The sequence below is a fragment of the Flavobacterium sp. F52 genome (assembly GCF_000278705.1).
GTDB classification, from domain to species: Bacteria; Bacteroidota; Bacteroidia; order Flavobacteriales; family Flavobacteriaceae; genus Flavobacterium; species Flavobacterium anhuiense.
In genome coordinates, this window is the sequence record NZ_AKZQ01000037.1 from 173,015 (window position 1) to 230,685 (window position 57,671).

Sequence of the window (57,671 nt, forward strand, 5' to 3'; positions counted from 1 at the left end):
ATCGTTTCGACATTAAAGATATAAATGCCACGATAATTTCGGTCATTTTTCATAAAAGGTCCAGCTACAACCAATTTTCCTTCTTTGGCCAATTTGCCAATATTTTCCATGTGGCCAGCAAAGAGTTTTTTGGTTTCTTCTTTAGAAGCCGTTGTATTGCTTCCAGATTTTAAAAGACAGAAAACATATTTCTTCATTCCGTATTCGTCGGCGTGAAGTGATTTGGCCAAAGATTCATCGTATTTCACTTCGGTTTCTTGTGAAAAACCGATGGCATTAAAAAATAGAAATGCTAGAATAAAAATTGAGGTCTTCATTTGATCAATTAATTTTAGAATTAGTCTCAATTTTGTCATTTCGACGAAGGAGAAATCTTCACAAGAAACTCCGTAAAGAAAGTCGTCAATCTTTGTCGAGCTACCAACGAAGATTTCTCCTTCGTCGAAATGACAATACTGTGCGAAAATTTTTTTTATAATTAGAGCAGTTTCTTCAAAATAACAATCTGTCCTAAATGATACACATCATGTTGGATAATTCCGTGAATGTGCTCGTAATAAGTATGACCATTGTTCACGTAAATTTTCGCTAAATCTTCATCATCAAAACTTTCAAAAAAAGCGTTCCAGGAATCTTGGGATTTTGCAAGTGTTTGAAGCGATTGTTCCCAAGCAGCCTCAGAAGGATCTATAACGGGAACAAAATAATTATGGTCTGGAGTTATGATTGTTTCTCCTTGCATACGCTGTAAAATATTCCTTCTCCATTGAATCAAATGATTTACAATTTCCCAAATTGTATTAAGGTTTGGATTTATTTTTCTGTATGCCTGCTCGGCTGTAACATTTTTTAAAGTATTGTCTAAATTGACTTCAAGCCAAGGATTTCCGTTATAAATGGATTGATATAGATTTGAAATTCGTTTACTTTCTGACATAAAAAGATAATTTTGGTTTTCATAGCTAAGATACAAATTAGTATTTTACAACTCATCCTCGAAAATCTACAATTGGGTTATTATATATTTTTTAACATGAATTGTTAAAATACATTTGCTTCATCAAAAACCAAAGATGACATGAAAACCAGATTATTTTTTACCCTTAGTTTTTTATTTTTTACAGTTTTAATTTTTGCTCAAAATACTATTTCAGGAAAAGTAGTAGATCAAAAAGGAAAACCAGTTGCAGGCGCAAATATTTATATTGATGGAACTTATGACGGTGCAACAAGTTCTGAAACTGGAGATTTTTCTTTTGAAACTGCAGAAACAGGAAACAAGTTTCTAGTGGTTAGTTTTTTACTTTTTGAAACTTACAAACAAGAAATTGATGTTGCCAATTATAAAGATCAAACGGTAAAATTAAGAGAAAATGTTAATGCTCTAGATGCTGTTGTCATTACAGCGGGAACTTTAGAATCTGGAGATAAGGCGAGAGTTTCTGTTTTAAAACCTTTAGATATTGTGACCACAGCAGGTTCTGCTGGAAATATTGTGGCGGCATTGCAGACTTTGCCAGGAACGCAGACGGTTGGCGAAGACGGACGTTTGTTTGTACGTGGAGGTGAAGCGAGCGAAACTCAAACTTTTGTAGATGGAATTCGTGTAGCGCAGCCTTACGGTGCAACAACCAATAATTTACCGACAAGAAGCCGTTTTTCTCCATTCTTGTTCAGCGGAATTGCATTTTCTACTGGAGGGTATTCTGCAGAATATGGCGAAGCTTTATCAAGTGTTTTACTTTTAAATACGCAAGATGAAGAAGATCATGAAAAAACAGATATTGGATTAATGACCGTTGGTTTGAGCTTAGGAAATACACAGAAATTCAAAAAAAGTTCATTGAGCGTAAATATGATGTATGTGAATTTAGCGCCTTATCAGGCGGTTATTCCTCAAAATGTAGATTGGAACAATCCGTATCAATCGCTTGGAGGTGAAACAGTTTACAGATACAATTTCACAAACGGAATATTTAAGCTGTATGCTTCATTTGATTCTGAAAAATTTGATTTGAATCAGAAAAACGTCAATTTCGAGAATCCGATTCGAACTGACATGAACAACAATAACTTCTATTTGAATTCATCTTATAAAGGGAGTTTTGGAACTGGATGGCAGATTACTTCTGGAGTTAGTTACGGTTACAGCAAAAACAAACTGAAATATGATATTACAGGAGTAAATAGCCAAGAAAATGCAGCGCAACTGAAATTGAAATTTAGCAAGAAGTTTTCAAACTACTTTAAATTATCTTTCGGATCTGATTATTTCATTACAAAATATGACGAAAATGTAGCAGATAATGTCGCTCTTGATGTTACAAATGGTTACGATTCTAACATTTTTGCAGCTTACACTGAAGGCGATATTATGTTTTCTAAAAAATTAGCTTTAAAAGTCGGTTTAAGATATTCAAACAACAGTCTTTTAAATGAAAATAATATTGCGCCAAGAGCTTCATTAGGTTATAAAGCTTCAAAAAGCAGTCAATTCTCTTTTGCTTACGGAGATTATTCTCAAACGCCAGTTGTAGATTATATTAAATTTTCTAAATACCATCAGTTTGAAAGTGAGAAAGCAAGACATTACATTTTAAATTATACGTTTACAAGACCCGGGCAAACATTGAGAGCAGAAGCTTACTACAAAGATTACAGCAATTTGGTGCAGTACGACACGAGAGATATTCAGTACAATTCGGTCTTCAATAATAACGGATCGGGTTATGCAAAAGGATTGGATTTATTTTGGAGAGACAGCAATCTGTATAAAAACTTAGAATATTGGATTTCATATTCGTATATAGATTCGGAAAGACAATATAAAAACTTTCCAAACATGGCAACTCCAAGTTTTATTGCCAACCATAATTTATCTGTAGTTGCAAAATATTTTATTACAGACTGGAAATCTCAGGCGAGTTTAACAAACAGTTTCAGCTCAGGACGTCCGTACAATGATCCGAACCAGACACAGTTTATGAACGGAAAAACAAAATCATATAATAGTTTAAGTTTTAGCTGGGCGTATTTATTAACCACACAAAAAATCCTTTATTTCTCAGTTTCGAATGTTTTAGGAACTCAAAATGTTTTCGGATACGATTACGCCAAAACACCAGACGCAAGCGGAGTATATCAAAGACAAGCCGTAGTGCCAACAGCAGATAGATTCTTCTTTATAGGTTTCTTCTGGACGATTAGTCAGAATAAAAATGAGAATCAGTTGAAAAACTTGTAAGTCGCAAAGTGACAAAGTAACAAAGTGACAAAGCTTTTAAAAGAGTTTATGCGAGAAACCTTTGTTACTTTGTCCCTCTGAACCTTTGTCACTTTAAAAAAAAACAATTCAGTAACCAAAATCAACAACTCAGCAGCATTTAATTTTAAAAGACTAAAAACCAGTATACTTTTGAAGTGTAAATTAAAAGGAACAAAGAAACAAAGTGGCAAAGGTTCAAGGTTTTGAATCTTAAATAAGTAAAAAAAAGAAACCTTTGCCACTTTGCCACTTTGTTCCTCTGAACCTTAAAAAAAGAGTTTTAATCATCAACAAAAAAAACTTAGAATCTCAGAACCTTAGTAACTTAGAAACTTAAAAAAAAGAAATCATGACCAAAATTATTACAATAACGATCTTATTTATCTGCAGCTTAATGTCTGCTCAAAATGCAAAATTAACTGTGACTGTTTCTGGATTAAAAAACGACACAGGAGTGGTTAAAGTAGGATTATACAATTCAGACGGAACATTTCTTAAAACAACTTACAAAAGTCTGGCTTCGGAAATTAAAAACAACAAAGCGGTTGTAACTTTCGATAATCTTCCAGCGGGAGAATATGCAATTTCTACTTATCATGATGAAAATAGCAATGGAAAGCTTGACAGAAACGCAATGGGAATTCCATCTGAAGAGTATGCAGCTTCAAACAACGCAAAAGGATTTATGGGACCTCCGTCATATCAAGATGCTAAATTTAATATCAGCAAAGATTCAAAAGTTGAAATTGTATTCTAAATAGACAAATAACTAATCCATATAAACAAAACCATTAAATAACTTATAAAATGAAAAAAATCATCACTTTAGCAGCACTTTTTATAGTAGTAATAAGTTCAGCTCAAACACAATTTGAACAAGGAATGAACAAAGCTTTCGGACTTTGGAAAGAAGGAAAAAATGCTGAAGCTTCTGCATTATTTGAAAGAATTGCTGCGGCTGAAAAAAAACAGTTATCTGCCAAATTATTACGTAGCTTTAATTAATGCAACGGCTGTTTTTACAGAAAAAGACAAAACAAAAATCGATTTATTATTGACAAAAGCGCAAGATGCCTTAGATATTGAATTAATAAAAGACCAAGCCAATTCAGAATTGTATGTAATGCAAGCTTTAATTTATACCGGTTATGTGGTGGCAGACCCAATGACAAACGGAATGAAATATTCTGCTAAAGTGATGGAAGCTTACGCGAAAGCTAAAGCATTAGATCCAAATAATCCAAGAGCGGTTTTTGGCGAAGCAGATTATCAAATAGGAGGAGCAAAATGGACAGGCGTTGACACTAAACCTTTATGCGCGCAAGTTGATAAATCTATTGAACTTTTTAATACTTTTAAACCAGCAACGCCTTATTCTCCAAAATGGGGATTGGATAGAGCATTAGAAATTCAGAAAACTTGTAAATAATTCACTAGTTTATAAAAATGATGATATTAAAACCTAATTTGTTAAAAGCATGCTTAGTTGGAGGAATAGTATTTTTATTCTCTTTTCTAATTCGGTTTGCTTCTTTAGGAACTGCAGTTTTTACCAAGAATCTTTACATTTATTTCTTGTACTGCATGCTTTACAGTGTGGTTTTGTATATCGTAAACGTTGTTCTTTTTGATTTTTTAGATAGGGTTTTCAGAGAAAATCCATATTCCATAAAGAGAATATTCATTGGTTTTGTAAGTTCATTTTTAGTTTCGATGATTATAATTGGAGTATTGCGTTTGTTTACAAGCGTAATAATCGAGAATAAAACGATTATAGGTTTTCTTGCCAATGAAAGGGCAGAAAATTATATCGAATCTGCAGTAATGACCTTTATTGTGCTTTTGTTTTTTCATGGACTTAATTTTTATAAACTCTATCAGGAAAATAAAGTAACACAACAGAAAATTATTGCTGGAACGGCAAATGCCAAATTCGAAAGCTTAAAAAATCAGATCGATCCGCATTTTCTTTTTAACAGCTTGAATGTTCTTAGTTCTTTAATAGAAGAAAATCCAGATAATGCGCAGCGTTTTACAACCTCTCTTTCTAAAATTTACAGATATGTTTTAGAACAGAAAGACAAAGAATTGGTTTCGGTTGAAGACGAATTGTCATTTGCAAAAACCTATATGAATCTTCTGAAAATGCGTTTCGAAAATAGTTTGTTTTACGAATTGCCAACAGAAAACATCAATCCGGAAGCCAAAGTGGTGCCACTTTCTTTACAGCTTTTATTGGAGAATACCGTAAAGCACAATGTAGTAAGCGAGCAGAAACCACTTCATATTAGAATTTTTATTGATAAAGATTATCTGGCCATTCAGAATGATCTTCAAAAAAAAGAAGTCTTGCAGGACAGACAAGGTGTAGGACTGCAGAATATTGTAAACAGATACGGAATCATAACGGATAGAAAAGTGAAAATTGAGGAAGATGAAAAGAATTTCACCGTTAAAATTCCAATTTTAACCAAACAAATTACGGTTATGGAAATGAGTGCAGATTATACAGACGAAGCAAAAGCTTATTATAGAGCCAAAAAACGAGTAGAAGAACTAAAAGGATTTTACGGAAATATAATTTCATATTGTTGTGTGATTCCGTTCTTGATTTTTATTAATCTAAAATTTTCGCCAGGATTTCAATGGTTTTGGTTTTCTGCTTTAGGCTGGGGATTTGGAGTTGCCATGCATGCTTTTAAAGTTTTTGGATATAGCTCTGATTGGGAAGAAAGAAAAATTCGTGAGATTTTAGAGAAAGATAACAGACAAAAGACGTGGAAATAATGGAAAAAGATTTCACAGAAGCAGACCGCTATTATGAAGCTCAGAAAAAGGTAAAAGAAATTAGAGGGTTTTACGAACATTTGACTGTTTATGTTTTGTGCAACCCAATAGCAATTGTGGTTAACTTAATGACTTGTCCAGAATACTTATGGTTTATATGGTCTGTTTTGGGTTGGGGGGTCGCAATTATTTTACACGGATTAAAAGTTTTTAGTCTGCCGCCTTTTTTCAATAAGAAATGGGAAGAGAAAAAAATCAGAGAAATTCTAGAAAAAGCAAATCAGCAACGTTTAGAAAATAGTCATGGAAAATTTGAATAACGATCAGGAAGAAGTAATGCTGCAAGAATTAGCCAGTAAAAAAGTAATTCAGCTGAAATCTTTTTACAAGCATTTGTTCTTTTACACCATTGTATTGATAGTTTTTCTTTTAAAGGAATACACCAATCTGCCATTGCAATTTTTTCCGATTAAATACATAAATTGGGTAATTGTAATTATTTGGACCGCTGTAATTGTAGGTTCTGCAATCGATTTGTTTGCTTCTTACAAGATTTTTGGACAAGAATGGGAAGAGCGAAAACTAAGAAGCATTTTAGAAAAAAAGTATAAAAAACAAAAATGGGAATAATTATGGAAAGGAATTTAAGCGACGAGGAAAAATATATCCAAGCCAAAAAGAAAGTTGAAAGCATTAAAGGTTTTTACGGAAATCTTCTAGCATACATTTTAGTAAATGCTATTTTAATCTTTATCAATTTATATACATCGCCTCAATACTTATGGTTTTTCTGGCCATTGTTATGGTGGGGAGTAGGAGTTGTTTTTCACGGACTTAAAGTTTTTGAGGTTTTTCCAGGAATGGGCAAGGAATGGGAAGAAAGAAAAATCAAAGAATTTATGGAGAAGGAAAAACAGAATAAAAACAAGTGGAAATAATTAAAACATAGTTATGGGACGTTTTAGAAGAGAAATGTACGAAGATTACGCAAGACAGCATTTTGGAGAATATACAGACGATGAAAATTATAATGCAGCTTATAGAAGAGTAAAAAGACTTAAAAGGTTTTACTCACATTTGAAAATTTTCCTTATTGTAAATATTATCATCATTGTATCAAGTTTGACTCGCGATAATTTTAACGAAGGGATGGATTTTAGTGGTTTAACAGAATGGCATACTTATTCGACTGCATTTTTCTGGGGAATTGGTCTATTAGCGCACGCGTTATCTGTTTTCGGGACTGATTGGTTTTTTGGATCAGATTGGGAAAAAAGAAAAATCCAGAAATACATGGAAAAAGATGCTGCAAATAAAAATAAATGGGAGTAACTTTGAATGTATATTTTTGTCTGTTTGGTGAAAGCAAGCAAATTTAATTTTAACACATAGAAACATAGATTTTTATTGCTTGTGTTTAAGAGTAAAAAAAAGCAAGTAATATTCTAAGTGAAACGCCTGTAGTAGATTCCTATAAAACAATGTTTGTATGTGTTTAAAATAATTTTACTCAACGTATTAACATTTTTCATTTTTTTACAATATAGTAAATGATTACATTAATTATAGAAGACGAAAAACCAGCTGCAAGACTGTTGCAGAGAAAACTTGAAAAGCTAGACGTAACCGTAGAAACGATGCTTCATTCAGTTGAAGAATCGGTTCAATGGTTTGAAAATAATCCGCATCCCGATTTGATTTTTTTAGACATCCAATTGTCAGATGGTTTATCGTTTGAAATCTTTGAAAAAATAGACATTAAAAGCGCTATCATTTTTACAACGGCTTATGATGAATATGCATTAAAAGCTTTCAAATTGAACAGCATCGATTATCTTCTAAAACCAATTGATGAAGATGATTTGGAAACTGCTGTTTCAAAATTCAAATCGCGTCTTCCGAAAGCAGCTACTGAATCTTCAAATCTTCAGCTTGATTTTGAGCAGATTCGCCAAATGTTATCTAATCCTTTTGAGAAAACATATAAAAAGAGATTTACAGTTAAAATAGGACAGCATTTAAAAGTAATTACAACTGAAGAAATCGAATGTTTTTTCAGTGAAAATAAAGGAACGTACATTCATACCTATGACAATCGCGATTATTTGATCGATTCGACTTTGGAGATTTTAGAACAAGAACTAGACAAAAAGGATTTCTTTCGCGTAAGCAGAAAATTTATTGTTCCGCTAAAAGCAATCAAAGAAATTCAAGTGTATACCAATTCACGATTAAAAGTGATTTTGCCAAGTTACAAAGATGATGAGGTAATTGTAAGCCGAGAAAAAGTGCAGGATTTTAAAGCTTGGTTGGGATAAAATTATATTTTTAAAAGTAGAAAATAAGCAGATTTTAATTCAGTAAAACCCCAGCGGGGTGCAAGATTTATAGAATTATAATAAAACAAAATAAAATAAGCTCCGGAGGAGCGGCATATATTAAGACTAAAAGAATATGTCGCTCCTCTGGAGCTTTTTATATTGTAAAGATTTATCTTTTGCTATAAATATTTCGCTTCTCTGAAGCTTATAAAAAAAGCTGTCCTTTTGAGACAGCCTTTTTTATGTTTTAATATGTTCCGTTTTATTTGCTCAAACGGTGTAATGTATATGTCATAGCACTTAAAAGGAAAAACGCCATAATTTGGTGAATTAATCCTAAAGCCAAAGGCACACTATATAATAAAGTGAAAACGCCAAGCAAGAACTGAATGAAAACAAAAACCACTAAAGTTTTGATTCCGTTTGCTTGAGTATGCGTAAGCGTATATTTTTTGCTTTTAAAGAAAAGGAAAAGAATAATCGCAACTACAACATAAGCAAAAGTTCTGTGTACAAACTGAACCCCGCTTTTTCCTTCAATTAAATTTTTTATTAAAGAAGACTGTTCAATAAAAACCGATTCGTGAATAAATTCTCCGTCACTCATTAAAGGCCAGTGATTATGAATTAATCCTGCGTTTAATCCCGCAACAAATCCACCGTAAATAATTTGGATTAATAAAGCGACTAAAGCATAACGAGCAATATTTCTTAAAGGTAAAATCTTATTGATATTTCTTTCAGGATAAATTAAATCTAGCGCAACCCAAAGTGTGTATGCGAAAGTAATGAAAGCAAAAGTTAAGTGTAATGAAAGTCTGAAGTGGCTTACATCTGGATTGTCAATTAATCCGCTTCTTACCATAAACCATCCTAAGAATCCTTGGAAAGCTCCCATTGCTAAAAGAACGATGCATTTTTTAATGGTTGGTGTATCTAATTTCTTTTTTGCTAAAAAGTAAACAAACGGCACAAAGAAAACCAAACCAATAATACGTCCGATGAAACGGTGAAACCATTCCCAGAAATAAATGAACTTATAATCGGCTAATTGAAAATCGTTGTGAATATTGATTTTTTGATATTCTGGAAATTTCTTGTATTCGTCAAAAGCGGCCTGCCATTTGGCTTCTGTTAAAGGCGGAAAGGTGTCGGTTACCAAATGCCAGTCGGTCATAGATAAACCTGAATTGGTCAAACGCGTGATACCGCCCACAACGACCATTAAAAATAATAAAACACAACCCGATAGTAACCAAATGATTACTGATTTATTCTCTTTTTTCATTTTATTAAATAATACTTATTTCTCAACTTTTTTTAAGCCTAGTTTGGCAGCTCTTTTAATCACAAAATCATAAGCCGCCTGATATTCATTTGGAATATCGCCTTCAAGAATTGCTTCTTTTACCGCTTCTTTCAAAATTCCGATTTCTCTTGAAGGTTTCAAGTCGAATATTTCCATAATTTCTTCTCCAGTAATTGGCGGCTGAAAATTACGCACATGATCACGTTCCTCAACTTCAACAATTTTCTTGCGAACGATTTCGAAATTTTTATGATATTTCTTGAATTTTGAAGGATTTTTGGTTGTGATATCCGCTTCGCACAACGTCATTAAATTCTCTACATCTTCACCAGCATCAAAAACCAAACGACGAACCGCACTGTCAGTCACAATATCCTGAGCCAAAACAATCGGACGCGAACTCATAATAACCATTTTCTGAACGAATTTCATTTTGTGGTTCAAAGGCATGTGCAAACGTTCGAAAATTTTCTTTGCCATTTTTCCGCCCAAGAATTCATGTCCGTGAAAAGTCCAACCTTGTTTTTTAGTGAAACGTTTAGTTGGTGCTTTTCCGATATCGTGCAATAAAGCCGCCCAACGCAACCAAACATCATCTGTGTTTGGACAAATGTTATCTACAACTTCAAGCGTATGGTAAAAATTGTTTTTATGTGTATGACCTTCAATTTCTTCTACCTGATTTAAAGCGGTTAATTCAGGTAAGATTAAATCTAAAAGTCCAGTTTTGTATAAAAGTAAAAATCCTGTCGAAGGTTTATCTGTTAGAAGAATTTTGTTCAATTCATCTACAATTCTTTCGCCAGAAATAATTTTAATGCGTTCTGCATTTTTTGTGATGGCGTTCAATGAATTTTCTTCAATTTCAAAATTCAATTGAGTAGCAAAACGAATCGCACGCAGCATGCGCAAAGGATCATCAGAATAGGTAATATCTGGATCCAATGGTGTTTTGATTGTTTTATTTTCTAAATCTGTTAATCCATTGAAAGGATCTAAAAGATCTCCGAAATTAGTTGAATTCAATGATAAAGCCAATGCGTTGATTGTAAAATCACGACGATTTTGATCGTCTTGTAAAGTTCCGTTTTCTACAATCGGATTTCGGCTATCGCGAGTGTACGATTCTTTTCGTGCACCAACAAATTCGATATCCGTATCTTCAAAACGAAGCATTGCTGTTCCATACGTTTTAAAAACCTGAACTTTTGGTTTGTTCGGAAGTAAATCGGAAACTTTAAGAGCCAATTCGATGCCGCTTCCAACAGCCACTACATCAATGTCTTTTTTAGAACCTCGATTTAAAAGCAAATCACGAACAAATCCTCCTATCACATAAGAGTCAACATTTAATTCCTGAGAAGCTTTCGAAATGATTTCGAAGATTTTGTTTTGTAAAGCAGTTTTATAGTTTGTTTGTATCGCCACGAATTCGCTAATTTTTGAATAAAAATACATTTCAAATTTCGATCGAAATAAAATGCATGCAAATTTACAACATAGAAAATGCCTATTATAATCTAGAGCTCACTTTTTTGAACAATTTCACATTTTGTAGCGTCGATTTTTATGAATTGAGAAAGGGTTGCCACGAATTTCACGAATTTCCACTAATTTTTCTTTCATGCAGGTCGTAATTTTTTTCTGCCATAGATTAAAAAGATTCACACAGATTTTTTTAATCTTTTTAATCCTGTAATCTGTGGCAAAAAAATAATTCGTGGAAATTCGTGTAATTCGTGGCTAAAAAAAATACAACAATAGAACAAATCAATTGCAAATAATAATTTTTAAATTTTCAATTTGTATTTTTGAAACATAGAAAAAAGCACACATGAAAATTGTTATATCTCCTGCGAAATCATTGAATTTCGAAAAAGAATTACCAACATCTCAATATACAGAGCCTTCATTCTTAAAGGAAGCAAGAGTGGTTCATAAAGTGGTTAAACAAAAAAAGCCTTTCGAATTATCAGAGCTGATGTCAATTTCAGACAAACTAGCCGATTTAAACTGGAAAAGAAATCAGGATTGGAAAACACCTTTCACACCTGAAAATGCGCGTCCGGCAGTTTATACCTTCGATGGCGATGTGTACACAGGTTTGGATGCTTATACCATTCCGTTAGAAAAATTAGATGTTCTTCAGGATAAACTTAGAATTTTATCTGGCCTTTACGGACTTTTAAAACCATTAGATTTAATGCAGGCATATCGTTTAGAAATGGGAACTAAAATGCCAGTTGGTGAATTTAAAAATCTACACGAATTCTGGAAACCAACAGTAACTAAAGCCTTAAACAAAGAATTGAAAAAAGATGAATTGTTTGTGAATTTAGCTAGTAACGAATATTTTTCTGCTGTTGATGTAAAAGCTTTAAAAGTGCCTGTGATTACTCCAGATTTCAAAGATTACAAAGACGGAAAACTAAAAATGATCAGTTTCTTTGCCAAAAAGGCGAGAGGCATGATGGTGCGTTATATTATTGACACTAATGCAGAAACTATAGAGGACTTAAAAGGTTTTAATTACGAAGGATATCAGTTTGATGCGAATCTTTCTAAAGGAAATCACTTGGTTTTTACAAGATGATTTTTTAAAGTTGCTAAGATTCTGAGATACTAAGATTCTGAGTTTTTTTAACCGCAAGGACGCAAGGTTTTCGCAAAGTTCGCAAAGTTTTTATCACAAAGCTTTACGAACTTTGCGTTTTTAAAGATTCTCAGAATTAAAATTCTTTGCGCACTTTGCGGTTAAACTAAAAAAATAAACGCCGAATTCTAAATGATGAATTCAGCGTTTCTGCGTATTATAAAATTATTATTATTAATGCATTGCGTCGGCTGCACTAATTTTGTTCTTCCCTTTTTTGATAAAGAGAATAATCGGTATGCAACATAAAAACATAATTCCTAGGTAAAGGAAAATATCCATATAAGCCATTACGGTGCTTTGCTTCATAACTGAAAGTTCTATTGCCTGATATGCTTTTTTCAAAGCAACATCCGCACTATATCCTTTTGCCATAAAGGCGTGCTGCATTCCTGCAATTCGCTGCTGCACGTCAAATTTGGCAGGGTCTAGATTATTAATTAAATCTACTCTATGTGACTGGCTGAAACGGGTAATGAAAGTAGTAATAATCGCAATACCAAAAGATCCTCCTAACTGACGCATCATTCCTGTAAAAGCTGCTCCTTCACCAATTTGTTTCCCTTTTAATGTAGAAAGAGAAAGGGTTGTAATAGGAACGAAAAGCAATCCTAAACCAATTCCTCTTAAAATTAAAGGCCAATACATATGCTCAACTCCGGTATCTGGTGTCATGCGGCTATACATCATGAAAGTGAAGAAGAAGAAAATTAAAAATCCAACTCCAACCATGTATCCCTGCGGAACACCTTTCTGAATCATGTTACCTACAAATGGCATCATAAGTGCTGTGGTGATAGATCCTGGAATCAACAACAACCCCGCATCTGTAGCGGTCCATCCTAAAATTGATTGCGTGTAAATTGGGATAATTAAAGTAGAACCATATAATCCGAAACCAAGAATGAAACACATTACAGTTCCAATTCTAAGATTCCCATCTTTTAGAACACTAAGATTTACAATCGGATACTCGTATGTAAGCTCTCTCCAAATAAAAAGAACCAACCCTAAAACAGTAACAACACTTAAGGCTACAATTGTAGAGTCATTAAACCAGTCGTCTTGCTGTCCGTGTTCTAATACGAATTGTAAAGAACCAATAAAAGCACTCAGTAAAATGATTCCCCACCAGTCAACCTGATTGGCTTTTAATTTTTCTCCATATTTCGGACTTCTAACAAAAGTTAAAGCTAAAATCGTAGCAATAATTCCCAACGGAATATTGATATAGAAAATATAAGGCCAAGAATAATTATCTACTAAATATCCTCCCAATGGCGGACCAAGAGTTGGACCAACAATTACTCCCATTCCGTAAATAGCCTGCGCCATTCCACGTTTTGCTACGGGATAACTTTCTGTAATAATCGTTTGGGCTGTTACAAGTAATGCTCCACCGCCCATACCTTGTACGAAACGGAAAGCGACTAGTTCCCAAATATTGGTGGCATTACCACACAAAAAAGAACAGACTGTAAATATTATAATGGAAGCCACAAAATAATTACGTCTTCCAAATTGCTGCGATAGCCAGCTCGTCATCGGAATTACAATAACATTCGCAATTGCGTATGCTGTAATTACCCATGCCACATCAGTCAAGGTAGCACCAAGACTTCCGCGCATGTCTGTAAGCGCTACGTTTACAATCGTCGTATCTACAATTTCCAGCAGTGCACAAAGTACTGCTGTAATCGTAATGATAACACGTCTGAAACCGTATTCTACTAAATCGTCGTCTTGTACTGCTGTTGCCATTTATTTTATTTCAAATGTACATCTACGTCAACGTTCATCCCTGGTCTTAAAAGTTTTACTTTTTCAGGATCGTTAGATTCGTCTATGGTAATTTTTACTGGTAATCTTTGAATTGTTTTTACGAAGTTTCCTGTTGCATTATCAGGAGGCAATAATGAAAAACGAGATCCTGTTGCAGGAGAGAAAGAAGATACAGTTCCTTTAAACTCATAGTTTGGATAAGCATCTACTTTTAAACTTACTTTTTGGCCCACAACCATTTTGTTCAATTGTGTTTCTTTGAAGTTAGCTACAACCCAAGCCTCATTATTGTTAATAATGTAGAATAAAGATTGTCCTGGCTGAACCAATTGTCCTGGCTGAATGTCAACTTTAGAAACTTGACCATCAATAGCAGCTGTTACTACAGTATAAGAAAGGTTTAAATGAGCCACATCCAACATTGTTTTTGCTTTTTTGATGTTTGCTGCTGCAACTTCTGTTTGTTTGTCAGAAACTTTAGATTTTGACTGAATAACCGATTTTTGGTAAGAACTAGCTCTTTGTTGTTGTTCTAAAACACGCACTTGGTTTTCAGCTTCTTCTTTTGCAGTTAATGCTTGTTCATATTGCTGTTTTGTAATTGTATGTGTTTTGTACAAGTTATTGTAACGGTTATAATCGTTTGTAAGCTGTCTCAATCTAATTTTGGCACTTTCAATAGAACCTGTTGCAGATCTCATTTGAGCATCAGAAACTGAGATGCTTGCATTTGCACTTCCGATATCTGCTTTTGCAGCTTCGTATTGTCCTTCTGCGGCTAACAATGCAGCATTAGCTTCGTCAATCTTTAATTGATAATCTCTCTTGTCGATTGTAAATAAAGTATCTCCTTTTTTTACATAATCATTATCTTTCACATAAACTTTGCTGATATATCCTGAAACTCTTGGGATAATCGGGTTCATTCTTTTCTCAATCTGAGCATCATCTGTTTCTTCGTGAGCTTGTCCGTGTAGGTATTTAGATATTCCGTAAGTTCCGCCTCCTAAAATCAGAACTGCAAGTATGATGATGAATTTTTTATTTGTTTTTTTCTTTTCCATGAGAGCTATCGATTATATTTTAGAAAGATTGAATGATTGTGATAATTGTCCTGATACTGAAAGTAATTCGTAATATTTTTGAATAATGGTTGCTTTTGCTACAGCAGTGTTAATTTTGGCGCTTAATTGTTCAACATCGGCTTCAACCAAATCATTGGTGTCAGCAAGACCGTTGTCAAATTTATCTTTTACCAATCTGTAGTTTTCGGCTGCTTGCTGAAGCGCTTCGTCATACACCACACTTTGGTTGATTGCTAAGTCATAATCTTCAATAGATTTCTGAACTTCAACTTTAATGCGGTCTGTCATGATTGCTTCAGTGTTTTTTACTTCAAGAGCTTTGCTTTCGGCTTCTTTTACATGTGCATTGTTTTTTAAGATTCCAGATAAATCATAAGATAAACCTAAACCGAAATTCATTGCATATTTTACAGTAATGATGTCTTTAAGATCCAAAGCAGTATAACCTCCAAGTAATGAAAGCGTTGGGTAATATCCAGCTTTAGCAATCTTAACATTTGCTTCAGAAGCTTTTTGCTGTAAACGGATAGCTTCAAGATCTTTTCTGTTTTCAAGAGCCAATGCGTCTGTTGAAGGCGCGCCTGTTGTTTTTAAATTGAAAAAATCATCCTCATTTACCTGTATTTTCACAGTTGGGTCTAATTTAAGCAATGTTGTCAGATAGAAATTAATGTTATTGATATTATTATTAGCTTCATCAATAGATAATTGTGTTTTTGAAACCAATAATTGTGCTTTCAATAAATCGTTTCTCGGGATAATTCCGTTTTTCTCTAATTCGATAAAATCAGTAACACGCTGCTTGGCGCTTTTTTGATTTTCGTTTAGAGCGTCTAAAGTTTTTTGTGCTTTGTATAAAGCTGTATAGTAAGTGATTACCTTTAATGCTACATCTTCTTTTGTCTTTGCAGCATTTGCAGTTTCAGCTTCATACATGCTATCATAAGCATCAATGCTGCTTTGGATTTTAAATCCGGCAAATATTGGCAAACTTAAGTTAGCCATTCCAAGCATGGCACGGTCTGGAGATGCTAAAGAAGCACTTTGACCCTGATTTGGCAAATCAATAGAAGCTTTTGTAAGACGCTGGTATTGGCCAGAAATTTTTAAATCAGGATATTGGTTATTCTTAACCGTCTGTAATTCGTATTTTTTAGTGTTTACCTTGGTATTGGCAAGCGTAACTTCGTCACTCTTTTCCCAAGCCATTTTCACGGCTTCGCCTAAGGTTAAACTTGTTTTTTCTTGTGCATCTACTGAGGATATTCCGATAAAGAAAACTCCAAAGAGCATTAATTGACTAATTTTCATAAACAAGTAGCGCTTTTATAGTTTGTTGAATGTGCTTTGTAAGATCGTTTTTAATGTAATTGTTAAACATTTCTTCGGTTTTTAAATCAAATAATTCTTCGAAGAAAGAGCGATTCATGTGAAAGTGAAAAAAGGTTCCAATAATGGTTGGAGTGATGAGTTGGATATTGACATCTTTTCTAAAAACTCCTTGGGCTTGACCTTGTTTAATAATGCTTTCAACTGATTTTAAATTTCCTTTTTTAAGTTCAGTAAAAGCTTGAAGGCTTTTTTCTCTCTTTTTATTGTAAAGTTCAAAATGTAAAACCCTGTAAATCCCTTTGTTAAGGCAAATTCTGTTGATGTAAATTTCGATTAATTTATTGACTTTTTCAAGAGGTTCTATGTCTTCTTGTAATAAGTTTTCAAGCTGTAATTTTAAATCAACGGTTTTGTGGAAAATAAGAGCTTCCAGCAGTCTTTCTTTTGACCCAAAATAATACGAGACCATGGCAATGTTAATTTTGGCCTCTTTGGAGATATCCCGTATCGATGTACCCTCAAATCCTTTCTCAGAAAAAAGCCTTTCTGCAACATTGAGAATCTGAATTTTTTTATCGTTCAATTCGATGTGTGACATGGTGTTGTTTCTAATCGGATGCAAAATTAAACACTTGTTTAATTTAAACGCTTGTTTAATTTTATTTTAACATAATATTAACATAAAGCGTTTTCGATAATTTATGTTAATTTGTTTTGGAATTAGTTAAAATAGAAAAGCTGAAATACCAAAGTATTTCAGCTTTATCAAATTTTGACGCTCTCAGATTATCTTTTGTAATTTCGATATGAGAGATAAAGAATAAAAAAACCAGCAATTAACCCAATATATAAAAGACTGCCTTCTTTCTGTTCGTATTCACTTTTATTAATTATAATTTTTCCATTTCTCTCAAGTTGAATTAGATCAATATTTATATTTTCATCTTCATTAGAATTTGCTTGATAATAGACTTTAACCTTGTCTCCAATATTTATTTTTTGCAATAAATCATTATAGTCTTTAGACATTCTATAAACCCCTAAATCTTCATCTAGATTTTTTAGAGATATAAAAAATACATCTGATTTTTGACCTTTACTTCCATAATGAATATCAATTCCTTTATCGATTATTATACTTTCAAACTGATCTTGTTTTGATAAGTCAATGTTTCTTTTTTCGTAACCTATATAAGCTAGAAAGAAAAATAATGTGGAAAATAATCCTGCAGTAATTGAGTTTATCAGCCGTTTAGTTTTCTTAGTCATGAAAGATGTATTTATCGAATCTCTCCAACAAATTCTTCAATTTTTCCGCTTCCTTTTTCACTTAAATGTTTAATGAAAGCACTTCCGATAATAGCGCCTTTTGCATATTTAGTCGCCTGATTGAAAGTTTCTTTATTCGAAATTCCAAAACCAACAATTTGAGGATTTTTTAAATTCAGATTAGCGATTCTTTCAAAATAACTTTCTTGTACATCACCAAATCCAGATTGAGATCCTGTAACACTTGCAGAACTTACCATATAAATAAATCCGTTTGAAACGCTGTCAATAAAACGAATTCTTTCGTCTGAAGTTTGAGGCGTAATCAAGAAAACATTGATCAATCCGTATTTTTCAAAAATCGCTTTGTATTCATCTGCATAAACATCAACAGGAAGATCTGGAATAATTAAACCGTCAATTCCAATTTCAGCACATTTCTGGCAAAAAGCTTCAACTCCGTATTGCAGCATCGGATTAAAATACCCCATAATAATCAACGGAATTTTTACGCTTTCGCGGATATTCTTCAGCTGATCAAAAAGAATTTGAGTTGTCATTCCGTTATGAAGCGCCTGTGTTGAACTCGCCTGAATTGTCGGTCCGTCTGCCAAAGGATCACTGAAAGGAAGCCCAATTTCGATTAAATCGACTCCGTTTTTTTCTAAATCCTGAATAATCTGCACAGTATCATTTAAGTTCGGATATCCCGCAGAAAAATAAATAGAAAGGATCTTTTTATCTTCTTGTAATTTTTGAGTTATTCTGTTCATTTTTAATTTTTTTTATACTAACAGGTTTCAAAAAACTGTTAGGTATGTTTATGTTTTGCTTTAGCCAAAGATTAAAAGTTTATTTCACGCAGATTTAAAATGATTTAAGCTGATTCAACAGATTTACAATTTATATCTGCTTTAATCTGTAGAATCTGCGTAAAAAAAAATACTTATACTAATCGGTTAATCTATGGCATTATATTTTAAAATTTTACGATTCGACTTTCCCAATCGTCACCTTGTTTTTTAATAAGTAATAATCCAGAGTCAGAGTCATTCATTTGAGCAACTAATTCGCCTTTAGTATTCCAAAAAGCACTTTGACCTGCTGAAGGCGAACCCCAAGATTCTCCGCTGAAATTAGACATCAAAACATTCATTTGATGTTTTTCAGCGTAATTTTGCAAATCTCTGTACGCATTCGGAATTCCGTTTGGCGAAAAGAAAATGCTCGCGATATAAATATCGGCATTATTTTTTGCAGCATTTTCAGGATGTTTCGGATGATCAATATCAGCACAAATCGCAAATGCAATATTTTGATCTTCAATCGTAACCATCGGATTGTTGTCAAATGAAGATTGGAAAAATTCATCTTCGCCTTCATGCAAAAACTGCTTTGTATAAATAGAAACCGAATCGTTGGGAGCAATAATAAATTGACCAATGAACAATTCATTTTTAATTAAAATCGGAGCGCCAGCAATAATGACAATATTATTGTCGGTTGCCAGATCTTTCAGATGATCTATCCTGTAATCATCTTCGGCAAAAGCCAATTCCATCGCATTTTCCCTTTCATATCCTGTAATTGACATTTCAGGAAAAGCAATTAGCTGAGCTCCATTTTGAGCTGCCAATTCAATAAGCTGATAATGATTTAATAAATTTGAAGCAATGTTTCCGCGCTTTGGTTTTGTCTGTGCCGCTGCTAAAATCATTTTTTAATTATTTATTTTCCGTATAAACCCAAGCAATTGTTCCAGATTTCAGTTTGACCTGAACTCTTCTATATGAATTAGATTCAAATAAATCGACTTTTGCTAAATCCGCATTAGAAACATTAAAAACTACACCATGAATATTTTCTTCGGTGTTTTCACTTGGTATTGCAACCACATAATCTGCCATTCCAAATTCTTCTTCAATCTGTAAACTTTTTAGTTTATAACCCAAGAGCTGATCTGGAGTTCCAACTAATACTTTTTTAAAAATCTGCATTTGAATTTGTTTCGATCTTAATGTTCCGTATGAGAATAACTTTTCCATAATTATATTTTTCTCGTTAATAGTTGCGATTAGAGATGTGCAAATTAATACTTTTATTACAATTTAAAGTAATCAATATAATTATCTAAATCTTTGTCGCCACGTCCAGAAAGACTAATTACAACAATATCACTTGGTTTAAATTTTTTCTGATCTAAAACTGCAAATGCGTGCGCACTTTCAATCGCTGGAATAATTCCTTCCAATTTTGTAAGCTGTAAACCTGCATTCATAGCATCATCATCGGTTACAGAGAAAAATTCGCCGCGTCCTGTTTGTGCCAGATGTGCGTGCAAAGGTCCAACTCCTGGATAATCTAAACCTGCTGAAATAGAATAAGGTTCTGTAATTTGTCCGTCTGGTGTTTGCATTAAAAGCGTTTTACAGCCATGGATAACACCAACTTTTCCTAATTTGCTTGTTGCTGCGCTATGACCGCTGTCAACGCCTTTTCCAGCGGCTTCAACCGCAATAATTCCAACTTCTGGCTCGTGCAAAAAGTGATAGTAAGTTCCTGCGGCATTACTTCCTCCGCCAATACAAGCAACTACATAATCAGGATTTTCGCGTCCTTCTTTTTCTTTCAATTGCCATTTGATTTCTTCTGAAATAATGCTTTGAAAACGCGTCACCATGTCTGGATAAGGATGCGGACCAATTGCAGATCCGATAATATAATGTGTATCTACAGGATTATTGATCCAATCGCGGATCGCCTCGTTTGTTGCATCTTTTAAAGTTCTTGAACCTGAAAGTGCCGGACGAACTTCTGCGCCTAACATTTTCATACGCGCAACGTTTGGTGCCTGACGAGCAATGTCGATTTCACCCATATAAACGATGCATTCAATTCCCATTAATGCGCAAACCGTTGCTGTTGCCACACCATGCTGTCCAGCTCCAGTTTCGGCAATAATTCTTTTTTTACCTAGACGTTTTGCTAATAAAATCTGACCAATCGTGTTATTTACTTTGTGTGCTCCGGTATGGTTTAAGTCTTCTCTTTTTAGATAAACTTTGGTATTGTATTTTTCAGATAAACGTTTTGCAAAATACAACGGACTAGGACGCCCAATGTAATCTTTCAGTAATTGATTGAACTCTGCTTTAAAATCAGGTTCATCCATTATACTTAAATACTTTTGGCGTAATTCTTCTACATTCGGATAAAGCATTTCAGGAATATAGGCTCCTCCAAATTCTCCGTAATATCCTTTTTCGTTGACGTTAAAACTCATTTTTTTAAAGTTTAAATGTTTACAATTTCAAATTTGCGTTTGAAATTACTTAATAGATTTTTATTTTTTAGCCCTGGTTCGATTTCAAATTTGCTGTTTACGTCTACCGCATAAATTGGCAATTTGGTTTTTGAAATTTCTTCAATGGCTTTTAATTCGTTCATTCCGATGCCTCCGCTTAAAAAGAAAGGCTTTTTCGAATTATATTTTTTTAAGATGCTCCAGTCGAAAGTTGTTCCGTTTCCGCCAGGCAATTTTCCTTTTGTGTCAAACAAAAAATAATCGCAGACATTTTCAAAAGGTTTAATGATTTCGAAATCAAAATTTTCATCTGCAGAAAATACTTTTATGATTTCAATTTTCTTTGGCAATTGATTTTTTAATTCTGATAAAAATTCAACGGATTCGTGTCCGTGAAGCTGAACGGCTTGTAAATTGTATTTTGCAACTTTCTCCAAAATTTCTTCTTGGCTCTGATCGACAAAAACGCCCACTTTTTTAATCGTTTTTATTAATTCGGGAACATTCCCGTTGCAATATCTAGCGGATTTTTCCCAGAAAATAAATCCCATATAATCGGGTAGGAGCGATCCTACTTCGAGAATGTTTTCGGGATATTTCATGCCGCATATTTTGAGTTTCATTTCGTTGTGTTTTTTTACCGCAAAGTGCGCTAAGATTTTTTTATTTTGATTCAGCCTAAAAAACGCAAAGTTCGCAAAGATTTTCCGCCACGAATTACACTAATTTACACTAATTAAATTTGTGCTAATTTGTGGCAAACTAAAATTTAAAGCTGTTTAATAAATTCTGTTGCCGCCTCGCCTGCGTTTTCTGTTTTCATGAAGTTTTCTCCAATTAAGAAACCTTTGTAGCCGTAAGGTTTTAGTTCTTGAATGGCTTCAATTGATGAAATTCCGCTTTCTGATACTTTTACAAAATCATTCGGAATTTGTGATGCTAATTCTTTACTGAAATCAAGACTCACTTCAAATGTTTTTAAGTTTCTGTTATTCACACCAATCATATCTAAAGTCGGCATAATTGATTTTTCTAGTTCTTCTTGATTGTGAACTTCCAATAAAACTTCTAAACCTAAATTTTTAGCGAATTCAGATAAAGATTTAATTTCTTCGCGGGTTAAAACTGCCGCGATTAATAAAATTAAATCGGCGCCATGTGCTTTTGCTTCTAAAATCTGGTATTCGTCTACAATAAATTCTTTTCGCAATAGCGGAATATTTACTGATGCTCTTGCTAAAAGTAAATCGTCAAGAGAACCACCGAAATATTTTCCGTCGGTTAAAACTGAAATGCCACAAGCACCAGCATTTTCGTAACCTTTTACTACTTCTTCAACAGTAAAATTATTGTTGATGATTGATTTTGAAGGAGAACGGCGTTTGTGTTCAGCAATAATTCCAGAATTACTTTCTTTCAATTTCTGACTAAGAGAAATAGTCTGTTTTCCAAAAAATACAGAAGCTTCCAATTGAGAAACCGGAATAATCGATTTCTTTAGAACAACTTCTCGTTTTTTGTCTATTATTATTTTATCTAAAATGTTCATTGTCTTGATTTGTTTCAAGTTTCAAGTCTTTTTTAGTTTCACGTTCCAACAACTTGAAACATGAAACATGAAACATGAAACTAATTTTTACTTAATTCTTGTAATTTTTTCAATGCTTGATGTCCTTTTCCAGACAATAGACTTTCTTTTGCTAATTCAAAACCTTCTTTTGGAGAACATTTTGTAACTGTTGCAATTGCCATTGCAGCGTTGGCACAAACCACATTATTCTGTGCCTCAGTCCCTTTTCCTGAAATAATGTTGGTAAAGATTTCTGCTGATTCTTCGATAGTTTTTCCACCTTCAATTTCAGTTTGAGATAAAAGATGAACACCAAAATCTTCTGGATTTAACATTCCTTCCATGTGGTTAGAAATTGTTTTTGTCGGCCCTGTTAAGGAAATCTCATCATATCCGTCAAGCGAATGCAGGATGGTAAAATTCACATCGGTATTTTGATATAGATAAGCGTACATTCTAGCTAATTCTAAGTTGAAAACGCCAACCAATTGATTTTGTGGGAATGATGGATTTACCATTGGTCCCAACATATTAAAGAAGGTTTTTACAGCCAGTTCTTTTCTGATTGGACCAACATTTTTCATTGCTGGGTGAAATAGGGGAGCATGTAAAACGCAAACTCCAGCTTTGTCAATACATTTCTCTAAAAATTCAGGATCGTTGCTGAATTTAATTCCCATTTTTTCCATCACGTTGCTTGACCCAGAAATAGAAGAAACGCCGTAATTTCCATGTTTTGCAATCTTTATTCCAGCTCCAGCCGATACAAAAGAAGCTAAAGTTGAAATATTGAAAGTGTCTTTTCCGTCACCTCCTGTTCCGCATAAATCGATGGTATTGTAGGCTGATAAATCAACACGAATGCATAAATCTAGTAAAGCTTCGCGAAATCCCGAAAGTTCTTCGATTGTAATGCTTCGCATCATAAAAACAGTCAAAAAAGCCGAAATCTGACTTGGATTATATTGACCGCTTGAAATATTAATCAATACGTTTTTTGCTTCTTCTTTAGAAAGCACTTCGTGGTTGATTAATTTGTTTAATATAGTTTTCATTGTTTTTTAAGATTCTAAGTTGCTGAGATGCTAAGGTTCTGAGTTTTTACTGTGACTGTAAACTGTGACTGAACACTGAATACTAACTGTTAATCCAATTCTCTAAAATCCTTTTTCCGTTTGGCGTTAAAACGCTTTCAGGGTGGAATTGAACGCCTCTTACATCATAATTTTTGTGTCTTAATGACATAATTTGTCCGTTTTCGTCTACCGAAGTCGCTTCTAAATCTTCAGGTAAATTACTGTCTACAACCCATGAATGGTATCTTCCTACTTCAAATTCGTTTCCTAAACCTTCAAATAAAATTTCGTCTGAAACTACTGTTTTTACATTTGTTGCAACGCCATGATATACTTTATCAAGGTTTGAAAGTGTTCCGCCAAAAACTTCACCAATTGCTTGTTGTCCTAAACAAACTCCAAGAATACTTTTTGTTGGACTGTATTTTTCGATTACGGCTTTTAATAAACCTGCTTCATCTGGAATTCCAGGCCCTGGAGAAAGTAAAATTTTCTCAAAAGATGCAATTTCATCAATATCAAATTCGTCGTTTCTGTAAACGGTAACTTCGCAGTTTAAATCTTCTAAACAGTGCACTAAATTGTAAGTGAAACTATCGTAATTGTCTATAACTAAAATCTTTTTCATTTTTTTTAAGGTGCTAAGTTGCTAAGTTTCTGAGTTACTAAGTTTTTTTGCTGAAAACTGAGACTGAGACTGGCAACCAAATTTTTTATTTCTCTCGAACGTATTTTTCAATAATAATATGATCTACGCCTAATTTTTCTACTTTTTCTATTCCTTTTTGAATTAAGGTGTCGTTTTGAACTTTCACCACAAATTCAAATTTGTTGCCTTCCCAATCGCGGTTGTTGAAAAACTCTAAATGTTCTGTGTAAATACTGTCTTTCAAAGTATATTTTCCGCCTCCGCCAAAGAACAATGCTACTGTTGAATCTTTTCCGTGTTTTAAATCATGATTAAAAAAAGCAAAATGTGTATCGTTAATAATTTTAATCATTTTTGTTTTTGGATTGAAAGTTGAAAAAGTAGAATCTTTCTCAGTTGTTTCGGCTGATATAAGACGCCAGGTTCCTTCAATCGGATTTTGCTTTTTTTCTGAATTGCAAGAAGTCATGGCAATGATTAAAACTAAAATTGATACTGCTTTTTTCATAGTTTGTGGTTTTTATGGTTTGTTTTTTTTAATTGTTTAAGGTTTCAAGTTCTGAGACTGATCCCGATAGTTATCGGGAGAGAGAACACTAAATATTTTCTGCCATTTCTAGCGCTGTATTTAATGCTCTTAATTTATTGTAAACTTCCTGCATTTCGCTTTCTTCATCAGAACTTGCTACAATTCCAGCTCCTGCCTGACAGTGCAACTGATGATTTTTAGAAAGGAAAGTTCGAATCATAATCGCGTGATTAAAGTTTCCGTCAAAGTCCATAACACCGATTGCACCTCCGTAGAAGTTACGGTTTGTTTTCTCGCATTCTTCTATTAATTGCATTGCTCTGTGTTTTGGAGCACCGCTCAAAGTTCCTGCTGGAAAAGTATCCGCTACGACTTGCATCGTTGTCGCTTTATCATGTAAATGTCCTGTAACTTTCGAAACCAAGTGAATTACGTGAGAGAAAAACTGAACCTCTCTGTATTTTTCTACATTTACATCGTGTCCATTTCGGCTTAAATCATTTCTTGCCAAATCTACTAGCATAACATGTTCGCTGTTTTCTTTTTTATCTTCAGAAAGTTCTTTTGCTAAAAGTGCATCACGTTCGTCGTTTCCTGTTCTTTTGAAAGTTCCAGCAATTGGGTGAATTTCAGCTTTTCTGTTCTTTACAATAATTTGAGCTTCTGGCGAAGAACCGAATATTTTGAAATCGCCATAATCAAAGAAGAATAAATATGGAGAAGGGTTGATGCTTCTTAAAGCTCTATACACATTAAATTCGTCTCCTTTAAAACCTTGTGTAAATCGGCGAGAAAGAACCAATTGGAAAACATCGCCGCGGTAACAGTGTTTTTTGGCTAAAGCTACATTTGCTTTAAATTCCTCGTCGGTTAGGTTAGAAAAACCTTCGCCTTCTTTTGTGAATTTATAAGAAGCAATATTTCTTGATTGCAGTAATTGCTCGATTTCTGCAATATTATTTTTCTTGTCAACGCTGTGGCAGAAAATATATGCTTCATTTTTGAAATGGTTAATTGCAATAATATTTTGGTAAACTGCATAAAAAACATCTGGAATAGAAGTCGCATTGTCTTTTTTTGCAATTGAAACTTTTTCGAAGTAACGAACGGCATCATAAGAAATATATCCGAATAAACCATTATTGATAAATTTAAAATCGTTTTTTTCTGATTTAAACTGACTTGAAAATTCCTGAATTACCTGTGGAATATTTGTCGAAGCATCGATGGCAATTTTTTCTGAAGTTCCGTCAGGAAAAGTTTTAGAGATAACTTCATTTTCGATTTTTATAGTAGCAATAGGATTACAGCAGATGTACGAGAAACTGTTGTCATTTCCGTGATAATCACTACTTTCCAATAACAGGCTATTTGGGAATTTATCTCTGATTTTGAAATAAATGCTCACTGGCGTAACCGTATCTGCCAGAATTTGTTTGTAATGTGTATTAAGAATAAAAGGTTTCAAAATATATAGTTTTTATGTGTTGTTAATTTATTTCGGTTTTGATCAAAAAAAAAAAGGCTTGTCGTGATGACAAGCCCTTTATATTTTTATATTTCTTACAATACCATAGGAAGCTTCGTTCACGACGTCTGACGTAAATTGCTCCACCACCAAGTATTGTTTAAAATTGTTCTCATTTCTTTATTTTGATGTGACAAAGATATAAATGTAATTTTAATTAGAGGACATAAAATTTGAAAAAAATCTTTTCGAATTTGTAAAATTTGTTAAATTTTGATTCGGAATACTTTTATAACTCGTTAATTTCCACTTGCTATCGTGTTATTTACGTTTAATCTAAAATCTGGATTTCCTTTGATGTTTGGTATTGCAAATAACTCGTTAAGTTTCATTTTTGTGTATTCTATTCCGTAAGCTGGATTGCCATAATAGCTTTTTATACCTGGAATATTGCTCCCAGATTCACTTTCAATTTCGCCTGTACAATTGTTTGCCACAACGTTTTTGAAACTAATTTTAGACAAATTAGCTTCACCGTTTCCAATATTTCCTTCCAATAAAATAAAAGGAGCAAAACCTGAAACCACACTATTCGTTAAGTTGAAAAATGTATTTTCTTTGATGTAAGCAGATTCTCTAACCAAACCTTGGTTATTTTCTTCTAAATTAACCAACGTAATGTTGCTTGCATTGATTTTAGTCATCTTTTTGGTCATGTCTGTAGAAGCAACTTTTTCATATGAATCTACCTCAAAACATCTTGAACCTGAAATATCTGAAGAAAACGGATGGCGAATTGCAATACTGTTTGAGATATTAATTTGAGCTCCTTGCGTAAAATCAAAATCATCATCGGTTGTTCTGTACGAAATTAAATTGCTCAGATTCAAATCGCCACCATAACATTCAAAAGAATCGTCATTTGAATAACTGATTTGAACATGGCTGATGGCTGTTTTTCTCCCAACTCCAGCAAGAGAAAGACCATTTAATTCTTTAGAGGCACTTAATTTTCTTCCAGCATATTCAATTCTCACATATTTCATAACTCCTGAATTGTCTTCTGAATCTTGTCCTCCGTAATGATTTAAAGTTGGATCTAAATCGAAAGGTAAAGTGTGAATTCCTCCTAAAGAGTTTATTGGAGCTTTTCCTAAAATGATAATTCCGCCCCAGTCACCAGGTTTTCTGTTGTTTATTTCATTTTCAGACGTAAAAACAATTGGATCTGTTTCTAGTCCTTCAGCTACAATTTTTGATCCGTTAGTAATTACTAGAGTTCCGCAAGTTTTATCATCGCCTCTGATAACAGTTCCGGGCTCGATAGTCAGAGTCGCATTATTTGTAACATACACAACTCCAACTAAATGATAAATATTACGCTTTACTAATCGAGTGTCTTTATCGATTGTTCCAGCAATTATATTGGTTGCTTCTCCATAGTCGTTACCTGCAGGTTTAAAGCTTGTCCAGTTAGTCATCCAGTTTGAAGAACCAATGATTCCTTTTGGCTGTTGTTGTGCTTGTGTGAAAAAGCTGACAATGAAGGTCATACATGCGATATGTAATTTTGTTTTCATAACTATGATTTTAACTTCTAGTTTTTGACTTTTTTAATAGTCCCAAAATTAGAAGCCGTATGTTAATCAAAGTCCTGATACTTATTACGAAAGAGTTACTATATTATTAAGAATGTTAAGTTTTTGAAAAGCTATAAAAGAATAAACCCCAACAGTTTTGTACTGCTGGGGTTTATTGTATTTCTGAATTAGTAAGCTTGAAATATTAGAATTTTAAAGCTACAGCCAATTCAAATTCGTCGTTGATAGTTTTATCTCCTAAACCGTCGAAGAAGCTACCTGAACCATATTTAATGTCATATTTAGTTCTGTCAACTTTGAAAGCAGTTGTAGCAGTGTTTCCTTTTACAGTGATATCAAAAGTTACAGGTTTAGTAATTCCTTTGATAGTTAAGTCTGCAGTTACAGTATAAACGTCAGCAGATTTTGCACCGATAGTTTTGAAAACTAATTTTGAAGTTGGGAATTTGTCAGTTCCGAAGAAATCGTCAGCTTTTAAGTGACCGTTTAATTTTCCTTGGTATTCTCCAGTTAAATCTGTAGCAGTTAATGAAGTCATGTCAACTGTAAAGTTACCACCAGCTAATTTTTTTCCTTTGAAAACAAGAGCTCCTTCTTTGAAGTTTACAGTTCCAGAGTGCTCTCCAGTTACTTTTTTACCTACCCATTTAATAGTAGATGCTTTTACGTCGATTTTTTTAGTTTGAGCGTTTACTGAGATTCCAGCTGCTGCTACGAATAATGCTATTGCAATAGTTTTTAATTTTTTCATGTTTTTAAAATTAAATTTGAATTTGATTAATAATAATTATATAGTGATAAATAATTCCTCGTGTGATTTTCTAACTTTTTTCTGGTGCTGAGATTTGTCATCATCATGTCTGTAACCTACAGTTGCAATAACAGAAGCGTTTAAACCTAATTTATCGAAACCTAGGATTTCATTAAATTGAGCCGCATTGAAACCTTCCATTGGAGTTGCATCAATTTTTAATTCAGCAGCCGCGTTTAATAAGTTTCCTAAAGCTAAATAGGTTTGTTTTGCGGTCCAGATATGTTTTGCATCTTCAGATAAATTTGCGATTACATTTTTCATCATATCGCTGAATCCACCTAAAGCTTCTGTAGGAACGCCTCTCACTTCGCTGATATTGCTGATATATTTGTCAACAGAACCTGCATCAAGGTTTAAGTCGTTTGCAAAAATGAATAGGTGAGAAGCATCTGTAATTTGAGTTTGCCCCCAAGCAGCGCCTTTTAATTTTTCTCTTAATTCTGGATTTTCAACAATAACTACTTTGTAAGGTTGTAATCCGTATGACGATGCACTTAATCTAACCGCTTCTTTTAATGTATTAAAATCAGCATCAGATATCTTTTTTGAAGCATCAAATTGTTTAGTTGCGTATCTCCAATTTTGATTTTCTAAGAAATTGCTCATAGTTTTTATTATTTTATTTGTTGGTTCTATATTTTTCTAATAATTGATTTAGGAAAACTAATTCTTCAGGTTTTAAATTATTTGCAAACATTTGTTCGTGTTCATCAACTTTCGGATCTAACTCTTTTAAAACACCCAATCCTTTTTGTGTAATGGAAACTTCAATTTTTCTTCGATTATCCGGACAAACATTTCTCGTAACAAAATCCTTTAATAATAATTTGTCTACCAATCGTGTTGTGTTGCTTGTTTTAGCAAGCATTCGTTCTTGTATCACGCACATATTAGCAGGTTTCCCTTTTTGTCCTCTTAATATACGTAACACATTGTACTGTTCTCCAGATAAATCATACGGTTTCAGCAACTCGTTGAAATGATCCTGAACCACATTCTGCGTGTACATGATATTCAGAATAACTTTTTTCGCATTATCCATCTTAACCGTACTCTTTATAACCTCTTCAATTGTCATAGTCGTAAGTGTATAATTTGTATATACAAATGTATAACTTTTAATAGTTGTATATACAAGTGTTGTGTTAATTTTTTGTTAATACAAGAAAAGCAGGTTTTTCAAGGAACTAAAGAGAATGTTTTTTAGATGATAAAATTAAAATAATTTTTATTGTAAAGGTTTGATATTTTGTGAATTAATGGTTTTTTAATGTCGAATGAAATTTTGTGTATAAAATATTTCTCAACCTATTTTTGTAAGATGTGTTTAAGCCGAAAGATTCTCAGAATCAACGAAATTTTAGTGATTTATCGGAATTCAGACAAAAGAAAACCCTTCGCAATTTGTCTAAAATTGGAAATTTCTGAGTGTATCCACGCTTCATTATGATTTAATTCTTTGGCGAGTACTCGTGCGGTTTTCTCCGAAACTTCAATTGCAGCTCTGGCATCTAAAAATAATAAACGAACTCTTCTGGCTAAAATATCGTCTACAGTTCGTGCCATTTCATAACGGATTGCCCAAACTACTTCTGCCATTGTAAATTCATGATTAGGGTGCAGTTTTTCTTTTAATTCGGGTTCGCTTTCCTGTAATTCAATTATTTTTGAAATATCAGTACCATATATATAAAGGTGATTTTCTCTGTCTGCAGCATTCGTTGGCTGATTTCCATGAATAGAAAGATGCTCTGTACGGCATTCGTTAGGTTGCAATTTGCCAGTCTTAATGGCTTTATCAATAATGTCCTCAGCAATTTTTCTGTAGGTTGTCCATTTTCCTCCCGTAATAGTAATAAGACCTGTTTCAGAAACTATAATTTTATGGCTTCTAGAAACTTCTTTGGTGCTTTTGCCTTCTTCTTTCGGTGCAGCCAACGGACGTAATCCCGCAAAAACAGATAATACATCTTTTCTTTCAGGTTTTTTTGCCAAGAATCTTTGTGCGGTTTCCAAAACAAATTGAATTTCGCTTTCTAAAGCAATAGGTTCTAAACTTTGTTTTTTAATTAAAGTATCGGTGGTTCCAACCACAATTCGGTTATGCCATGGAACAGCGAATAAAACTCTTCCGTCTTTTGTTTTTGGAATCATTAAAGCATTTTCGCCTGGCAAAAAGGATTTATCAAGAACCAAATGAATTCCCTGACTTGGAACAATGTATTTTTTATATACCGTATCATTTAACTTCATGATGGCGTTTGTAAAAACTCCCGTTGCATTTATTACAGCAGAACCTTTTATTTCATATTTAATTCCACTTTCCTGATCTTGAACCTGAACGCCAATAATTTTATTTGTTTCGTCTTTCAATAAATTGGTAACCTTTATATAATTTAAAAGACAAGCTCCGTTTTCTACAGCTGTTTGAGCAAGATTAATAGCCAGACGAGAATCATCAAATTGGCCATCATGATAAATAACGCCATTGACCAAACCTTTTTCCTCTACGTTTGGAAGCATTTCTATAGTTTTCTTTTTTGAAAGATATTTAGAACTTCCTAAACTTAAAAAGCCTGACAATAAATCATAAATTTTTAATCCGATTGTATAAAAATAACCGCTCAATAAATGATAATTCGGAATTACAAACGATTGGTTTTTCACTAAATGAGCTGCGTTTTGCGCTAATAAGCCTCGTTCTTTTAATGCTTCTCTAACTAAATGCACATCTCCTTGAGCTAAATAACGTACACCGCCATGAACCAATTTGGTGCTTCTGCTAGAAGTTCCTTTTGCAAAATCTACAGCTTCAAATAAAATGGTTTTATAACCGCGACTTGCTGCATCAACTGCCGTCCCGAGACCGCTTGCACCTCCGCCAATTATTATTACGTCCCATTTTTCGGTATTGTGTAGTTTGGTTAATTGCTCGGAGCGGTTCATATATGTATGGGACTTTTTGTTTAAAGCAAACTTAACGAAATGAAATTAAAAATTGATGAAGAAAAAAATTATGGTTTTATTTGTTTCAGGTTCCAAGTTTCAAGTTTGATATGCTAGATCTAAAAAAAATAACCCGACAGATTTTTAAAATGTCGGGTTATCAATTTTACGGATTGTATATTTATATCAATCGTTTTTCAAATGCTTTTCTTGCAGAGCCTCTAAAATAGACTTCTCCGCAGTAAGTATATTTTAATCGGTCTAAAATTTTCAACATCGGGGTATTATCGAAGTTGGTGTCAACTTTTATGCTGTAAATATTATTTTCGACAGACAAACCTTCAATGCTTTGGAATAATTTTGTTGCAATGCCTTTTCCTTTTGCCAATTTTGAAACGGCTACACGATGCACAACAGTGTAATCGCCATCGGTAAGCCATTTGCCTTCGATATTTTCGTAAGCTGGCTCTTTGTCAAAAATAATAGCTGCATAAGCCAAAATCGATTCGTCTTCAGTAAAAACATAACCGTAACCATTTTCGATATCGCTTTTAATGGAAAGTTCGTTCGGATATCCATCCTGCCATTGTGTACTTCCGTCTAATCTTCTTTGTTCGATGGCATCTTGCAGGATTTCCCAGATTTGAGGTATTTCTGAAAGATTCGCTTTTCTAAGAGATAGCTTTTCTGTTGTATTCATTTTTTAATGAGGTAATTTCTCTTTAATCAAACCATAAACCCAAGTTCCAGCAATGGCACTAACCAAAGTAACCACAATTACAGTTGCTCCTGTGCCAATTTGCGCAAAAAGCGGACCCGGACAAGCTCCAGTAATGGCCCATCCAAAACCAAATAATAATCCGCCATAGATTTGGCCTTTATTGAAAGTTTTTGGCTGAATTTCGATTTTTTCTCCATCAAGAGTTTTAATATTGAATTTTTTAATCAATTGAACAGAAATTAATCCAACTGCGACAGCGCATCCAATTACGCCATACATGTGAAATGATTCCAAATTGAACATTTCCTGAATACGAAACCAGCTGATGATTTCAGCTTTTACGAATACAATTCCGAAAAAGATTCCAACTATTAAGTATTTAAGGTTCGCTAATGCCGTTTCTTTTTTCTGGCTTGCGTTGATTCCTTCGCCGTCTATATTTTTATTTTCTAAACTCATTTTTGAAATTTTAAAGTGAAAGAATATAAGGTAAAATCAAAAGTGCCATTACAAAGCCACCAATCATAAAACAGATTGTCGCTACCAATGATGGCCATTGCAAGTTTGATAATCCCATAATTGCGTGTCCGCTTGTACACCCTCCAGCGTAACGAGTTCCAAAACCTACTAAGAATCCACCTACTACAATCATAATGAATCCGCGAAGAGTTAATAAACTTTCCCAAGAAAATAATTGTGCAGGAACCAAACCGCTATGATCTGTGATTCCGTAAGTGGCTAATTTCTCTGATAATTCAGGAGCAATTTCCACTGGATTTGGATTCGATAAAAAATGAGCAGCAATAAAACCTCCGAAAAATATTCCAAGAACAAAGAATAGATTCCAGCTTTCTTTTTTCCAGTCGTATTTAAAAAATGAAATATTTGCAGGAATACAAGCCGCACAAATATGACGAAGCGAAGAACTAATCCCGAAAGATTTATTTCCGATAATTAATAAAATTGGAACTGTTAATCCAATTAGTGGACCTGCAATGTACCAAGGCCATGGTTCTTTAATAATTTCTAACATGTTTTTTAAGGTTCTAAGTTGCTAAGATTCTAAGTTACTAAGGTTAAAATCTTTGTTGTTTTTAGGTTTGAGATATTAAATTAAGGCTAAAATCTTAGAACCTTAGAATCTTAGTATCTCAGTATCTTTAACTATTTTAATACTTTACTCTGACAAACAAAATCTGATTTTGGGACATTAGTTTTTGAAATCGCTCCGAAACCGCCTTCAATTTCAGAAAAATTTCTGAAACCTCTTGCTTGAAGGATAGAAGCGGCAATCATACTTCTGTAACCTCCAGCGCAATGCAAATAAAAATGCTCATTCGGATTAATATCTTTTACCCAATCATTAATATAAGCCAAAGGTTTGCTGTAAGCGTCATCTATATGTTCTGCGGCGTATTCTGTTTCTTTACGGATATCAACCACTTTATCATCTCCGAATTTAAATTCGTTGGCAAATTGCTCAGCAGTGATTCTGTTTACAGTATCAATTTCGAAACCTGCGTTTTGCCAAGCTTCAAAACCGCCTTCCAAATGTCCGATAATCGTATCAAAACCAACACGGCTTAAACGCGTTACAGTTTCTTCCTCCATTCCAGTTGCAGTAACCAATATAATTGGCTGTTTTACGTCTGCAATTAAAGTTCCAACCCATGGAGCGAAATCACCGTTGATTCCAATATTGATAGACTGCGGAATAAATCCTTTACTAAAATCGGCAGCACTTCTTGTATCTAGAATTAAAGCGCCAGTTTCTTCTGCTACGGCTTCAAAATCTTTTACGTTTATAGCTCTCATTCCGTTGTGTAAAACAGTTTCAAAGCTTTCATAACCACCTTTGTTCATTGCGACGTTCATGCTAAAATAAGCAGGAGGAGGCAATAATCCATCAGTAACTTCTTTGATAAATTCTTCTTCGGTCATGTTAGCACGTAAAGCGTAATTGGTAGCTTTTTGATTTCCGATTGTCGAAACGGTTTCTTTGCTCATGTTTTTTCCGCAAGCACTTCCAGCACCATGCGCAGGATATACAATTACGTCATCAGCAAGCGTCATGATTTTATCTCTTAACGAATGAAATAAAATTCCAGCTAACTGGTCTTGTGTCATTCCGGCTGCTTTTTGAGCTAAATCTGGACGTCCAACATCTCCAATGAATAAAGTGTCTCCCGAGAAAATGGCGTGATCTTTTCCGTTTTCATCAATCAGTAAAAAAGTAGAGCTTTCCATAGTATGACCAGGAGTGTGCAACACTTTAATAGTTACTTTTCCGATTTTAAATTCTTGTCCGTCTTTTGCAGAAATGCAGTCAAATTCGCAGGCAGCATTTGGTCCGTAAACAATTGGCGCCCCTGTTTCTTTGCTTAAATCTACGTGTCCAGAAACGAAATCGGCGTGAAAATGCGTTTCAAAAATATATTTCAGTTTCACTCCATCGCGCTCTAAACGATCCAGATAAGGCTGAATTTCTCTAAGCGGATCAATAATGGCCGCTTCGCCATTTGAAGTAATATAGTATGCACCTTGAGCAAGGCATCCGGTGTAAATTTGTTCTATTTTCATGATTCAGTAATAAAAATAATGAAGACAAAGGTAGTCTTGTTTTTTAAAAAAATAGGTGACTAATGTTACAGAAATTAGGTTTTTGTGTAAAAAAATGTGGTGTTTGACATATTCAGTTGAGATAAATTAAATTTAAAGTGGAGCAATTACGCTTTAAGCTCTAATTTTGCATATGACGAATGTCATTTCAAAACAAAAAAGAAAATGAAGACACAAGACTTATTGGATCAGATTGCTTTTATAAAAGAAATTGATAAAGTAAAATACATTCAGCGCAAGACCAAATTATTCAACAGCGACAGATGCGAGAATGATGCAGAACACAGCTGGCATCTGGCTTTGATGGCAATTGTTTTGGCAGAACATTCAAATGAACCGATTGATGTTTTGAAAGTCGTAAAAATGGTTTTGATTCATGATATTGTAGAAATAGATGCTGGCGATGTTTTTATTTACGATACCGTAAAAAATCATTCGAACACAGATGAAGAACGGTTGGCCGCAAATAGAATCTTTGGTTTGCTTCCAAAAAAACAGGCTGAAGAGTTAATTTCCATTTGGGAAGAATTTGAAGCAGGAGAAACCAACGAAGCTAAATTTGCAAAATCTATGGACAGACTTGAACCATTATTGCAGAACACATCTAACAACGGCGGAACTTGGAAAGAGTTCGGAGTGAAATATGATAAAGTTTACGAAAAGAAAAGTGTCATTAAAGAAGGTTCAAAATCGATATGGAATTACGCTGAAGGCTTGATTAATGAAAGTGTTGAAAAGGGAATTTTGGAAAAATAATCAATAATAACCGCGTAATCAAAATCAAACATAGCCTGCGGTTTCAACCGCAGGGACACAATGCAAACCACGGGCTATGTTTTTGATCATGTAAATCTATACGCAATCTTGTCATTTCGACCGAAGGGAGAAATCTTCATAAGAAGCTCGACAAAGAAAGGCTTCTCGTTGCGGAGTTACTTGCGGAGATTTGCTTCGCCTATTCGCTATCGCTCGAGTCTCCTTCGTCGAAATGACAAAACAGTTCGCAAAAAATATATACGAAGAAACTTTGTCAAAGTTGTAATAACAAGTGTCATTTCTACCCTTTAAATTGTTGAAAAGTTTAACAAATATCGAGTGATAAACTTTTTTTAAAGGGCGTTAATTCGGGTTCTAATGGTTAAATTTGTGGAACTTCATAAACAAATTACCATTATGGAAGAAATGCTCTTTTATGATCGAATGCAATTTGCCTTCACCATTACTTTTCATTATCTCTTTCCACAACTTACAATGGGCCTTTCGCTCGTCATTGTTTACTTCAAGTGGAAATATCTCAAAACTCAAGACGAACAATACAATCACGCCACCCATTTCTGGATGAAAATCTTCGCCCTCAATTTTGCAATGGGTGTTGTGACGGGAATTCCGATGGAGTTTCAATTTGGAACCAATTGGGCAAAATTCTCTGAATTGACAGGAGGAATCATCGGTCAGACATTGGCAATGGAAGGAATGTTCTCTTTCTTTCTCGAATCTTCTTTTCTTGGATTATTTTTATTTGGAGAAAAACTTCTCGGACATAAATGGCATTTTGTAACGGGACTGCTAATTTGTATTGGTTCATGGGCCAGCGGATTCTTAATCATTGCCACACATTCTTGGATGCAAAACCCTGTTGGTTATGAAATTTTGGAAAACGGAAAATTTGTATTGAATAATTTTCAAGCTTTATTCTTAAATCCTTGGCTTTGGCCTTCTTTTCTGCACAACCAAGCGGCTTCATTGGTGACAAGTTCTTTTGTCGTTGCCGGAATTGGAGCTTTCTATATTTTAAGTAATAAAAATGTTTCTTTCGGGAAATTGTTCTTGAAAACAGGAGTAATCTTCGGATTGATTTCGAGCATTATTGTGGCGGTTCCAACGGGAGATTTAGCTGCTAAAAATGTGGTGAAATATCAACCCGTGACTTTTGCTGCAATGGAAGGGATTTTTCATACCGAGAAAAAAGGTTCAGAAATTGTCTTAATCGGACAGCCAGACGTAAAAGATAAAAAACTCGATAATAAAATTGCCGTTCCAAATATTCTGAGTTTCCTGACTTATGGAAATTGGGATCAGGAAATAAAAGGTTTAGATCAGTTTGAAGAAGATCTGCATCCAACTAATATTTCGGGATTGTATTATGCCTATCATATTATGGTTGGTCTTGGAACTGTGTTTATTGGATTAATGGTGCTTTCACTTTTTCAATTAATAAGAGGAAAACTATTTGGAACCAAATGGCTTTTATGGTCTTTGATGTTTATGATGCCATTTCCATATATTGCCAATACCACAGGCTGGTATACGGCCGAATTAGGAAGGCAGCCTTGGCTGGTTTATAATTTAATGCGAACAGCATCTGGAGCTTCGCCGACGGTTTCTTCAGGAAACACCTTGTTTACATTGCTTGGTTTTATCGGTTTATACCTTTTACTGGGAATGCTGTTTTTGCTTTTGATTGGAAAAATTATCAATAAAGGGCCGCGTCATGTGGAACTTTCAACAGAAAAAATATAAGTATGGAATTTTTTTGGTACGTAGTTTTAATGGGAATTTTGGCTGTTTATCTCGTTTTAGACGGCTATGATTTTGGTGCAGGAATTATTCATTTATTTTTTGCCGAAACAGAAAGAGATAAAAAAGTAATTGTCAATTCGATTGGTCCATTTTGGGATGCCAATGAAGTTTGGCTGATTGCAGCTGGAGGCGTTTTGTTTTTTGCATTTCCAACTTTATACGCTTCGTCTTTCAGTGGATTTTACTTGCCTTTGATTATGATTTTATGGCTGTTGATTTTTCGCGCCATCGGATTGGAAATGCGTGGACAGATTCATAATCATATGTGGGAAGCAATTTGGGACAAAGCTTTCGGAATTGCCAGTTTGCTTTTGGCTCTTTTCTTCGGAATTGCTTTAGGAAATATCGTTCGCGGTGTCAATCTCGGAATGGTTCAAAATGGCGTTTCTACGCAAGAAGCGCATTATTTCTTTCTGCCTTTATGGAATCCGACTTTTAGTCCGCAAGCAAATGAACTGGGAATTATCGATTGGTTTACACTTTTTCTAGGAGTTGTAAGTGTTGTCGCACTGACGATTCACGGTGCAAACTGGATTGTTTATAAAACAAATTCGGCGCTAAATCCGAAATTAAAAAATGTTGTTTTTAGACTGAACTTTGTGTTACTTGTTTTAGTATTTATTTCTTTGGGCATTTGGCACTTTATCGAGCCGAAACCATTTCATAATTTTGTTGAAAACCCGATTCTCTGGTTTTTTCCTTTAATGACTTTTGTTGGAATTGCTGGATTATTCAAAGTTCGTTCTTTTAAAAAAGACGGTCACGGATTTTTGTTTTCGACTTTATTTTTATTGGGAGGATTTGCTTCTACAGCGGTTTCTATTTTTCCGAATGTTTTGCCTTCAACCAATAAAGTAAATCCGTCATTAACGATTTATAATACTGCTGCTCACGAATACGGATTAAACGCTGGTTTAAGTTGGTTTTTTATCGCTTTGTTTCTGGTGATTGTTTATTTTATAATTCAATATCGAGTTTTTAGCGGTAAAATGGATGATGTTGGGTATGGGGAGCATTGATTTTTTTATAGCCACTCCCAATAACTATCGGGATCACGAATTTTTATTTTGATTTGAATGGAATTCTGAATTTTGTAACTATGAAATACACGAATTTTAATTCCTTCAATATCAAATCAATTGCCTCCAGTTTTAACTGGAGGTTTTTTGTTGAATTTGAAATTGGGCTTTAGCCAAACTTTGCGGTTTTTGGCTAAAGCTTTTTTTGTATACATTTTTTTCCTCCAGCTAAAGCTGAAGGCAATTGATTGAAAATATTAAAAACAAAACGTCATTTTACCTGAGTCTGCGTTAGGGATAGAAGCGGTATCTCCCCATTTAGAAAAACAAGGCTTTTTTAGCCGTAGTTTTTGTTAATCGGGAATTTAGCGGATAGCCCGTTCGCTGCGGCGAAAACGCCCATAATAATATTTTCTATTAATTAGAATATTTAGCAATAAAAAACCATAAGGCAATTTTTACAAAAGATTTAATTACAACCAACAGTTATATTCTATAAGCTGTATTGCCGAAAAAAAAAGCAGTTAATGCTTAATATTGCGTATCTAAGAATTTTTTCCCCCTAAAAGATTTTTTGGATACGATTTTTACTAAAACTTAAATCTATTTTACCTACTGAATTTATGCCTTTAACAATTTTTTCCGACGAGGTTAGGTTTTGTTATAAATCTAAAAACTGGCAGTATCAATTTGATGAAATCAAAGAGCTCGGACTGCTCAAAAAAAAGAGAAAATATTTTCTAGAAAATGGTGCTTTTATAGCTGTAACAACTGTTGCGTATTATTGCATGCTGTTTTCCAATTTAATGGACTTGTATTACATTATTCCTGCGCTTTTATGCTATGCATTTATTATAGTTGCCAGGTTTGGTAATAAAGACGAGTTTGTATATTTTGTTTTTGTTAAAGATATTTACCAGAATGAAATAAGAACTAAAATTGAGCCAGAAGACCGCGTGTTAATTGGCAAGCAGATCGATAGTTATTTAGATCTTCAATTTGAACGCAGTATACAAAGAACTGCTTAAGAAAAATCAGAGATGTTTGTATTTACTATTTCCCATTATGATGTTTTTTTCATAATGGCAGCACTGATATATGGTTATTTTATTATCAAAAAAAGAAAATTAACAAAACGCTAAGTCATAGTGTTCATTATGAAGTAGCTTAACAAATACCCAAAAATAAGTATAGTTAAGTCGTTACAAATTAACGGCTGGCTGTTTTAACTATACATGATCCCAAATCAGAATAAAATTATGGCCACAACAATTAAAAGCAAGATTAAAAACATTAGAGAGTTAAAAAATTACACTCAGGAATATATGGCGGAAAGATTAGGTGTAACCCAAGCGGGCTACAGTAAAATTGAAAAAGGAAAAACTTCTTTGAGTTATGAAAAACTGGTTGAGATAGGGAAGATTTTAGATGTAAGCGTAGAGGATATAATTAGTTTTGATTACGACAAATATTTTAATAGTTTCAATAAAATAAATGGAAATAATAACGGCAGTATTTTAATTAATGCCGATAACACTTCGATTATAAAAGAACTTTATGAAGATAAAATCCAATTATTAGAAAAACTGCTTTCTAGAACCGAAATAGAATTGGAACGTTATAAAGATAAATTCGGAGAACTCTAAAGTTTTAGTTTCATCTTTGTCAGAGCATAATGCTTTGACAAAGATTACTCTACAAGTGAAACTAAATATTTTTTTTTAATTGCTGTTAGAATAGGACTTCTTTAGCAATAATATAAAATCCCATTATGAGAACGAACCATCCGAAAAGAGGTTTTAATTTTGTGCCGTCAATTTTTTTAGAAAGTTGGCTCCCAATAAACATGCCTATTAAAGCCATGGCTGAAACGCTCATCAGAAAAGTATAATCTATAGGTGTTCCGATATATAGGTCGCCTGCAAAACCTATTGACGAGTTTATGGTAATGATTAATAATGAAGTTCCAACGGCTTGTTTCATGGGAAGATTAGCGAAAAAAAGAAGGGCAGGAATAATCAGAAATCCGCCGCCAGCGCCAAGAAATCCAGTTACAATTCCGACTAAGAATCCAATAAAGCTAAGCTGGAAATAATTAGTTTCAACCGATTTAATTTCGGTTTGATTTTTTTTAATCATCGAAATAGCGGCAGTAATCATTAAAAGTGAAAAGATAATCATAATCAGAAAATCTTTTGAAACCGTATAAGAAGCGACAGAAAACAAAGTCGATGCAATTTGCGGAAAGATTACTTCGCGGATTATCAAAATAGAAACAACTGAGGGAATCGCAAAATACAAAGCTGATTTCAGTTTTAGATTTCCCATTTTATAATGGCTGTAACTTCCAAATAGAGCTGTTAATCCTACAATAAATAAGGAATAAGAAGTCGCTTGATCGGGATTGACTTTAAATAAATAAACTAAAATTGGAATTGTCAGAATAGAACCACCGCCGCCAATTAAGCCAAGTGTAATTCCGATTATGATTGAGGCGAAAAATCCTAAGTATTCCATTGCATTTATTTTAATGCAAAGTTGCTTCGGAAATTAGAATTCTACAGTAACATTTATCACAGAAGATTTTTTTTGCCACGAATTCACGAATTTTATTTTTTACAATCTAAACGAAAGCAAATTAGCTAATCCGTGGAATTTATTGCACAAATAAAATTAGCGCTAATTCGTTAATTCGTGGCTAAAACTTTATTTTAATAATTCAATCTGGTTTCGGTTGAGTTTGACTAGACCACGCTGTTCCATTTTTTTGAGTAATCTGGAAACCACTTCGCGCGATGTATTTAATTCGGTTGCAATTTCTTGATGCGAAAGATTTACTTCAGAACAGCCGCAGGCATCAGAATGTCTTTTTAAATAGAATTCTAACCTTTCATCCATAGAACGGAAAGCGATATTGTCTACAACTTCCAAGACTTCTTCAAAACGGCTTCGGTAAGTTTCAATAACAAATTCGTACCAAGAACGGTGTTCCATCATCCATTTGTCCATTAGCTGCAGCGGAATCATCATTACAGTTACATCTTCTACTACTTTTGCCATAATTTGGCTTTTTTCGCTTTTGGCAGTGCAGATCATCGAAATCGCACAGGCTTGTCCAGGCTGTAAGTAATACATTAAAAATTCTCCGCCATCTTCACCTTCGCGATATATTTTGATTTTACCTTTAATGATCAGAACGGTATTTTTAATATACTGTCCGGTACGCATTAAAATGGTTCCGGCTTTAAAATCCTGAAGACTTCCGTTTTCTTCGATTGTAGCGATAAGTTCGTTAGAGAAATTAGGAAATATGGTTTTTAATGATTGCTGCATGTTGTGTAATAATTTTGTCACATAGAGCCAAGTCGAATTTTCTATTTTTTGGATCTAGTTTGAACCAAAAGATGTAAATCATTGTGACTAAGTTTTTATCAAAATCGAATTAAAAAATGTATTTGATTACAAAGATAATGGTTTGAAATGGGAATAATTGTCAGAAAACTAGATTTATGAGTAATTCTATGTAAATGAAGAAATCCTATTTTCTATCGATTTTGTAGGCTGAATTTTTAAAAATAGTAACTAAATTTGTAATTCACTGATTATAATACTTTCTCTAAAACGTTTTCTGAGAATAATAATCGAAATCGCATTTGGTACGTTTTTTATATAAAGAAACGTCGTAATTTTACAAAAACACATTTTACTATGAATTTATCACAAGAAGATTGGGTTGCTCAGTTACAGGCTGACGAAAATGCAGTTATACTTGATGTAAGAACTGAAGACGAATTTAATGACGGATACATTGAGAATGCTCTAAACATTGATATCAATAAAGGGCAAGCATTTATCTATGAAATAGAAGAATTAGACAAAAATAAAAATTATTACGTATACTGCCGTTCTGGGGCTAGAAGTGCAAAAGCATGCCAGATCATGAACGAATTGGGTATAGAAAACGCCTACAATCTGCTTGGAGGAATCCTAGATTGGGAAGGTGAAACAGTACATCCATAAAAAGAAGAAGAGGCAATAAAAAAGCCTCTTTTTTATTTTGAAAATAGAATTACCAGACCATTAAATAACCAAATTATGAGTTTTATACCAGAAGAATATCAGATTAATGCGCTGATAAATCAAGATACTTATCTTGTGAATGGAGAATTGAAACAATGGACAGGGCAAACCACACCTGTGTTTTCTACTATTTCTTCAACCGAAAAATATTCGCCGACTTTATTAGGTTCTATTCCTTTTATGGGAGAAAAAGAAGCAGCAGAAGTTGTCGAAGCTGCTACCAATGCATACGACATGGGACAAGGCTTATGGCCAACTATGAAAGTAGTGGATCGTATTAAATGCATGGAAAAATTTGTGAAGCAAATGAAAGAAACCCGCGAAGAAGTGGTAAAATACTTAATGTGGGAAATCGGAAAATCATTAGGTGATTCGCAAAAAGAATTCGACAGAACAGTAGAATATATTTACGATACAATTGCAAGCTACAAAGAACTAAACGGACGTAGTTCACACTTTGAAAAAGTTCAAGGAGTAAACGCCATGATTCGCCGCGGACCTCTTGGAGTAGTTTTATGTCTTGGACCTTACAATTATCCTTTAAACGAAACTTTCTCATTGCTGATTCCAGCTTTGATTATGGGAAATACTGTAATTTTCAAACCTGCTAAACACGGTGTTTTATGTATTTCGCCATTGTTGGAAGCTTTCAGAAGCAGTTTTCCTAAAGGTGTAATTAATATCGTTTACGGAAGAGGACGTGAAGTGGCTTCTCCGATTATGAAATCTGGAAAAATTGATGTTTTGGCATTAATCGGAAACAGTAAATCGGCAATTGCTTTACAAGATCAGCATCCGAACAAAAACAGATTGCGTCTGATTTTAGGTTTAGAAGCTAAAAACCCAGCGATTATCCTTCCAGATGCCGATTTAGATTTGGCTATTCAAGAATGTATCACAGGAAGTTTATCTTTTAATGGACAGCGTTGTACGGCGCTGAAAGTCTTATACGTTCACGAATCTATTAGAGAAGAATTCAATAAACGTTTTGCTGAGAAAGTAGATAGTTTGGTTTTTGGAAATCCTTGGGAAAAAGGAGTTTCTTTAACACCGCTTCCAGAAACAGATAAGCCAAAATATATTCAAGGTTTAATTGACGACGCTGTTCAAAAGGGCGCCAAAGTGATAAATGAAAAAGGAGGTAAACATACTGAAAACTATATTTTCCCCGCAGTTCTTTATCCAGTAAACAAAGAAATGCGTGTGTATCACGAAGAACAGTTTGGACCAGTTGTTCCTGTACTTTCTTTCAAAGATATTAAAGAACCATTGAAAGATATGGCAGAATCAAACTACGGGCAGCAAGTAAGTTTGTTTGGTAAAGACATAAAAACGTTGGCACCGCTTATTGATGCCTTAGTAAACTTAGTTTGTCGAGTAAACCTCAACAGTTCTTGCCAAAGAGGTCCAGACGCTTTCCCTTTTACAGGAAGAAAAGATTCTGCTGTCGGAACTTTGAGTATTCCAGATGCTTTACGTTCATTCTCAATCCGTACGTTTGTAGCTTCAAAAGATATCGATTATAATAATGAGATTCTGCAGGAATTGCTTAACAGCAAAGAATCGAATTTTATTAATACAGATTATATTTTGTAGTCATCAAGGTTATATATTAATTGTAGATGCCGTTTGTTGCTTTGGTGACAAACGGTTTTTTTTTAAGATACTAAGGTTCTGAGATGCTAAGATGCTAAGGTTTTTTAATTAAAAATTAAAAATTAAAAATTAAAAATTAAAAATTAAAAAGCACCATTAACCAACAACCATCAACTACAAACCATTAATAATTAATAACTAAATTTGTAACATTATTTAAAAAAAGCAGTCTTAGTTATATACCAAACAATTTAAAGACCTAAGAATCATTATGAAAAAGAGATTTTTGCAATTTGCATTAATAGCATTTGTTCTTTTTGCCCAAGATACTATTGCTCAAGAGCTTTATATGCCGAGAAATATAAAAAAAGCCTACGAAAACGGAACACGTTCTAAAGACGGGAAACCTGGCGTAAACTATTGGCAGAACTGCGGAAAATATAATATGGAAATTTCTGTTGATCCTAAAACCAGATTGGTTTCAGGCACAGAAACTATTATTTACGAGAACAATAGTAAGGATACGCTAAGAAATTTAGTTATCCGTTTTGTAAATAATCTTCATAAACCCACTTCGTCTCGTGGAAGCGATGTGAGCAGCGATTTTTTAAGCGACGGATTGACGATTACTTCATTAAAGATAGAAAATGAAGTCTATAAAGAAGATGCTAAAAATTGGGGAACAGTTGGAAATGTAAAATTGCAAAAACCGATTCTACCGCACTCAAAAACAACTATAAATATTGAGTGGAATTATCCTTTGTCTAAAGAGAGCGGAAGAGAAGGGCAGATTGATGAAACTACTTTCTTTGTAGCATATAGTTATCCAAGAGTTTCTGTTTTTGACGATTACAATGGTTGGGATAGATTGCCGCACACAGACCGTCAGGAATTCTATAATGACTTTAACGATTATGTTTTTTTTGTAAAAGCACCAAAAAATTATGTGGTTTACGCAACAGGCGATTTATTAAATCCGGATGAGGTTTTACAGCCTGAATTTGCATCGCGTTTGAAGAAATCTTATACAACCAATGAAATTTTGCATATCGCTAACGAGCAAGAAATGAAAAGCGGTATCGTAACCAAACAGTACGATTGGAATGTTTGGAAATTTGAAGCTAAAAATATCACAGATGTATGTTTTGGTTTAAGTGACCATTATTTATGGGATGCCAGCAGTGTAATTGTAGACAAGAAAACAAATCGACGTGCGAGTATTCAGGCAGCTTACGATATTAAAGGAACAGACTTTGTAAATTCTGTAAAAAACAATCAATATGCTTTAGATTGGTTTTCTAATAATTGGCCAGGAGTTCCTTATCCCTTTTCTAAGATGACGGCTTTTCAAGGTTTTGCCGATATGGAATATCCAATGATGTGCAACGACTCACAAATGGGAGATCCTGTTTTTGCACAGCTAGTGCAAGATCACGAAGTAGCACATACTTATTTCCCTTTTTATATGGGAATTAATGAAACACGTTATGCTTTTATGGACGAAGGATGGGCAACAACTTTTGAATATTTAATCGGGATTGCTGAGCATGGAAAAGAGGCCGCGGATAACTTTTATAAAGAATTCAGAGTAAAACATTATATAAACGATCGATCTTCAGAAGAAGATCAGCCTATTATAACAATGTCTACACAGGTTTCTGGAGCTGGCTACGGTAATAATTCTTATGGAAAAGCTTCGCTTTCTTATCTGGCACTGAAAGATTTATTGGGCGACGACTTATTCAAAAAAGCACTACACGATTACATGGATACTTGGAATGGCAAACATCCAATTCCGTGGGATTATTTTAATTCATTTAATACCTCAACAGGTAAAAATTTAAATTGGTTTTTTAATAATTGGTTCTTTACCAACAATTATTTAGATATCGCAGTAAAAGGTATTTCTGCTGACAAGAAAATGATAACAGTAGAAAACATTGGAGGTTTTGCCATTCCGTTTGACGTTGTAATTACTTACGCTGATAAATCGAAAGTAATCTTACATCAAACACCAGCAATTTGGGAAAAAAATCAGAAAACGGCTAAAATCATTTTGAAAAGCACAAAAAAAATACTGCAAATTCAGCTGGATGGGGGGATTTTTATGGATGCAACGCCAGAAAACAATGTTTTACTTGTTAAATAGATTGGGTTATTATTAATAAATTTGTTAACAATGTTGTGTTGTATTTAATAAAATAACATTGTTTGTTTTGAATCATTAATAATAATCAAAAATACGGAAAACCGTAAATGAATTTCTTTAAAAAAGACTAGGTTTGTGAAATAATAAAAAACCTACAAAATTTAATGAAAAACACATTTGCACTGATTGTATTACTAAGTACATTCAAGTTCTTTGGACAGAATGACCAAAAAACAGCATTTCAAAAAAGCAAATATGAATTAGCTGTTTCTTACTACAAAAAAGCCGAGTTTGTAAAAGCGATCGACTTATTTTCTTTAGCAGCAAAGATTAAACCAGACAATGAAATTGGAAAAGATGCTGTAAATAAAGTGGATACCTTACGTAGCCTTTTGAGAAAAGAAATTTTAAGTCAAGCCATTGGAACTTGGAAGCGAACAGGGAATCAGCCAGTTTGGTCTGCAGCTACGGCAGATAATGCCAATCAATCTAGTTTTGACGAATTAATTGAGATCAAAGAAAATGAAATAGCGTTTTATGAAGTAGACAAAAAAACAAAAGTAAAGAAACTTCTAAAAACAGAAAATTTAGTTTATAATGATGCAAACTGCACTGCATCAGTATTCTCAGAAATCATCCTTTCAGACGGAACAATTTGGAACTGCAGTCTGAATGAAAAGTCAAATATTCTTCATGTCGTTAATGTTGCGGTTAAAACAAAAACAGGAATACAGAAGATAGATAATGATAATGAAGAAAGTTATTATGTTAAGATTTAAATAAAAAAAGGGAATCAATTGATTCCCTTTTTTATGGTTTATACTTTATAAAAATTTAAATCCAAGTGAAAGACTGGTTATTCCAGTTTTAATTTCGCCACTAGAAGCATCTATGTCGCTGAGTCCTGCAAGATACCTTACGTCAAAAGTAAGTCTCCAGACATCTACGCCGACACCGCCAAGCACACTGTGATTGTTTCTTTCAAATGCTATATGATTTAGATTATTGCTTGGGTTTATGTCCGAATAATTCTTCCAATTGTACCCTGCAAAGACTCTTACATTTCCTATTTTTCCAAGCGGAATAATTTTAAAACCAGCTATTAAGGTCGCATCGGTTCCAGATAATTTAAATTCGGTTTCTCCTACACCGTCTTGGAAAACGCTGAAATTAGTTTGGGCATAACCAAATTCTCCCTGCGCATAAAAAACGGTAAGATTTACTCGAGCAAAAGCAGAAAAACCAACTCCTGTATTGGTATGGTCGGAACTAAAGTTTTTTGCATCAACGGAAGTAATATTGGTCGAAAACTGCGGTCCAACTTGTATTAATTGCGCAAATCCATTTACACAAAAACATAAAAATGCTGCTAAAAAGAATTTTTTCATAAGGATCTTATTTGATTTTGGTACCATAAAAATAAACATAATAGATTTAAATTGAATGATTTATCTGATTTATTTTTTATAAGTCTTTGATTGTTAGTTTTGTATGTTTCTTGTTTTTACTTTATTATGTTGATTAAAATCAATTATTTTTGAAAAGATTACTAAATAACTTATGGAAATAAAAACAATCAAAGCATCTGATACTTGGCAGATCCGCCATGAAGTAATGTGGCCTGACCAGCCTTTTGAGTTTGTACAGCTAGAAGAAGACGATTTAGGATTTCATTTTGGAGTTTTTGAAGATGGTAAATTAGTTTCTATAATTTCTTGTTTTATAGAAGGGAAAGAAATGCAGTTTAGAAAATTAGCCACTTTAGAAGAATATCAGGGAAAAGGAATGGCTTCTTATCTTCTAAAATATATATTGGAGTTTGCAAAAAGTAAAAAAATAGAAAAAGTCTGGTGTAACGCCAGAAGTAATAAGAAAACATTCTATGAAAAAATAGGATTTATAGATACTCATAAAATGTTTGTAAAAGCTGGTCAAGAATTTACAATAATGCAAATTAAAATTTAAAAATAAAATTTCATTTCGTTTTTATAAATGATTGTACTGTAGTTGTTTATACGTGTTTTTTTTGAATGAAATAATATTTTTCTTCATCTAATCTTCATGTGAAAAGCTACCGAAAACGTTTTCATTTTATCTAACTGTTAAAGCTTGTTAAAAAATCTTTTTTTGTTTTAATTCTTTTATTACTTTCGCACCGAAATGAGAAATTTAATCGTATTTTTAGTATTCATGAATATGCTTCTGTTTGGCGGAGGCCAATATTTGAATGCCAATACTTTTGGTCCTCATAATCACCATCATCTGCAAAAACATAGAGTTAAATTTACCAATCAAGATCGAGGCAGTTCTATAATAGAAGACGTTGCCGATGTTGATATTGAAGAGGATTTTCTTGGCGGTGATGACACTAATTTACTAACGAACAAGTATTTTACTGCTTCGTATAGTTTGGTAGACGCTTTGTATCTGGCACTTTCAGATCAGTCTGCAGCGAATGATTCTAATCGTTTAAAATTTTCTACGCCTGTCTTCGGGCATTCAAATCCTATCTATATTACTCAACGAGTATTAAGAATTTGATTTTACAGTATACATCGGTTACCTGAGTTTTGATCTCTGCGTATCTTGCTGTTGTATATTTTTCTACTTCTGCTTATATGAAGGTTAAGGTCTGGACTAAGGCTGACTGATGCATTTTAACATCCAAAAGGAATTTTTATTCCAAAAGCATTCAATCGCTTAATTTCCAAACTAAATCATGAAAAAAATCATTGTGTTCACAGGCTTAATGGCCTTGGTGTGCTTAACGAGTTGTACATCTAAAAAAGAAGAAAAAGAAGAAGTTGAAAAATTTACCGTTACTAATCCGGTTAGAATCGACACTTCATTTACTAAAGAATACGTTTCACAAATAAAATCGGTTCGAAATATAGAACTTCGTGCCCAAGAAAAAGGGTTTTTACAAAATATATATGTTGACGAAGGACAGTTTGTAAAAAAAGGACAATTGTTGTTCAAAATTATGCCAAACATGTATCAGGCAGAACTATTAAAAGCGCAGTCTGAACAAAAATCGGCAGAAATCGAATTGCAAAATGCTAAATTATTGGCAGATAAGAATATCGTTTCTAAAAACGAATTGAGTGTGGCGCAAGCAAAACTGCAATCTGCAAAAGCTGAAGTATCATTAGCAAAACTTCATTTATCATTCACAGAAATCAGAGCTCCATTTGATGGAACAATCGACCGTATTCCTTTAAAACTTGGAAGTTTAATTGACGAAGGAGAACTATTGACAAGCCTTTCAGACAACAGTCAAATGTTTGCTTATTTCAATGTTTCTGAGCCAGAATACATTAGTTATGAAACGCACATTAAAGACCGTGCCGATAACAAAGTGAATTTAGTTTTGGCTAACGGAGAGCTTTTTAAAGAAAAAGGAAATGTTGAAGTTATTGAAAGTGAGTTCAACAATGAAACTGGAAATATCGCTTTCAGAGCAAGGTTCCCTAATTCTGGAAAATTACTTAGAAATGGAGAGACTGGACAAGTTCAGATGAATGTGCCACTTAAAAATGCCGTTGTAATTCCGCAAAAAGCGACTTACGAAATTCAGGACAAAAAATATGTTTTTGTAGTCGGTAAGGACAACAAAGTGAGTTCTAGAGAGATTACAATCACAGGAGAAATTCCTGATTTATACGTAATCAAAAGCGGTATTACAGAAAATGATAAAATCTTACTTGAAGGTGTTCAGAAAGTAAAAGAAAATGACAAAATTAAATTCGATTACGAATCTCCTAAAGAAGTAATCAATCATTTACGCTTAAAAGCAGAATAGTTTTTTGTTTTAATAGTTTCAAGTTTCAGGTTTCAAGTTTCGTACTGAACCAAAAACTTGAAACCTGAAACTTGAAACATTTTAAACTTCAATAAGTTTAATCATTTAAAAAATATAAAAATGTTTAATAAATTTATACAAAGACCTGTTCTATCGATAGTAATATCGTTGATTATTGTCTTTTTAGGGGTGTTGTCGGTTTTAAATTTACCAATCACACAATTCCCTACAATTTCGCCTCCAATGGTGAACGTTACTGCAGATTATCCTGGATCTAACGGTGAATTGATGGTTAAGGCAGTTGTTATTCCTTTGGAAAGAGCCTTAAACGGGGTTCCAGGAATGAAATATATGGCTTCTGATGCAGGAAACGATGGAGAAGCTACAATCAAAGTGGTTTTTAACTTAGGAACAGATCCTAACCAAGCAGCCATTAACGTGCAGAACCGTGTGGCTTCTGTTACCAATAAACTTCCTCCTTTGGTAATTCGTGAGGGAATCAAGATTACCCGTGAGGTGCCAAGTATGTTGATGTACGTGAACCTTTACAGTACAGACAAAAATACTGACATGAAGTTCTTATATAACTATGCTGATATTAACGTACTTTCTGAGCTGAAAAGGGTAAATGGTATTGGTTCTGGAGATATCTTAGGAACACGTGAATATGCAATGCGTATCTGGCTAAAACCAGATCGTATGTTGGCCTATAAAATTTCTGCTGATGAAGTAATGGAAGCATTATCAAGTCAGAGTTTAGAGGCTTCTCCAGGTAAAACTGGAGAGAGTTCTGGTAAACGTTCTCAAGCATTTGAATATGTATTGAAATATTCTGGGCGTTTTACAACAAAAGAGCAATATGAGAATATCGTAGTAAAAGCAAATCCAAATGGAGAACTTTTACGTCTGAAAGATATTGCCAAAGTCGAATTTGGAAGCTCAATGTATGACATCTATTCTAATTTGAATGGAAGACCATCTGCTGCGATTGTATTGAAACAGTCTTTTGGAAGTAACGCGAATCAAGTTATTGAAGAAGTTAAAGCGAAACTGGAAAAAATCAAACAGAGATTTCCAAAAGGAATGGATTATGAAATTTCATATGACGTTTCTAAATTCCTTGATGCTTCTATTGAAAAAGTAATCCATACGCTTGTTGAAGCATTCATTCTAGTAGGTTTAGTCGTTTTCCTTTTCTTGGGAGACTGGCGTTCTACAGTTATTCCTGCAATTGCAGTACCAGTATCGTTGGTTGGAACTTTTGTGTTCATGACTTTCTTTGATATTTCATTGAACTTAATTACATTATTCGCTTTGGTATTGGCAATTGGAGTCGTCGTCGATGACGCGATTGTAGTTATCGAAGCTGTTCACGCCAAGATGGAAGAGGAACATCTCTCGCCATTTAAAGCGACAAAACAAGCCATGCATGAAATCGCAGGGGCAATTATTGCAATTACCTTCTTAATGGCTGCGGTATTTATTCCAGTTGCGTTTATGTCTGGTCCTGTTGGAGTATTCTATAGACAGTTCTCTGTAACTATGGCAACTGCGATTATTCTTTCTGGTATTGTGGCTTTGACACTTACACCTGCGCTTTGTGCAATGATGTTAAAAAACAATCATGGAAAACCTAAAAAACCAACGCCAGCCAATAGATTTATTGATGCTTTCAACGAAAAATTCAATCTAGCGCAAGGAAAATACCAAAATCTATTAGGTAAAATTGTTGATAGAAGAGTGGTTACCATTTTGGCGCTTGTAGGTTTCTGTATTGGAACATTTTTAATAAGCAGTTCAGTTCCTTCAGGATTTATTCCAAATGAGGATCAGGGAATGTTTTATGCCGTAATTCAGACTCCTCCAGGTTCATCTTTAGAAAGAACAAATAATATTGCAGAGAGAGTTCAGAAAATTGCAGAAGATATCGATGGAGTAAAATCGGTTTCTTCATTAGCAGGATATGAGATTCTTTCTGAAGGTACAGGAGCCAACTCTGGAACATGTCTGGTTAACTTGAAGGACTGGAGCGACAGAAAAGAATCTGTTTTGGAGATTATGCACGAAATGGAAGAAAAATGTAAAGATATTACGGGGGCAAATATCGAATTTTTCCAACCGCCGGCTGTACCAGGATATGGTGCTGCTGGAGGGTTTGAACTCCGTTTGTTAGATAAAACCGGTTCTGTAGATTATAAGAGAATGGAACAGGTTAATAATGATTTCGTTGCTGAATTAAACAAACAGCCGGAATTATCAAACGTATTTAGTTTTTATAGCTCTAGTTTCCCTCAATACATGATGAAAGTCGATAACGACTTAGCACAGCAAAAAGGGGTTTCTATTGAAAATGCGATGAATACCTTATCAACCCTTGTGGGAAGTAACTATGAGATCAGTTTTATTAAATTCGGTATCAACTATAAAGTTATTGTTCAGGCTTCACCGGAATATCGTGCACAGCCAGATGACATTTTGAAATTGTATGTGAAAAACGATCGTGATGAAATGGTGCCTTATTCTGCTTTTATGAAATTAGAAAAAGTGTACGGACTTTCAGAAATTACGCGTCACAATATGTACACCTCAACGCAAATCAGTGGTTCGCCAGCTCCAGGATATAGTTCTGGTACAGCGATTAAAGTAATTCAGAGAGTAGCTGCCGAAAAATTACCAAGAGGATATGACATTGACTGGGCAGGTATTTCTGCCGATGAGGTAGCGCAAGGTAATCAAGCTATTTGGGTATTCTTAATCTGTTTAGGATTCGTTTATTTGGTATTGGCAGCACAATATGAAAGTTTCATTCTGCCATTGTCAGTAATTCTTTCATTGCCAGCGGGTATTTTTGGAGCTTTCCTTTTATTGAAATTAACAGGATTAGAAAACAATATTTACGCTCAGGTTGCCATGGTAATGCTTATTGGATTATTAGGTAAGAATGCCGTACTGATTGTAGAGTTTGCGATTCAAAGACACGCTGCAGGATTATCAGTTTTACAATCAGCAATGGAAGGAGCAAAAGCTAGATTCCGTCCAATTTTGATGACTTCATTTGCCTTTATTGCAGGTTTATTACCGCTTGCTTTTGCAACTGGTCCAGGTAAAATTGGTAACCGAACAATTGGTACAGCAGCTGCTGGAGGTATGCTTATCGGAACCATTTGCGGTGTATTTGTAATTCCAGGCTTATACTTCATTTTTGCCAAAATTGCAGAAAAATACAAATTGGTAAAACATGAAGAAGAAAATCCATTAACAGAAGAAATTGATAACAATCATGTATAAAGTTAAATCATATCAATATAGTATTGCATTAGCTGTATGTCTAGCAGTTGCAGGGTGTAAAACCCCTGCGCCTGAGGCAGCAGTTACTACAAGTACGCCAGTTCCTGAATCGTTTGGTGCAACAGCTCAAACGCAGGATGCAAACAACAACACGGCAGCATTAAACTGGAGAGATTATTTTAAAGATCAAAATCTTATAGATTTAATAGATGTTGCGCTCAAAAATAATCAGGAACTGAATATCACTTTACAGGAAATCGAAATTGCAAAGAATGATATCCGTGTTAAAAAAGGACTTTTATTGCCGACAGCAGGTTTGCGTGCGGGAGCAGGAGTAGAAAAAGTGGGTAGATATACTAGTCAAGGTGCAGGTGATGCTACAACAGAGATCAAACCAGGAGTAGAAACGCCAGACCCGCTGGGAGATTTTACCATTGCAGCTTATGCAAATTGGGAAGTAGATATCTGGAAAAAATTGCGTAATTCTAAAAAAGCAGCTTTAAACAGATACTTAGCTACAGTGGAAGGTAAAAATTTTGTAATTACCAACCTCATCGCAGAAGTTGCTGATTCTTATTATGAATTATTGGCCTTAGACAATCAATTGGATATTGTAAAACAGACTATCAAATTGCAAACTAATGCTTTAGAAATTGTAAAAGTTCAAAAGCAAGCGGCAAGAGCAACAGAATTAGGAGTTAAGAAATTTGAAGCTGAGGTTTTAACTTCACAAAGTCTGGAGTTTGATATTTTACAGCAGATCAAAGAAAACGAAAACAAAATCAACTTTTTGCTAGGAAGATATCCTCAGGAAATAAAAAGAACGACAAGCACTAACTTCTTAAGCTTATTGCCAGCTGCTGTAAGTTCTGGAATTCCTTCTCAACTATTACAGAACCGTCCAGATATTAAGCAAGCAGAATTAGAATTGGTTGCAGCAAAATTAGATGTAAAAGTTGCTCGTGCAGAGTTTTATCCTTCTTTGGATATTACAGCAGCGATAGGAGTTAATGCTTTCAAACCTTCTTATTTGTTTACTATGCCTGAATCGCTTTTATATTCTTTAGCAGGAGATCTTGTGGCGCCGCTGATTAACAGAAACGCTATCAAAGCAGAGTTTGCTAGTGCTAATGCAAGACAGCTTCAGGCATTGTACAACTATGATCGTACAGTTTTAAATGCGTATTTAGAAGTTTCAAACCAAATGTCTAAGATTGAGAATCTGCAAAAAGGTTACGATCTTAAATCGAAACAAGTAGACGCTCTGAATACTTCAATTGATGTTTCTAACGATTTGTTTAAATCGGCTAGAGTAGATTATTTCGAAGTCTTGATGACACAGAGAGATGCTTTGGAAGCGAAATTAGAATTAATAGATACGAAAAAAGAACAATTAAATGCTGCAGTTCATGTTTACAGAGACTTGGGCGGCGGATGGAAATAATTTTGCCAATTAATTTGTAGAGGAAAAGCCTTTCGGAAGTAAAATTCTGAAAGGCTTTTTCGGTTTCAGAACAAAAAATTTTACTTCTGTATATTTGTATTTCAAAAGTTATTTTATGAAAAATCTTATTAAGCCAAAAGTACTAAAAAAGGGAGATAAAGTTGCCACAATATCGCTTTCTTGGGGAGGCGCAGGAGAATTGCCTCACCGATATGAATATGGAAAGAAACAGCTTCAGGAAGTATTCGGATTGGAAGTTGTGGAAACTAAAAATGCATTGAAATCTGCTGATTGGATTTACAATAATCCAAAAGCTCGTGCAGAAGATTTAATGCAAGCATTTCTAGACCCATCTGTTAAAGCTATTATTAGTAATATTGGTGGAGAAGAGAGCGTTCGAATTCTGCCTTTTTTAAATTTGGAGATTATGGCAAAAAATCCAAAAATATTCTTAGGTTTTTCCGATGCAACAATAACACATTTTGCTTGCTTAAAGGCAGGATTGACTTCTTTTTACGGCACTTCACTTTTGGTTGGATTTGCTGAGAATTGCGGAATGCATGATTATCAGATTCAGGATATTAAAAGAACATTGTTTGCTACAAAACCAGTTGGAGAAATTATGCCGAATAAGGAAGGCTGGACATCAGAATATCTGGATTGGTTTGATGCATCACTGTCAAATACAAAAAGAAAACTTACGGCATCTGATGGATGGATTTTTTTGCAGGGAAATGGGAAAGTTCAGGGAAAATTAATTGGAGGCTGTTTGGACGTTTTGGAATTTTTGAAAGGAACAGAATTTTGGCCATCTGTAGAGGAATGGAATGACTGTATTTTGTTTTTGGAAACTTCTGAAAATATGGCTGAACCAAGCACGTTAAGATATTGGCTTAGAAATTATGCAGCACAAGGAATTTTGCATCGTTTAAAAGGAATTATTTTCGGCCGTCCATACGATTCCAAATATATTAAAGAATACAATGACGAAATTTTGAAAATTATAAATGAAGAAAATTTAACTGAACTAGCCATTGTAACAGAAATGGATTTTGGACATACTTGCCCAACATTTACCCTTCCGTTTGGTGTATTAGCTGAAATAGATTCTGAAAACAAAACATTCAGTATATTAGAAAGCGGAGTTGTAGAATAGGAAAAAAAATGGGAAAAGTATATTTTTAAATTATAAAGGCTTTGTAGATTTAATTCAGAAAGGCTTTTAATTTTAATATGCGAACTTTTCTTTTACTTTAATCTGCGTTTGTTCTGGCATTGATATTTTTACTTTAAATCCTTTGTCTGGTTCTGTCTCAATATCAAATGTACCGTTAACAGCGAGAATACGGTTTGCCATGTTTTGTAGACCATTTTTAAGAATCATACTTTTTTCGCAGCCAATACCATTGTCCATATAATTTACAAAAATTGATTTTTGGTCACTTTCAAATCGTATAACTACAAGACTTGCTTTACTATGTTTTTTCATATTTACCATTAGTTCCTGTAAAATTCGGCTGATGGTGATCTTTTTTATATCGTCAATGCCTTCCCAATTTATGTCTTCTAAATTGGTAACCATGATATTTCTTTCTCGCGTATTATAGGCAGAAAGCATTTCTTTTATACTGCGGGTAAAATTTGCACCGGTATCGATACTATTGTTTTCTCTAGATATACCTCTAACACGGCTGTAAATATCGTCTAGTTTTTGCAAAAGATTCTCTTTGGTATTTTCTGCATATAACGGTTGAGATTCGGCAAAAGCGATAACTTGAAAAACATCATTAGCTAACTCATCATGGATTTTTTTAGCAATTCGGGTTTCTGTATTGTATGAGGTTTTAAATTCGATGGCCTTATTTTTATTCTTGTAATAACGTATTAAAATGAGTATTAGAATAACTAAAAAAGAAAAAACAATTGCCGATACGATTTTTAGGTATTTGGCTCTTTGAAGCGATAATTGGTTCTCGGCTTTTTCTAAACGAAGTTTGGCATTTTCATCTTTTTCCTTTGTAGCATCGTATTTAATTTTGGCAGATTTATTTTTAAAATTATTTCTAATTTTAATTATGCTGTCATTTAGCGTAAAGTATTTTTGTGTATAGTTTGGGGTATTAGCAGTATTATCATTTGAAATTAAAATTTGTAGTGCTTCTAATCTCTCGTCAATGCTGTTAAGCTTTGTAGCGGCTTTATAAGCCAAAAGAGCATTTTCATCTGATTCTTTTTTGTCTTTTTTAGAATAATAATCAGCGAGGTGGAGATAACTTTCAATGCTTCCATAGGTGTCCTTATTATCAATTCTAATTTGTAGACCTTCATTCATTAATTGAAATCCTTTTTTATCCATTCCATTTTTAAAATAAGCATAGCCTAAATTATCCAATCGTATAGATTTGCTTTTATTTTGTGTTTTATCTTCTAGTTTTTTGCTTACAATTGATTTTGAAATAGAATCTAAAATGACAATTGCCTTATTGTATTTTTTTTGCTGAATATAAACAGCAGCAATATTTTGTAGAACGCTTTGTTTTGAGATTAAATCTGTATGCTCATTTGCTGATAGTTTGTAGTAAAAAATAGCATCATCATAAAGTGAAAGCTCTT

At 33.9% G+C, this 57,671-nt stretch carries 58 protein-coding genes (2 of these 58 running past the window's edge); 26 read left to right on the top strand and 32 right to left on the bottom strand.

The features are described from left to right. Together FF52_RS19290 and FF52_RS19295 are read right to left on the bottom strand one after the other, a co-directional pair. On the bottom strand, positions 1 to 317 hold the 5' portion of the coding sequence (locus FF52_RS19290) for a YciI family protein (RefSeq protein ID WP_008468213.1). 142 nt of this gene lie to the left of the window's left edge; only the first 317 of its 459 coding nucleotides appear in the window; it begins with the start codon at positions 315 to 317; its stop codon lies beyond the left edge, outside the window. Between the two features lie 161 nt (positions 318 to 478). After that, a complete protein-coding gene (locus FF52_RS19295; protein ID WP_008468214.1) occupies positions 479 to 937 on the bottom strand; it encodes a DinB family protein in 459 nt (152 codons plus the stop codon). A 141-nt stretch (positions 938 to 1,078) separates the two neighbouring features. Between FF52_RS19295 and FF52_RS19300 the strand changes: the two genes are divergently transcribed. From FF52_RS19300 to FF52_RS19340, 10 genes are all read left to right on the top strand, one after another. Then, positions 1,079 to 3,244, top strand: coding sequence for a TonB-dependent receptor (locus FF52_RS19300; protein WP_008468215.1), 2,166 nt, complete (start codon positions 1,079 to 1,081; stop codon positions 3,242 to 3,244). A 370-nt stretch (positions 3,245 to 3,614) separates the two neighbouring features. Next, positions 3,615 to 4,022, top strand: a complete 408-nt coding sequence (locus FF52_RS19305) for a DUF2141 domain-containing protein (RefSeq protein ID WP_008468216.1) — start codon at positions 3,615 to 3,617, stop codon at positions 4,020 to 4,022. Positions 4,023 to 4,072: 50 nt separating this feature from the next. Continuing rightward, positions 4,073 to 4,270 carry a hypothetical protein gene (locus FF52_RS24005; protein WP_316928763.1) on the top strand — a complete coding sequence of 66 codons (198 nt, stop codon included), beginning with the start codon at positions 4,073 to 4,075 and terminating at the stop codon, positions 4,268 to 4,270. Further along, positions 4,185 to 4,694: a hypothetical protein gene (locus tag FF52_RS19310; RefSeq protein ID WP_316928764.1), complete on the top strand. Its 510-nt coding sequence runs from the start codon at positions 4,185 to 4,187 to the stop codon at positions 4,692 to 4,694. Before FF52_RS24005 ends, FF52_RS19310 begins: the two co-directional genes overlap by 86 nt. Positions 4,695 to 4,714: 20 nt before the next feature. Continuing rightward, positions 4,715 to 6,052, top strand: coding sequence for a 2TM domain-containing protein (locus tag FF52_RS19315; protein WP_008468217.1), 1,338 nt, complete (start codon positions 4,715 to 4,717; stop codon positions 6,050 to 6,052). Next, complete coding sequence (locus tag FF52_RS19320) at positions 6,052 to 6,372, top strand: 2TM domain-containing protein (RefSeq protein ID WP_008468218.1); 321 nt, start codon at positions 6,052 to 6,054, stop codon at positions 6,370 to 6,372. The genes FF52_RS19315 and FF52_RS19320 overlap by 1 nt, the downstream gene beginning before the upstream one ends. Next, positions 6,356 to 6,682 carry a 2TM domain-containing protein gene (locus tag FF52_RS19325; protein WP_008468220.1) on the top strand — a complete coding sequence of 109 codons (327 nt, stop codon included), beginning with the start codon at positions 6,356 to 6,358 and terminating at the stop codon, positions 6,680 to 6,682. The genes FF52_RS19320 and FF52_RS19325 overlap by 17 nt, the downstream gene beginning before the upstream one ends. After that, positions 6,673 to 6,990 (top strand): 2TM domain-containing protein, encoded by a 318-nt coding sequence (locus FF52_RS19330; protein ID WP_008468222.1) that lies wholly within the window; start codon positions 6,673 to 6,675, stop codon positions 6,988 to 6,990. Before FF52_RS19325 ends, FF52_RS19330 begins: the two co-directional genes overlap by 10 nt. 13 nt (positions 6,991 to 7,003) lie before the next feature. Next, a complete protein-coding gene (locus FF52_RS19335) occupies positions 7,004 to 7,384 on the top strand; it encodes a 2TM domain-containing protein (protein WP_008468224.1) in 381 nt (126 codons plus the stop codon). 218 nt (positions 7,385 to 7,602) lie between these two features. Then, entirely contained in the window at positions 7,603 to 8,370 is a 768-nt protein-coding gene (locus FF52_RS19340; protein WP_008468226.1) for a LytR/AlgR family response regulator transcription factor, read from the top strand. Between the two features lie 265 nt (positions 8,371 to 8,635). Here FF52_RS19340 and FF52_RS19345 read toward each other — a convergent pair whose 3' ends face one another. Together FF52_RS19345 and FF52_RS19350 are read right to left on the bottom strand one after the other, a co-directional pair. Then, positions 8,636 to 9,661, bottom strand: coding sequence for a COX15/CtaA family protein (locus FF52_RS19345; protein WP_008468227.1), 1,026 nt, complete (start codon positions 9,659 to 9,661; stop codon positions 8,636 to 8,638). Positions 9,662 to 9,676: 15 nt separating this feature from the next. Further along, positions 9,677 to 11,140: a CCA tRNA nucleotidyltransferase gene (locus FF52_RS19350; RefSeq protein WP_008468228.1), complete on the bottom strand. Its 1,464-nt coding sequence runs from the start codon at positions 11,138 to 11,140 to the stop codon at positions 9,677 to 9,679. A 376-nt stretch (positions 11,141 to 11,516) separates the two neighbouring features. Here FF52_RS19350 and yaaA point away from each other — a divergent pair, with 376 nt between their 5' ends. Then, entirely contained in the window at positions 11,517 to 12,275 is a 759-nt protein-coding gene (gene yaaA, locus FF52_RS19355) for a peroxide stress protein YaaA (protein ID WP_008468229.1), read from the top strand. Positions 12,276 to 12,509: 234 nt separating this feature from the next. Here the strand turns inward: yaaA and FF52_RS19360 are convergent, their stop codons facing one another. The 24 genes from FF52_RS19360 to FF52_RS19475 all read right to left on the bottom strand — a co-directional run bounded on the left by FF52_RS19360 (position 12,510) and on the right by FF52_RS19475 (position 35,061). Continuing rightward, complete coding sequence (locus FF52_RS19360; protein WP_008468230.1) at positions 12,510 to 14,096, bottom strand: MDR family MFS transporter; 1,587 nt, start codon at positions 14,094 to 14,096, stop codon at positions 12,510 to 12,512. Positions 14,097 to 14,101: 5 nt separating this feature from the next. Next, the gene (locus tag FF52_RS19365; RefSeq protein WP_008468231.1) at positions 14,102 to 15,181 is read right to left on the bottom strand and encodes an HlyD family secretion protein; all 1,080 of its coding nucleotides are present in this window, start codon (positions 15,179 to 15,181) and stop codon (positions 14,102 to 14,104) included. Positions 15,182 to 15,193: 12 nt separating this feature from the next. After that, the gene (locus FF52_RS19370) at positions 15,194 to 16,513 is read right to left on the bottom strand and encodes a TolC family protein (RefSeq protein ID WP_008468232.1); all 1,320 of its coding nucleotides are present in this window, start codon (positions 16,511 to 16,513) and stop codon (positions 15,194 to 15,196) included. After that, entirely contained in the window at positions 16,503 to 17,132 is a 630-nt protein-coding gene (locus FF52_RS19375) for a TetR/AcrR family transcriptional regulator (RefSeq protein WP_008468234.1), read from the bottom strand. Before FF52_RS19375 ends, FF52_RS19370 begins: the two co-directional genes overlap by 11 nt. A 188-nt stretch (positions 17,133 to 17,320) precedes the next feature. Next, positions 17,321 to 17,803, bottom strand: coding sequence for a hypothetical protein (locus tag FF52_RS19380; RefSeq protein ID WP_008468237.1), 483 nt, complete (start codon positions 17,801 to 17,803; stop codon positions 17,321 to 17,323). A gap of 11 nt (positions 17,804 to 17,814) precedes the next feature. Beyond that, positions 17,815 to 18,576, bottom strand: a complete 762-nt coding sequence (gene trpA / locus FF52_RS19385; RefSeq protein WP_008468239.1) for a tryptophan synthase subunit alpha — start codon at positions 18,574 to 18,576, stop codon at positions 17,815 to 17,817. Between the two features lie 206 nt (positions 18,577 to 18,782). Beyond that, positions 18,783 to 19,520: a carbon-nitrogen hydrolase family protein gene (locus FF52_RS19390; protein ID WP_008468241.1), complete on the bottom strand. Its 738-nt coding sequence runs from the start codon at positions 19,518 to 19,520 to the stop codon at positions 18,783 to 18,785. 7 nt (positions 19,521 to 19,527) lie between these two features. After that, positions 19,528 to 19,848: a gamma-glutamylcyclotransferase family protein gene (locus tag FF52_RS19395; RefSeq protein WP_008468243.1), complete on the bottom strand. Its 321-nt coding sequence runs from the start codon at positions 19,846 to 19,848 to the stop codon at positions 19,528 to 19,530. Positions 19,849 to 19,904: 56 nt separating this feature from the next. Continuing rightward, positions 19,905 to 21,086: a tryptophan synthase subunit beta gene (gene trpB, locus FF52_RS19400; protein ID WP_008468244.1), complete on the bottom strand. Its 1,182-nt coding sequence runs from the start codon at positions 21,084 to 21,086 to the stop codon at positions 19,905 to 19,907. 11 nt (positions 21,087 to 21,097) lie between these two features. Further along, on the bottom strand, positions 21,098 to 21,730 hold the full coding sequence (locus tag FF52_RS19405; RefSeq protein ID WP_035691995.1) for a phosphoribosylanthranilate isomerase: 633 nt from the start codon (positions 21,728 to 21,730) through the stop codon (positions 21,098 to 21,100). A gap of 146 nt (positions 21,731 to 21,876) precedes the next feature. Continuing rightward, complete coding sequence (gene trpC / locus FF52_RS19410; RefSeq protein WP_008468246.1) at positions 21,877 to 22,656, bottom strand: indole-3-glycerol phosphate synthase TrpC; 780 nt, start codon at positions 22,654 to 22,656, stop codon at positions 21,877 to 21,879. Positions 22,657 to 22,736: 80 nt separating this feature from the next. Further along, positions 22,737 to 23,732, bottom strand: a complete 996-nt coding sequence (gene trpD, locus FF52_RS19415) for an anthranilate phosphoribosyltransferase (RefSeq protein WP_008468247.1) — start codon at positions 23,730 to 23,732, stop codon at positions 22,737 to 22,739. 82 nt (positions 23,733 to 23,814) lie between these two features. Beyond that, a complete protein-coding gene (locus tag FF52_RS19420; RefSeq protein WP_008468248.1) occupies positions 23,815 to 24,381 on the bottom strand; it encodes an anthranilate synthase component II in 567 nt (188 codons plus the stop codon). Between the two features lie 85 nt (positions 24,382 to 24,466). Further along, positions 24,467 to 24,910, bottom strand: coding sequence for a hypothetical protein (locus tag FF52_RS19425; RefSeq protein ID WP_008468249.1), 444 nt, complete (start codon positions 24,908 to 24,910; stop codon positions 24,467 to 24,469). 88 nt (positions 24,911 to 24,998) lie between these two features. Next, the gene (locus FF52_RS19430; RefSeq protein WP_008468250.1) at positions 24,999 to 26,399 is read right to left on the bottom strand and encodes an anthranilate synthase component I family protein; all 1,401 of its coding nucleotides are present in this window, start codon (positions 26,397 to 26,399) and stop codon (positions 24,999 to 25,001) included. A gap of 299 nt (positions 26,400 to 26,698) precedes the next feature. Next, entirely contained in the window at positions 26,699 to 27,979 is a 1,281-nt protein-coding gene (locus FF52_RS19435) for a hypothetical protein (protein ID WP_008468253.1), read from the bottom strand. Positions 27,980 to 28,184: 205 nt separating this feature from the next. Next, complete coding sequence (locus FF52_RS19440) at positions 28,185 to 28,751, bottom strand: YceI family protein (RefSeq protein ID WP_008468254.1); 567 nt, start codon at positions 28,749 to 28,751, stop codon at positions 28,185 to 28,187. Positions 28,752 to 28,787: 36 nt separating this feature from the next. Continuing rightward, positions 28,788 to 29,420 carry an NAD(P)H-dependent oxidoreductase gene (locus FF52_RS19445; RefSeq protein WP_008468255.1) on the bottom strand — a complete coding sequence of 211 codons (633 nt, stop codon included), beginning with the start codon at positions 29,418 to 29,420 and terminating at the stop codon, positions 28,788 to 28,790. A gap of 13 nt (positions 29,421 to 29,433) precedes the next feature. Continuing rightward, complete coding sequence (locus tag FF52_RS19450; RefSeq protein ID WP_008468256.1) at positions 29,434 to 29,892, bottom strand: MarR family winged helix-turn-helix transcriptional regulator; 459 nt, start codon at positions 29,890 to 29,892, stop codon at positions 29,434 to 29,436. A gap of 290 nt (positions 29,893 to 30,182) precedes the next feature. Next, complete coding sequence (locus FF52_RS19455) at positions 30,183 to 31,760, bottom strand: glycerol-3-phosphate dehydrogenase/oxidase (protein WP_008468257.1); 1,578 nt, start codon at positions 31,758 to 31,760, stop codon at positions 30,183 to 30,185. A 181-nt stretch (positions 31,761 to 31,941) separates the two neighbouring features. Continuing rightward, positions 31,942 to 32,460 (bottom strand): GNAT family N-acetyltransferase, encoded by a 519-nt coding sequence (locus FF52_RS19460; protein ID WP_008468258.1) that lies wholly within the window; start codon positions 32,458 to 32,460, stop codon positions 31,942 to 31,944. Between the two features lie 3 nt (positions 32,461 to 32,463). After that, entirely contained in the window at positions 32,464 to 32,940 is a 477-nt protein-coding gene (locus tag FF52_RS19465; RefSeq protein ID WP_008468259.1) for a DUF6691 family protein, read from the bottom strand. A gap of 10 nt (positions 32,941 to 32,950) precedes the next feature. After that, positions 32,951 to 33,514, bottom strand: a complete 564-nt coding sequence (locus FF52_RS19470) for a YeeE/YedE family protein (protein WP_008468260.1) — start codon at positions 33,512 to 33,514, stop codon at positions 32,951 to 32,953. A gap of 131 nt (positions 33,515 to 33,645) precedes the next feature. After that, positions 33,646 to 35,061 (bottom strand): MBL fold metallo-hydrolase, encoded by a 1,416-nt coding sequence (locus tag FF52_RS19475; RefSeq protein WP_008468261.1) that lies wholly within the window; start codon positions 35,059 to 35,061, stop codon positions 33,646 to 33,648. A gap of 204 nt (positions 35,062 to 35,265) precedes the next feature. Here FF52_RS19475 and FF52_RS19480 point away from each other — a divergent pair, with 204 nt between their 5' ends. From FF52_RS19480 to FF52_RS19500, 5 genes are all read left to right on the top strand, one after another. Then, entirely contained in the window at positions 35,266 to 35,856 is a 591-nt protein-coding gene (locus FF52_RS19480; protein ID WP_008468263.1) for an HD domain-containing protein, read from the top strand. A gap of 417 nt (positions 35,857 to 36,273) precedes the next feature. After that, on the top strand, positions 36,274 to 37,620 hold the full coding sequence (locus FF52_RS19485; RefSeq protein ID WP_008468265.1) for a cytochrome ubiquinol oxidase subunit I: 1,347 nt from the start codon (positions 36,274 to 36,276) through the stop codon (positions 37,618 to 37,620). Positions 37,621 to 37,622: 2 nt separating this feature from the next. Next, positions 37,623 to 38,699, top strand: coding sequence for a cytochrome d ubiquinol oxidase subunit II (gene cydB / locus FF52_RS19490; RefSeq protein WP_008468267.1), 1,077 nt, complete (start codon positions 37,623 to 37,625; stop codon positions 38,697 to 38,699). 623 nt (positions 38,700 to 39,322) lie between these two features. After that, positions 39,323 to 39,727 (top strand): hypothetical protein, encoded by a 405-nt coding sequence (locus FF52_RS19495; protein ID WP_008468282.1) that lies wholly within the window; start codon positions 39,323 to 39,325, stop codon positions 39,725 to 39,727. A gap of 231 nt (positions 39,728 to 39,958) precedes the next feature. Further along, positions 39,959 to 40,345, top strand: a complete 387-nt coding sequence (locus FF52_RS19500) for a helix-turn-helix transcriptional regulator (RefSeq protein WP_008468283.1) — start codon at positions 39,959 to 39,961, stop codon at positions 40,343 to 40,345. 85 nt (positions 40,346 to 40,430) lie between these two features. Here FF52_RS19500 and FF52_RS19505 read toward each other — a convergent pair whose 3' ends face one another. Next, positions 40,431 to 41,216, bottom strand: coding sequence for a sulfite exporter TauE/SafE family protein (locus FF52_RS19505; protein ID WP_008468284.1), 786 nt, complete (start codon positions 41,214 to 41,216; stop codon positions 40,431 to 40,433). Between the two features lie 189 nt (positions 41,217 to 41,405). Further along, positions 41,406 to 42,032 (bottom strand): Crp/Fnr family transcriptional regulator, encoded by a 627-nt coding sequence (locus tag FF52_RS19510; protein ID WP_008468285.1) that lies wholly within the window; start codon positions 42,030 to 42,032, stop codon positions 41,406 to 41,408. A 375-nt stretch (positions 42,033 to 42,407) separates the two neighbouring features. Between FF52_RS19510 and FF52_RS19515 the strand changes: the two genes are divergently transcribed. The 4 genes from FF52_RS19515 to FF52_RS19530 all read left to right on the top strand — a co-directional run bounded on the left by FF52_RS19515 (position 42,408) and on the right by FF52_RS19530 (position 47,303). Continuing rightward, a complete protein-coding gene (locus FF52_RS19515) occupies positions 42,408 to 42,719 on the top strand; it encodes a rhodanese-like domain-containing protein (protein ID WP_008468286.1) in 312 nt (103 codons plus the stop codon). Between the two features lie 75 nt (positions 42,720 to 42,794). Continuing rightward, the gene (locus FF52_RS19520) at positions 42,795 to 44,375 is read left to right on the top strand and encodes an NADP-dependent glyceraldehyde-3-phosphate dehydrogenase (protein ID WP_008468287.1); all 1,581 of its coding nucleotides are present in this window, start codon (positions 42,795 to 42,797) and stop codon (positions 44,373 to 44,375) included. A 271-nt stretch (positions 44,376 to 44,646) separates the two neighbouring features. Continuing rightward, positions 44,647 to 46,524 (top strand): M1 family metallopeptidase, encoded by a 1,878-nt coding sequence (locus tag FF52_RS19525; protein ID WP_008468288.1) that lies wholly within the window; start codon positions 44,647 to 44,649, stop codon positions 46,522 to 46,524. A gap of 164 nt (positions 46,525 to 46,688) precedes the next feature. Next, positions 46,689 to 47,303: a hypothetical protein gene (locus FF52_RS19530; RefSeq protein ID WP_008468290.1), complete on the top strand. Its 615-nt coding sequence runs from the start codon at positions 46,689 to 46,691 to the stop codon at positions 47,301 to 47,303. Positions 47,304 to 47,348: 45 nt separating this feature from the next. On the opposite strand, the gene FF52_RS19535 is transcribed toward FF52_RS19530, so the two are convergent. Beyond that, a complete protein-coding gene (locus FF52_RS19535) occupies positions 47,349 to 47,912 on the bottom strand; it encodes an outer membrane beta-barrel protein (RefSeq protein ID WP_008468292.1) in 564 nt (187 codons plus the stop codon). 172 nt (positions 47,913 to 48,084) lie between these two features. Here FF52_RS19535 and FF52_RS19540 point away from each other — a divergent pair, with 172 nt between their 5' ends. The 6 genes from FF52_RS19540 to FF52_RS19565 all read left to right on the top strand — a co-directional run bounded on the left by FF52_RS19540 (position 48,085) and on the right by FF52_RS19565 (position 56,214). After that, complete coding sequence (locus tag FF52_RS19540) at positions 48,085 to 48,489, top strand: GNAT family N-acetyltransferase (RefSeq protein ID WP_008468293.1); 405 nt, start codon at positions 48,085 to 48,087, stop codon at positions 48,487 to 48,489. A gap of 195 nt (positions 48,490 to 48,684) precedes the next feature. Then, on the top strand, positions 48,685 to 49,065 hold the full coding sequence (locus tag FF52_RS19545) for a hypothetical protein (RefSeq protein WP_035691999.1): 381 nt from the start codon (positions 48,685 to 48,687) through the stop codon (positions 49,063 to 49,065). Between the two features lie 178 nt (positions 49,066 to 49,243). Beyond that, on the top strand, positions 49,244 to 50,326 hold the full coding sequence (locus FF52_RS19550) for an efflux RND transporter periplasmic adaptor subunit (protein WP_008468296.1): 1,083 nt from the start codon (positions 49,244 to 49,246) through the stop codon (positions 50,324 to 50,326). Between the two features lie 120 nt (positions 50,327 to 50,446). Further along, a complete protein-coding gene (locus tag FF52_RS19555) occupies positions 50,447 to 53,614 on the top strand; it encodes an efflux RND transporter permease subunit (RefSeq protein WP_008468297.1) in 3,168 nt (1,055 codons plus the stop codon). Further along, positions 53,607 to 55,058 (top strand): TolC family protein, encoded by a 1,452-nt coding sequence (locus FF52_RS19560; RefSeq protein WP_008468298.1) that lies wholly within the window; start codon positions 53,607 to 53,609, stop codon positions 55,056 to 55,058. The genes FF52_RS19555 and FF52_RS19560 overlap by 8 nt, the downstream gene beginning before the upstream one ends. A gap of 115 nt (positions 55,059 to 55,173) precedes the next feature. Further along, complete coding sequence (locus FF52_RS19565) at positions 55,174 to 56,214, top strand: S66 family peptidase (protein ID WP_008468299.1); 1,041 nt, start codon at positions 55,174 to 55,176, stop codon at positions 56,212 to 56,214. A gap of 72 nt (positions 56,215 to 56,286) precedes the next feature. On the opposite strand, the gene FF52_RS19570 is transcribed toward FF52_RS19565, so the two are convergent. Then, positions 56,287 to 57,671, bottom strand: the 3' portion of a protein-coding gene (locus tag FF52_RS19570; RefSeq protein WP_008468300.1) for a tetratricopeptide repeat-containing sensor histidine kinase. The gene runs 379 nt beyond the window's last position; the window shows 1,385 of its 1,764 coding nt (coding positions 380–1,764); its start codon lies beyond the right edge, outside the window; its stop codon occupies positions 56,287 to 56,289.

What these genes read in the sequence shown, in the direction of transcription:
- FF52_RS19295 (WP_008468214.1), bottom strand. Translation starts at nt 937, where the DNA reads ATGTCAGAAAGTAAACGAATTTCAAATCTATATCAATCCATTTATAAC.
- FF52_RS19300 (WP_008468215.1), top strand. Translation starts at nt 1,079, where the DNA reads ATGAAAACCAGATTATTTTTTACCCTTAGTTTTTTATTTTTTACAGTT.
- FF52_RS19305 (WP_008468216.1), top strand. Translation starts at nt 3,615, where the DNA reads ATGACCAAAATTATTACAATAACGATCTTATTTATCTGCAGCTTAATG.
- FF52_RS24005 (WP_316928763.1), top strand. Translation starts at nt 4,073, where the DNA reads ATGAAAAAAATCATCACTTTAGCAGCACTTTTTATAGTAGTAATAAGT.
- FF52_RS19310 (WP_316928764.1), top strand. Translation starts at nt 4,185, where the DNA reads ATGCTGAAGCTTCTGCATTATTTGAAAGAATTGCTGCGGCTGAAAAAA.
- FF52_RS19315 (WP_008468217.1), top strand. Translation starts at nt 4,715, where the DNA reads ATGATATTAAAACCTAATTTGTTAAAAGCATGCTTAGTTGGAGGAATA.
- FF52_RS19320 (WP_008468218.1), top strand. Translation starts at nt 6,052, where the DNA reads ATGGAAAAAGATTTCACAGAAGCAGACCGCTATTATGAAGCTCAGAAA.
- FF52_RS19325 (WP_008468220.1), top strand. Translation starts at nt 6,356, where the DNA reads ATGGAAAATTTGAATAACGATCAGGAAGAAGTAATGCTGCAAGAATTA.
- FF52_RS19330 (WP_008468222.1), top strand. Translation starts at nt 6,673, where the DNA reads ATGGGAATAATTATGGAAAGGAATTTAAGCGACGAGGAAAAATATATC.
- FF52_RS19335 (WP_008468224.1), top strand. Translation starts at nt 7,004, where the DNA reads ATGGGACGTTTTAGAAGAGAAATGTACGAAGATTACGCAAGACAGCAT.
- FF52_RS19340 (WP_008468226.1), top strand. Translation starts at nt 7,603, where the DNA reads ATGATTACATTAATTATAGAAGACGAAAAACCAGCTGCAAGACTGTTG.
- FF52_RS19345 (WP_008468227.1), bottom strand. Translation starts at nt 9,661, where the DNA reads ATGAAAAAAGAGAATAAATCAGTAATCATTTGGTTACTATCGGGTTGT.
- FF52_RS19350 (WP_008468228.1), bottom strand. Translation starts at nt 11,140, where the DNA reads ATGTATTTTTATTCAAAAATTAGCGAATTCGTGGCGATACAAACAAAC.
- yaaA (WP_008468229.1), top strand. Translation starts at nt 11,517, where the DNA reads ATGAAAATTGTTATATCTCCTGCGAAATCATTGAATTTCGAAAAAGAA.
- FF52_RS19360 (WP_008468230.1), bottom strand. Translation starts at nt 14,096, where the DNA reads ATGGCAACAGCAGTACAAGACGACGATTTAGTAGAATACGGTTTCAGA.
- FF52_RS19365 (WP_008468231.1), bottom strand. Translation starts at nt 15,181, where the DNA reads ATGGAAAAGAAAAAAACAAATAAAAAATTCATCATCATACTTGCAGTT.
- FF52_RS19370 (WP_008468232.1), bottom strand. Translation starts at nt 16,513, where the DNA reads ATGAAAATTAGTCAATTAATGCTCTTTGGAGTTTTCTTTATCGGAATA.
- FF52_RS19375 (WP_008468234.1), bottom strand. Translation starts at nt 17,132, where the DNA reads ATGTCACACATCGAATTGAACGATAAAAAAATTCAGATTCTCAATGTT.
- FF52_RS19380 (WP_008468237.1), bottom strand. Translation starts at nt 17,803, where the DNA reads ATGACTAAGAAAACTAAACGGCTGATAAACTCAATTACTGCAGGATTA.
- trpA (WP_008468239.1), bottom strand. Translation starts at nt 18,576, where the DNA reads ATGAACAGAATAACTCAAAAATTACAAGAAGATAAAAAGATCCTTTCT.
- FF52_RS19390 (WP_008468241.1), bottom strand. Translation starts at nt 19,520, where the DNA reads ATGATTTTAGCAGCGGCACAGACAAAACCAAAGCGCGGAAACATTGCT.
- FF52_RS19395 (WP_008468243.1), bottom strand. Translation starts at nt 19,848, where the DNA reads ATGGAAAAGTTATTCTCATACGGAACATTAAGATCGAAACAAATTCAA.
- trpB (WP_008468244.1), bottom strand. Translation starts at nt 21,086, where the DNA reads ATGAGTTTTAACGTCAACGAAAAAGGATATTACGGAGAATTTGGAGGA.
- FF52_RS19405 (WP_035691995.1), bottom strand. Translation starts at nt 21,730, where the DNA reads ATGAAACTCAAAATATGCGGCATGAAATATCCCGAAAACATTCTCGAA.
- trpC (WP_008468246.1), bottom strand. Translation starts at nt 22,656, where the DNA reads ATGAACATTTTAGATAAAATAATAATAGACAAAAAACGAGAAGTTGTT.
- trpD (WP_008468247.1), bottom strand. Translation starts at nt 23,732, where the DNA reads ATGAAAACTATATTAAACAAATTAATCAACCACGAAGTGCTTTCTAAA.
- FF52_RS19420 (WP_008468248.1), bottom strand. Translation starts at nt 24,381, where the DNA reads ATGAAAAAGATTTTAGTTATAGACAATTACGATAGTTTCACTTACAAT.
- FF52_RS19425 (WP_008468249.1), bottom strand. Translation starts at nt 24,910, where the DNA reads ATGAAAAAAGCAGTATCAATTTTAGTTTTAATCATTGCCATGACTTCT.
- FF52_RS19435 (WP_008468253.1), bottom strand. Translation starts at nt 27,979, where the DNA reads ATGAAAACAAAATTACATATCGCATGTATGACCTTCATTGTCAGCTTT.
- FF52_RS19440 (WP_008468254.1), bottom strand. Translation starts at nt 28,751, where the DNA reads ATGAAAAAATTAAAAACTATTGCAATAGCATTATTCGTAGCAGCAGCT.
- FF52_RS19445 (WP_008468255.1), bottom strand. Translation starts at nt 29,420, where the DNA reads ATGAGCAATTTCTTAGAAAATCAAAATTGGAGATACGCAACTAAACAA.
- FF52_RS19450 (WP_008468256.1), bottom strand. Translation starts at nt 29,892, where the DNA reads ATGACAATTGAAGAGGTTATAAAGAGTACGGTTAAGATGGATAATGCG.
- FF52_RS19455 (WP_008468257.1), bottom strand. Translation starts at nt 31,760, where the DNA reads ATGAACCGCTCCGAGCAATTAACCAAACTACACAATACCGAAAAATGG.
- FF52_RS19460 (WP_008468258.1), bottom strand. Translation starts at nt 32,460, where the DNA reads ATGAATACAACAGAAAAGCTATCTCTTAGAAAAGCGAATCTTTCAGAA.
- FF52_RS19465 (WP_008468259.1), bottom strand. Translation starts at nt 32,940, where the DNA reads ATGAGTTTAGAAAATAAAAATATAGACGGCGAAGGAATCAACGCAAGC.
- FF52_RS19470 (WP_008468260.1), bottom strand. Translation starts at nt 33,514, where the DNA reads ATGTTAGAAATTATTAAAGAACCATGGCCTTGGTACATTGCAGGTCCA.
- FF52_RS19475 (WP_008468261.1), bottom strand. Translation starts at nt 35,061, where the DNA reads ATGAAAATAGAACAAATTTACACCGGATGCCTTGCTCAAGGTGCATAC.
- FF52_RS19480 (WP_008468263.1), top strand. Translation starts at nt 35,266, where the DNA reads ATGAAGACACAAGACTTATTGGATCAGATTGCTTTTATAAAAGAAATT.
- FF52_RS19485 (WP_008468265.1), top strand. Translation starts at nt 36,274, where the DNA reads ATGGAAGAAATGCTCTTTTATGATCGAATGCAATTTGCCTTCACCATT.
- cydB (WP_008468267.1), top strand. Translation starts at nt 37,623, where the DNA reads ATGGAATTTTTTTGGTACGTAGTTTTAATGGGAATTTTGGCTGTTTAT.
- FF52_RS19495 (WP_008468282.1), top strand. Translation starts at nt 39,323, where the DNA reads ATGCCTTTAACAATTTTTTCCGACGAGGTTAGGTTTTGTTATAAATCT.
- FF52_RS19500 (WP_008468283.1), top strand. Translation starts at nt 39,959, where the DNA reads ATGGCCACAACAATTAAAAGCAAGATTAAAAACATTAGAGAGTTAAAA.
- FF52_RS19505 (WP_008468284.1), bottom strand. Translation starts at nt 41,216, where the DNA reads ATGGAATACTTAGGATTTTTCGCCTCAATCATAATCGGAATTACACTT.
- FF52_RS19510 (WP_008468285.1), bottom strand. Translation starts at nt 42,032, where the DNA reads ATGCAGCAATCATTAAAAACCATATTTCCTAATTTCTCTAACGAACTT.
- FF52_RS19515 (WP_008468286.1), top strand. Translation starts at nt 42,408, where the DNA reads ATGAATTTATCACAAGAAGATTGGGTTGCTCAGTTACAGGCTGACGAA.
- FF52_RS19520 (WP_008468287.1), top strand. Translation starts at nt 42,795, where the DNA reads ATGAGTTTTATACCAGAAGAATATCAGATTAATGCGCTGATAAATCAA.
- FF52_RS19525 (WP_008468288.1), top strand. Translation starts at nt 44,647, where the DNA reads ATGAAAAAGAGATTTTTGCAATTTGCATTAATAGCATTTGTTCTTTTT.
- FF52_RS19530 (WP_008468290.1), top strand. Translation starts at nt 46,689, where the DNA reads ATGAAAAACACATTTGCACTGATTGTATTACTAAGTACATTCAAGTTC.
- FF52_RS19535 (WP_008468292.1), bottom strand. Translation starts at nt 47,912, where the DNA reads ATGAAAAAATTCTTTTTAGCAGCATTTTTATGTTTTTGTGTAAATGGA.
- FF52_RS19540 (WP_008468293.1), top strand. Translation starts at nt 48,085, where the DNA reads ATGGAAATAAAAACAATCAAAGCATCTGATACTTGGCAGATCCGCCAT.
- FF52_RS19545 (WP_035691999.1), top strand. Translation starts at nt 48,685, where the DNA reads ATGAGAAATTTAATCGTATTTTTAGTATTCATGAATATGCTTCTGTTT.
- FF52_RS19550 (WP_008468296.1), top strand. Translation starts at nt 49,244, where the DNA reads ATGAAAAAAATCATTGTGTTCACAGGCTTAATGGCCTTGGTGTGCTTA.
- FF52_RS19555 (WP_008468297.1), top strand. Translation starts at nt 50,447, where the DNA reads ATGTTTAATAAATTTATACAAAGACCTGTTCTATCGATAGTAATATCG.
- FF52_RS19560 (WP_008468298.1), top strand. Translation starts at nt 53,607, where the DNA reads ATGTATAAAGTTAAATCATATCAATATAGTATTGCATTAGCTGTATGT.
- FF52_RS19565 (WP_008468299.1), top strand. Translation starts at nt 55,174, where the DNA reads ATGAAAAATCTTATTAAGCCAAAAGTACTAAAAAAGGGAGATAAAGTT.